This window comes from Pseudarthrobacter sp. J1738 (assembly GCF_050490315.1).
Taxonomy (GTDB): domain Bacteria; phylum Actinomycetota; class Actinomycetes; order Actinomycetales; family Micrococcaceae; genus JBNPEO01.
Genome location: NZ_JBNPEO010000003.1, coordinates 285875 through 343344, shown reverse-complemented (window position 1 = coordinate 343344; position 57470 = coordinate 285875). Strand labels below are relative to the sequence as shown.

General features: G+C 57.6%; 53 protein-coding genes and 1 tRNA gene (1 of these 54 cut by a window edge). 25 read left to right on the top strand and 29 right to left on the bottom strand.

The window, feature by feature from the left end; translation table 11 throughout:
- Positions 1-143: 143 nt before the first annotated feature.
- The gene (gene rsmI, locus ACQR35_RS07430) at positions 144-1016 is read right to left on the bottom strand and encodes a 16S rRNA (cytidine(1402)-2'-O)-methyltransferase (protein WP_430267036.1); all 873 of its coding nucleotides are present in this window, start codon (positions 1014-1016) and stop codon (positions 144-146) included.
- Between the two features lie 213 nt (positions 1017-1229).
- Here rsmI and ACQR35_RS07425 point away from each other — a divergent pair, with 213 nt between their 5' ends.
- Both ACQR35_RS07425 and ACQR35_RS07420 read left to right on the top strand, forming a co-directional pair.
- A complete protein-coding gene (locus ACQR35_RS07425; RefSeq protein ID WP_430269663.1) occupies positions 1230-2924 on the top strand; it encodes a dolichyl-phosphate-mannose--protein mannosyltransferase in 1695 nt (564 codons plus the stop codon).
- A gap of 76 nt (positions 2925-3000) precedes the next feature.
- Complete coding sequence (locus ACQR35_RS07420) at positions 3001-4830, top strand: AMP-dependent synthetase/ligase (RefSeq protein WP_430267035.1); 1830 nt, start codon at positions 3001-3003, stop codon at positions 4828-4830.
- Positions 4831-4842: 12 nt separating this feature from the next.
- On the opposite strand, the gene ACQR35_RS07415 is transcribed toward ACQR35_RS07420, so the two are convergent.
- Together ACQR35_RS07415 and ACQR35_RS07410 are read right to left on the bottom strand one after the other, a co-directional pair.
- Entirely contained in the window at positions 4843-6045 is a 1203-nt protein-coding gene (locus tag ACQR35_RS07415) for a TIGR01906 family membrane protein (protein WP_430269662.1), read from the bottom strand.
- A gap of 113 nt (positions 6046-6158) precedes the next feature.
- On the bottom strand, positions 6159-7151 hold the full coding sequence (locus ACQR35_RS07410) for a stage II sporulation protein M (RefSeq protein ID WP_430269661.1): 993 nt from the start codon (positions 7149-7151) through the stop codon (positions 6159-6161).
- A gap of 126 nt (positions 7152-7277) precedes the next feature.
- Here ACQR35_RS07410 and ACQR35_RS07405 point away from each other — a divergent pair, with 126 nt between their 5' ends.
- A complete protein-coding gene (locus ACQR35_RS07405; RefSeq protein WP_430269660.1) occupies positions 7278-8078 on the top strand; it encodes an RDD family protein in 801 nt (266 codons plus the stop codon).
- Here the strand turns inward: ACQR35_RS07405 and ACQR35_RS07400 are convergent.
- The 5 genes from ACQR35_RS07400 to ACQR35_RS07380 all read right to left on the bottom strand — a co-directional run bounded on the left by ACQR35_RS07400 (position 8075) and on the right by ACQR35_RS07380 (position 13032).
- Positions 8075-9385 (bottom strand): Ig-like domain-containing protein, encoded by a 1311-nt coding sequence (locus tag ACQR35_RS07400; RefSeq protein ID WP_430266951.1) that lies wholly within the window; start codon positions 9383-9385, stop codon positions 8075-8077. The two genes, ACQR35_RS07405 and ACQR35_RS07400, sit on opposite strands and share 4 nt — an antisense overlap.
- 59 nt (positions 9386-9444) lie before the next feature.
- Complete coding sequence (locus ACQR35_RS07395; protein WP_430266950.1) at positions 9445-10686, bottom strand: Ig-like domain-containing protein; 1242 nt, start codon at positions 10684-10686, stop codon at positions 9445-9447.
- An 85-nt stretch (positions 10687-10771) separates the two neighbouring features.
- A complete protein-coding gene (gene ahcY, locus ACQR35_RS07390) occupies positions 10772-12250 on the bottom strand; it encodes an adenosylhomocysteinase (protein WP_430266949.1) in 1479 nt (492 codons plus the stop codon).
- A gap of 88 nt (positions 12251-12338) precedes the next feature.
- Complete coding sequence (locus ACQR35_RS07385) at positions 12339-12572, bottom strand: hypothetical protein (RefSeq protein ID WP_430266948.1); 234 nt, start codon at positions 12570-12572, stop codon at positions 12339-12341.
- Positions 12573-12642: 70 nt separating this feature from the next.
- On the bottom strand, positions 12643-13032 hold the full coding sequence (locus ACQR35_RS07380) for a DUF3499 domain-containing protein (RefSeq protein WP_430267034.1): 390 nt from the start codon (positions 13030-13032) through the stop codon (positions 12643-12645).
- Between the two features lie 111 nt (positions 13033-13143).
- On the opposite strand from ACQR35_RS07380, the gene ACQR35_RS07375 reads away from it, so the two are divergent.
- On the top strand, positions 13144-13650 hold the full coding sequence (locus tag ACQR35_RS07375) for a metallopeptidase family protein (RefSeq protein WP_430269659.1): 507 nt from the start codon (positions 13144-13146) through the stop codon (positions 13648-13650).
- A gap of 153 nt (positions 13651-13803) precedes the next feature.
- Here the strand turns inward: ACQR35_RS07375 and ACQR35_RS07370 are convergent, their stop codons facing one another.
- From ACQR35_RS07370 to ACQR35_RS07360, 3 genes are read right to left on the bottom strand one after another with little or no spacing between them, the layout of a single operon-like run.
- Positions 13804-15405, bottom strand: coding sequence for a DUF5719 family protein (locus ACQR35_RS07370; protein ID WP_430266946.1), 1602 nt, complete (start codon positions 15403-15405; stop codon positions 13804-13806).
- The gene (locus tag ACQR35_RS07365; RefSeq protein ID WP_430269658.1) at positions 15398-18712 is read right to left on the bottom strand and encodes a glycosyltransferase family 2 protein; all 3315 of its coding nucleotides are present in this window, start codon (positions 18710-18712) and stop codon (positions 15398-15400) included. Before ACQR35_RS07365 ends, ACQR35_RS07370 begins: the two co-directional genes overlap by 8 nt.
- 29 nt (positions 18713-18741) lie before the next feature.
- The gene (locus tag ACQR35_RS07360; RefSeq protein WP_430269657.1) at positions 18742-19302 is read right to left on the bottom strand and encodes a WhiB family transcriptional regulator; all 561 of its coding nucleotides are present in this window, start codon (positions 19300-19302) and stop codon (positions 18742-18744) included.
- Positions 19303-19705: 403 nt separating this feature from the next.
- Here ACQR35_RS07360 and ACQR35_RS07355 point away from each other — a divergent pair, with 403 nt between their 5' ends.
- The gene (locus ACQR35_RS07355) at positions 19706-20440 is read left to right on the top strand and encodes a TIGR03089 family protein (RefSeq protein WP_430269656.1); all 735 of its coding nucleotides are present in this window, start codon (positions 19706-19708) and stop codon (positions 20438-20440) included.
- Here ACQR35_RS07355 and ACQR35_RS07350 read toward each other — a convergent pair.
- Positions 20415-20930: a GtrA family protein gene (locus ACQR35_RS07350; protein WP_430266942.1), complete on the bottom strand. Its 516-nt coding sequence runs from the start codon at positions 20928-20930 to the stop codon at positions 20415-20417. The genes ACQR35_RS07355 and ACQR35_RS07350 overlap by 26 nt on opposite strands.
- A gap of 198 nt (positions 20931-21128) precedes the next feature.
- Here ACQR35_RS07350 and ACQR35_RS07345 point away from each other — a divergent pair, with 198 nt between their 5' ends.
- From ACQR35_RS07345 to ACQR35_RS07325, 5 genes are read left to right on the top strand one after another with little or no spacing between them, the layout of a single operon-like run.
- Positions 21129-22322, top strand: coding sequence for a 5-(carboxyamino)imidazole ribonucleotide synthase (locus tag ACQR35_RS07345; RefSeq protein WP_430267033.1), 1194 nt, complete (start codon positions 21129-21131; stop codon positions 22320-22322).
- Positions 22319-22933: a 5-(carboxyamino)imidazole ribonucleotide mutase gene (gene purE, locus ACQR35_RS07340; RefSeq protein WP_430269655.1), complete on the top strand. Its 615-nt coding sequence runs from the start codon at positions 22319-22321 to the stop codon at positions 22931-22933. Before ACQR35_RS07345 ends, purE begins: the two co-directional genes overlap by 4 nt.
- A 6-nt stretch (positions 22934-22939) precedes the next feature.
- Positions 22940-24676 (top strand): LCP family protein, encoded by a 1737-nt coding sequence (locus tag ACQR35_RS07335; RefSeq protein ID WP_430269654.1) that lies wholly within the window; start codon positions 22940-22942, stop codon positions 24674-24676.
- Positions 24677-24703: 27 nt separating this feature from the next.
- The gene (gene manA / locus ACQR35_RS07330; RefSeq protein WP_430269653.1) at positions 24704-25954 is read left to right on the top strand and encodes a mannose-6-phosphate isomerase, class I; all 1251 of its coding nucleotides are present in this window, start codon (positions 24704-24706) and stop codon (positions 25952-25954) included.
- A gap of 2 nt (positions 25955-25956) precedes the next feature.
- Entirely contained in the window at positions 25957-26937 is a 981-nt protein-coding gene (locus ACQR35_RS07325; protein WP_430269652.1) for a lipid II:glycine glycyltransferase FemX, read from the top strand.
- 26 nt (positions 26938-26963) lie between these two features.
- On the opposite strand, the gene glpX is transcribed toward ACQR35_RS07325, so the two are convergent.
- Positions 26964-28001 carry a class II fructose-bisphosphatase gene (gene glpX / locus ACQR35_RS07320; protein WP_430266937.1) on the bottom strand — a complete coding sequence of 346 codons (1038 nt, stop codon included), beginning with the start codon at positions 27999-28001 and terminating at the stop codon, positions 26964-26966.
- A 244-nt stretch (positions 28002-28245) separates the two neighbouring features.
- Between glpX and ACQR35_RS07315 the strand changes: the two genes are divergently transcribed.
- The 5 genes from ACQR35_RS07315 to ACQR35_RS07295 all read left to right on the top strand — a co-directional run bounded on the left by ACQR35_RS07315 (position 28246) and on the right by ACQR35_RS07295 (position 33543).
- Entirely contained in the window at positions 28246-28881 is a 636-nt protein-coding gene (locus tag ACQR35_RS07315) for a DUF4245 domain-containing protein (protein ID WP_430269651.1), read from the top strand.
- A gap of 9 nt (positions 28882-28890) precedes the next feature.
- Positions 28891-29505 (top strand): carbonic anhydrase, encoded by a 615-nt coding sequence (locus tag ACQR35_RS07310; protein ID WP_430266935.1) that lies wholly within the window; start codon positions 28891-28893, stop codon positions 29503-29505.
- 71 nt (positions 29506-29576) lie between these two features.
- The gene (locus ACQR35_RS07305; RefSeq protein WP_430269650.1) at positions 29577-31019 is read left to right on the top strand and encodes a class II fumarate hydratase; all 1443 of its coding nucleotides are present in this window, start codon (positions 29577-29579) and stop codon (positions 31017-31019) included.
- A gap of 158 nt (positions 31020-31177) precedes the next feature.
- Entirely contained in the window at positions 31178-31849 is a 672-nt protein-coding gene (locus ACQR35_RS07300) for a TetR family transcriptional regulator (protein ID WP_430269649.1), read from the top strand.
- Positions 31846-33543, top strand: a complete 1698-nt coding sequence (locus ACQR35_RS07295) for an MDR family MFS transporter (RefSeq protein WP_430266932.1) — start codon at positions 31846-31848, stop codon at positions 33541-33543. Before ACQR35_RS07300 ends, ACQR35_RS07295 begins: the two co-directional genes overlap by 4 nt.
- Positions 33544-33621: 78 nt before the next feature.
- On the opposite strand, the gene ACQR35_RS07290 is transcribed toward ACQR35_RS07295, so the two are convergent.
- The gene (locus ACQR35_RS07290) at positions 33622-34092 is read right to left on the bottom strand and encodes an NUDIX hydrolase (protein WP_430266931.1); all 471 of its coding nucleotides are present in this window, start codon (positions 34090-34092) and stop codon (positions 33622-33624) included.
- Positions 34093-34174: 82 nt separating this feature from the next.
- Positions 34175-34699: a prepilin peptidase gene (locus tag ACQR35_RS07285; protein WP_430266930.1), complete on the bottom strand. Its 525-nt coding sequence runs from the start codon at positions 34697-34699 to the stop codon at positions 34175-34177.
- A gap of 110 nt (positions 34700-34809) precedes the next feature.
- Between ACQR35_RS07285 and ACQR35_RS07280 the strand changes: the two genes are divergently transcribed.
- Complete coding sequence (locus ACQR35_RS07280; protein WP_430269648.1) at positions 34810-35469, top strand: GNAT family N-acetyltransferase; 660 nt, start codon at positions 34810-34812, stop codon at positions 35467-35469.
- On the opposite strand, the gene ACQR35_RS07275 is transcribed toward ACQR35_RS07280, so the two are convergent.
- From ACQR35_RS07275 to ACQR35_RS07265, 3 genes are all read right to left on the bottom strand, one after another.
- Positions 35466-36800: a PhoH family protein gene (locus tag ACQR35_RS07275; RefSeq protein ID WP_430267032.1), complete on the bottom strand. Its 1335-nt coding sequence runs from the start codon at positions 36798-36800 to the stop codon at positions 35466-35468. The two genes, ACQR35_RS07280 and ACQR35_RS07275, sit on opposite strands and share 4 nt — an antisense overlap.
- A 327-nt stretch (positions 36801-37127) precedes the next feature.
- On the bottom strand, positions 37128-37805 hold the full coding sequence (locus ACQR35_RS07270; protein WP_430266928.1) for a YoaK family protein: 678 nt from the start codon (positions 37803-37805) through the stop codon (positions 37128-37130).
- Positions 37806-37808: 3 nt separating this feature from the next.
- Complete coding sequence (locus tag ACQR35_RS07265) at positions 37809-38570, bottom strand: isoprenyl transferase (protein WP_430266927.1); 762 nt, start codon at positions 38568-38570, stop codon at positions 37809-37811.
- Between the two features lie 258 nt (positions 38571-38828).
- Between ACQR35_RS07265 and trhA the strand changes: the two genes are divergently transcribed.
- Positions 38829-39455: a PAQR family membrane homeostasis protein TrhA gene (gene trhA, locus ACQR35_RS07260; RefSeq protein WP_430267031.1), complete on the top strand. Its 627-nt coding sequence runs from the start codon at positions 38829-38831 to the stop codon at positions 39453-39455.
- A gap of 28 nt (positions 39456-39483) precedes the next feature.
- Here trhA and ACQR35_RS07255 read toward each other — a convergent pair whose 3' ends face one another.
- Together ACQR35_RS07255 and mca are read right to left on the bottom strand one after the other, a co-directional pair.
- On the bottom strand, positions 39484-39780 hold the full coding sequence (locus ACQR35_RS07255) for a hypothetical protein (RefSeq protein ID WP_430266926.1): 297 nt from the start codon (positions 39778-39780) through the stop codon (positions 39484-39486).
- A gap of 62 nt (positions 39781-39842) precedes the next feature.
- Positions 39843-40772, bottom strand: coding sequence for a mycothiol conjugate amidase Mca (mca, locus tag ACQR35_RS07250; protein ID WP_430266925.1), 930 nt, complete (start codon positions 40770-40772; stop codon positions 39843-39845).
- A gap of 84 nt (positions 40773-40856) precedes the next feature.
- Here mca and ACQR35_RS07245 point away from each other — a divergent pair, with 84 nt between their 5' ends.
- Complete coding sequence (locus ACQR35_RS07245; RefSeq protein ID WP_430266924.1) at positions 40857-41321, top strand: DUF4307 domain-containing protein; 465 nt, start codon at positions 40857-40859, stop codon at positions 41319-41321.
- Between the two features lie 199 nt (positions 41322-41520).
- A complete protein-coding gene (greA, locus tag ACQR35_RS07240; protein ID WP_430266923.1) occupies positions 41521-42015 on the top strand; it encodes a transcription elongation factor GreA in 495 nt (164 codons plus the stop codon).
- A 98-nt stretch (positions 42016-42113) separates the two neighbouring features.
- Here the strand turns inward: greA and ilvA are convergent, their stop codons facing one another.
- The 3 genes from ilvA to ACQR35_RS07225 all read right to left on the bottom strand — a co-directional run bounded on the left by ilvA (position 42114) and on the right by ACQR35_RS07225 (position 45628).
- A complete protein-coding gene (gene ilvA, locus ACQR35_RS07235) occupies positions 42114-43355 on the bottom strand; it encodes a threonine ammonia-lyase (RefSeq protein ID WP_430266922.1) in 1242 nt (413 codons plus the stop codon).
- Positions 43352-44560, bottom strand: coding sequence for an AI-2E family transporter (locus ACQR35_RS07230; protein ID WP_430269647.1), 1209 nt, complete (start codon positions 44558-44560; stop codon positions 43352-43354). The genes ilvA and ACQR35_RS07230 overlap by 4 nt, the downstream gene beginning before the upstream one ends.
- 75 nt (positions 44561-44635) lie before the next feature.
- Entirely contained in the window at positions 44636-45628 is a 993-nt protein-coding gene (locus ACQR35_RS07225; RefSeq protein ID WP_430266920.1) for an aldose 1-epimerase family protein, read from the bottom strand.
- 147 nt (positions 45629-45775) lie between these two features.
- Between ACQR35_RS07225 and galT the strand changes: the two genes are divergently transcribed.
- A complete protein-coding gene (gene galT / locus ACQR35_RS07220; protein WP_430269646.1) occupies positions 45776-46894 on the top strand; it encodes a galactose-1-phosphate uridylyltransferase in 1119 nt (372 codons plus the stop codon).
- Positions 46895-46896: 2 nt separating this feature from the next.
- The gene (galK, locus tag ACQR35_RS07215; RefSeq protein WP_430269645.1) at positions 46897-48057 is read left to right on the top strand and encodes a galactokinase; all 1161 of its coding nucleotides are present in this window, start codon (positions 46897-46899) and stop codon (positions 48055-48057) included.
- Positions 48058-48139: 82 nt separating this feature from the next.
- On the opposite strand, the gene ACQR35_RS07210 is transcribed toward galK, so the two are convergent.
- The gene (locus ACQR35_RS07210; RefSeq protein ID WP_430266917.1) at positions 48140-49006 is read right to left on the bottom strand and encodes a Bax inhibitor-1/YccA family protein; all 867 of its coding nucleotides are present in this window, start codon (positions 49004-49006) and stop codon (positions 48140-48142) included.
- Positions 49007-49382: 376 nt separating this feature from the next.
- On the opposite strand from ACQR35_RS07210, the gene ACQR35_RS07205 reads away from it, so the two are divergent.
- From ACQR35_RS07205 to ACQR35_RS07190, 4 genes are read left to right on the top strand one after another with little or no spacing between them, the layout of a single operon-like run.
- Positions 49383-50648, top strand: coding sequence for a branched-chain amino acid ABC transporter permease (locus ACQR35_RS07205; RefSeq protein WP_430269710.1), 1266 nt, complete (start codon positions 49383-49385; stop codon positions 50646-50648).
- 9 nt (positions 50649-50657) lie between these two features.
- A complete protein-coding gene (locus ACQR35_RS07200; protein WP_430266916.1) occupies positions 50658-51626 on the top strand; it encodes a branched-chain amino acid ABC transporter permease in 969 nt (322 codons plus the stop codon).
- The gene (locus ACQR35_RS07195) at positions 51623-52630 is read left to right on the top strand and encodes an ABC transporter ATP-binding protein (RefSeq protein ID WP_430266915.1); all 1008 of its coding nucleotides are present in this window, start codon (positions 51623-51625) and stop codon (positions 52628-52630) included. The genes ACQR35_RS07200 and ACQR35_RS07195 overlap by 4 nt, the downstream gene beginning before the upstream one ends.
- On the top strand, positions 52627-53400 hold the full coding sequence (locus tag ACQR35_RS07190; RefSeq protein WP_430266914.1) for an ABC transporter ATP-binding protein: 774 nt from the start codon (positions 52627-52629) through the stop codon (positions 53398-53400). Before ACQR35_RS07195 ends, ACQR35_RS07190 begins: the two co-directional genes overlap by 4 nt.
- A 196-nt stretch (positions 53401-53596) precedes the next feature.
- Here the strand turns inward: ACQR35_RS07190 and ACQR35_RS07185 are convergent, their stop codons facing one another.
- The 5 genes from ACQR35_RS07185 to ACQR35_RS07165 all read right to left on the bottom strand — a co-directional run.
- On the bottom strand, positions 53597-53818 hold the full coding sequence (locus tag ACQR35_RS07185) for a hypothetical protein (protein WP_430269644.1): 222 nt from the start codon (positions 53816-53818) through the stop codon (positions 53597-53599).
- Between the two features lie 166 nt (positions 53819-53984).
- Positions 53985-55340 carry an ABC transporter substrate-binding protein gene (locus ACQR35_RS07180; protein WP_430266913.1) on the bottom strand — a complete coding sequence of 452 codons (1356 nt, stop codon included), beginning with the start codon at positions 55338-55340 and terminating at the stop codon, positions 53985-53987.
- A gap of 219 nt (positions 55341-55559) precedes the next feature.
- A tRNA-Leu gene (locus ACQR35_RS07175) sits at positions 55560-55633 on the bottom strand.
- A gap of 145 nt (positions 55634-55778) precedes the next feature.
- Positions 55779-57248 (bottom strand): NAD(P)/FAD-dependent oxidoreductase, encoded by a 1470-nt coding sequence (locus ACQR35_RS07170; protein WP_430269643.1) that lies wholly within the window; start codon positions 57246-57248, stop codon positions 55779-55781.
- 34 nt (positions 57249-57282) lie between these two features.
- Positions 57283-57470 carry the final stretch of a S8 family serine peptidase gene (locus ACQR35_RS07165; protein WP_430269642.1) on the bottom strand. 1180 nt of this gene lie beyond the right edge of the window, so only the last 188 of its 1368 coding nucleotides appear in the window; its start codon lies off the right edge, out of view — the gene reads right to left on this strand; the stop codon is at positions 57283-57285.

The following is a 57470-nucleotide window of genomic DNA, read 5'->3' as shown; positions in this document are numbered from 1 at the left end:
CTGGTACGAGTAGTGGCCCGCGATCTATTGCCAAGCTACTGCCCGTGCTTCTGACGTGTCTACGCAATGGCGCACTAGTAACGCCCGCCACACTTGTGCAATTGCACATTCAGCTCCTTTGCGTGGAGCCAGAGGAGGTATATCTACTTCTGACTCTGGCGGGAGTCGAGGACGGCACTGTACAACTCACGCTTGCTCAGGCGGGCTTCCTCGGCCACAGCGGCCACGGCATCCTTGAGCCGCACACCACCGGCGACGAGTTGGTTCACTGCAGCAACGTGGTCCTCTGGAGCGGACGGTGCTTGCTCCGGGGCGCCTGCAACTACGACAGCAATCTCGCCCCGGACTTGATTGGATTCAGCCCATTCGAGCAGTTCACGCACCGTCCCGCGCAGAACCTCTTCATAAGTTTTTGTCAGTTCCCGGCACACTGCAATTCGGCGCTCTGGCCCAAAGGCCGCATCCACTGCCCGCAGCATCACTTCAAGGCGATGAGGCGCTTCGAAAAACACCATGGTGCGCCGCTCAGTGACCAATTCTTTGAGCCGGCCGGAACGTTCTCCGCTCTTGCGCGGCAAGAAACCTTCAAAACAAAAACGGTCGGTCGGCAGGCCGGAAAGCGCCAGAGCAGTGAGGACAGCCGAGGGACCGGGAACTGCGGTGACGGTTTCACCTGCTGCTACGGCTGCCTCGACTAGACGAAAGCCGGGGTCCGAGACGGCGGGCATACCGGCGTCCGTCACCATCAGGAGGGTTTTTCCCTCACGCACCTGGGCGAGGAGTTCAGGTGTTTTCGCCGCTTCGTTATGTTCGTGGTAGCTGACGATCCGCCCCGTGACCGTAACTTCAGTGGCTCTGACCAAGCGCTGCAGGCGGCGCGTGTCTTCCGCGGCGATGATATCTGCGCTGCCAAGCAACTCGCGCAAGCGCGGGGAGGCATCTCCCACGTTGCCGATTGGTGTTGCCGCCAAAACGATTCTCCCGCGTCCTGCGAGCGCACCGGTCAGTTCGGGCAAGAGCGTGTTCGAGAGTTCAGCGTCGGCGTGTTCTTCGCTCACATTGTTAGCCTCTTCATTGGCTTCTTCGCTGACGTTCTCTGGGCGCTGCGCGCTGTCCGTATCCACCCACCCAGCCTACCGCCGTGCGTCCCGGGGACTATATCGGGTGCACTTACGGCGCGGGTGAGGTTCCAGACGTCGATTCTGTTCTACTCCCGGTAACATAACCATGTGACCCGGACCGAGGAATTGCGCTCCCACCACGCCGTAACGGCTGGCCGTGGCGGTTCGTGGATCGCGGATCCTGCCACCGCCTTTTCGGCTGAACAACTTCGCAGCAGATTGCTGGGGTCCTTGAGCTCTTGGCGTGATTATCCACCCAGCCTGCGATTGTGGTTTTGGCTGCTCCCAGTTATCACAACTGCCATCGGTGGCGTGCTGAGGTTTTGGCGTCTTGAACACCCTCATAGCCTGGTTTTTGACGAAACGTACTACGTCAAGGACGCCTATTCGTACTTGCAGAGTGGTTACGAACGTAACTGGCCGGAGAAGGCGAACGACGCCTTTAATGCTGGCAACCCAACGGTTATCCTCGGCACCCCCGAATATGTGGTTCACCCTCCAGTAGGCAAGTGGATGATCGCGTGGGGAATGAATCTTTTTGGTCCCGAGAGCAGCTTCGGCTGGCGTTTTAGCGCTGCGCTCACTGGTACCGTTTCAATCCTCTTGGTCGCATTGATCGCCCAAAAGCTCTTTAAGTCCCTCGCACTGGGCACCACAGCGGGCCTGCTCACCGCTATAGACGGCACTCACTTAGTGTTGTCCCGGACTTCGCTCCTAGATATCTTTTTGATGTTTTGGATTCTGGCCTCGTTTGGCGCGTTGCTACTGGACCGTGATGATGGACGACGCCGACTCGCGGCCCGGCTGGGTCAGCGCGCCACTGCCCGGCACGGCAACGCAAACAACGGTGCGTTCGGCGGCAGGCCACTGGAATCAGTACTGTTTTCTGGCCCTTGGCTGGGGATTCGTCCGTGGCGGCTAGTAGCGGCCGTGTGTATGGGCTTGGCTGTGGGCACCAAATGGTCAGCACTGTTTTTTATGGCGGCCTTCGGAATTTTGATGGTTTTGTGGGACATGGGTGCTCGGCGTTCGGCGGGGATCCGTGGTTGGTTGAGTGCCGGCGTCATCAAGGACGGAATCCCTGCCTTTCTGCAGTACGTCCCGGTTGCTGGTGGGGTTTACCTTGCCACATGGACGGGCTGGTTTTTGTCCAAGGACGCCTATTTTCGGCAATGGGCTCTCAGTAATCCGAGCGAGCAATGGGGTTGGATTCCTAACTCCCTCAGGTCCCTGGCTCACTACCATATTGAGGCCTACAACTTCCATCAGGGACTCAGCGCCGATCACCCCTACAAAGCTAGTGCGTGGACGTGGCTGGTCATGGGCCGGCCCACAAGTTTCTACTACCAATCGCCCAAACTGGGGCAATCCGGTTGTGAAGTTCAAAGCTGTTCAGAGGCCATCCTTCCGGTGGGGAACCCGCTGATCTGGTGGGGTGCCATCATTGCCTTGGTGGTACTGCTTTTTTGGTGGATAGGCCGCCGCGATTGGCGGGCCGGTGCCATCATGGCCGGGGTTGGCGCAGGCTATTTGCCGTGGTTTATGTACCCTGAACGCACCACATTCTTTTTTTACGCGATCGCCTTTGAACCGTTTTTGGTTCTGGCCGTGTGCTTTGTTTTGGGACTCTTGCTGGGCAAACGCACTGATCCTGTGTGGCGGCGTCGTTCTGGCGTTTTGGTGGTGGGCATTTTGGTGGCTGCAGCACTACTGCTGTCGGCATATTTTTACCCCATCTGGACCGGTGAAACCATAAGCTACAACGATTGGCACTTGAGGATGTGGATGCCCTCGTGGATTTAGGGGCAACCAACGCAATCAAGACAGCTCTCCAAGTAGGAACAGTTGAACGTCGATGGACAAGAAGGTAGGAACGGACATGCGAGAAGCCACCACTGAGTTGCTAGTGGAGTTGGATCCGGCCAGCAACATTACGGATCTACTCCTCAAACGCGCAGCCGCTACGCCTACACGCGCTTTGTACGCACGTAAAACCGCTGCCGGTTGGACCGATCTCACGGCCCAAGATTTTCTGCAGCAAGTGGAAACGATCGCAAAGGGCCTCATCGCAGGCGGTCTCTCGGTGGGCGATCCAGTGGCAGTGATGAGCCGCAGCAGCTACGCCTGGACGTTGGTGGACTTTGCCATCTGGCACGCTGGCGGTGTGGTGGTGCCCATCTACGAGACCTCCTCCCCTAGCCAGATCGAATGGATCTTGGCCGACTCCGGAGCCCGACGGATCTTTGTTGAAAACCAGGCCAAGGCGAACCTGGTTCAAAATCTTGCCGCTACCTCAGCTCTCTTAGGCGACTCCCCCATCGCCGTGACACGGATGAGCGAGGACGGCCAAGCACCCAACCTCACTAGCCTCGCCGCCGCCGGTGTGGGGGTCAGCGACTCTGAGCTTGAACGTCAGCGCAGTGCCGCCGGTTTAGAAGACGTAGCCTCCATGGTCTACACCTCGGGCACCACCGGCAAACCAAAGGGTTGCGAGATCACTCACGGCAACTTTGCTGTGGTGGCCGTGAATGTTATTCCGTTCCTCAGCGAGTTCCTCGAGAACCCCGAGGGCCGCACCCTGATGTTTTTGCCGCTCGCCCACGTTTTGGCCCGGGCAGTCCAGGTTGTTTGTATGACCTCCGGGATAAAGCTTGGTCACAGCGGAAGCGCCGCCGAGTTAATGGACGACTTAGTGACTTTTAAGCCAACGTTCTTGCTGGCTGTGCCCCGCATTTTTGAGAAGGTCTACGCTGGCGCGGAATCCAAGGCTTCAGCAGCTGGAAAGGGCAAGCTCTTTGCCAGGGCGGCGTCCACAGCTGTGAAGTACTCCACGGCGCTTGAAGCAGCGCGGCAAGGCAACGCGGGCCCAGGCGTGGCTCTTCGCATCACACAAAAAGTTTTTGACCGCATCTTATTCCCGCGAATTCGCGCAGTCTTCGGCTCCGAGGTCAGCCACACGGTCTCCGGCGCTAGCCCACTAAACCCAAGGGAAGCGCACTTTTTCCATGGTGCAGGTATCCCCGTGTTGGAAGGGTACGGCCTCACTGAAACCACTGCTCCCGCAGCGGTGAACACCCCACAGCACACCCGCATTGGCAGTGTGGGTATCCCTATCCCTGGCACCACCATCCGAATTGCTGATGACGGCGAAGTCCTGATCAAAGGCATTGGGGTGTTCAAGGGTTACCACAATAATGAAGGCGCCAACCAGGATGCTTTTGTTGATGGATTCTTCCGCACTGGCGATCTTGGCTCTTTGGACCATGACGGTTTCTTGACCATCACCGGTCGTAAAAAGGACATTCTGGTCACCGCGGCTGGCAAAAATGTTGCCCCCGGTCCGCTCGAGGAAGAGATCCGGCACAGCCCGCTAGTGGAACACGCCATCGTGGTTGGTGAAGGGCGCCCCTTCGTTTCTGCCCTTTTGGCCTTAGATCCTGAAGGACTGGCCACCTGGTGCAAAGAACAAAACATCGAGCCGCTCAGCACGGCCGAGGCTGCCACCGATCCTCGTGTACTCGAAGCACTGCAAGAGGCTATCGACTCCGCCAACAAGCTGGTCTCTAGAGCCGAAAGCATTCGCAAGTTCCGGGTCCTGGGCTCTGAGCTGAGCGTGGAGTCAGGTCACCTGACGCCGAGCCTTAAATTGAAAAGGACCTCGGTCGTTGCGGACTTTGCCAACGAGGTCGAGGCCCTTTACGCCAAATAGGCAGGCTTAGCGCTAGGCCTTTGCCCGGCTTTTGCTCAGGCCACGGCGTTTGCGTGTGGGCCAGGTCAGGATGAGCGTAACGATCGATACGAGCAGTACCAACCCAGCAATAGCGATGCCTGCATCCATCCAGAATTGCGCCGGGAATAAACGGATCAACGTGTCGTCGAGGCTGAAGGTCCAGGTGCCGTTGGCAAAGAAAATGTGGTGGAAATCGGTGAAGAACCGTTCCCACCCCAAAACGCCCAAGACACCGAGGGTGATGATGATTACCAGTGTCACGATGGATCCAGCAAAAAGAGCCCGCCGGACGCCGCCGGTGCTGCGCTTGCGCAAGTAAATGATGGCGATGATGGCCAAGATGACCAGCAGCGTGCCACCAGCCCAGGTGGAGAGCATAACGTTTTTAACGTCAGCCATGTGGGAAACTTCACCGCTCTTAAACAGCTTTTCGCCACTGGCGTTCACCAAGTCGCCGAGGTACCGCGGGGCAGCGAAGTTGGATAAGTAGTCCATCGCGTAGGAACCGTAGCTGAGGCGGTCATCAGTGCTGAAGCCATAGCCGTCTCCGGGGAACCCAGGACGGTGATATTCAACCCATAAAAACAAGGGAGATGCGACGGCGCGAACAGCTGCCGCTAATACGATCACCGGGAAAAATACGGCCAAAAGGACCTGAATAATGCGCGGGGCCACGGGACGAGAATTTGCTACCTGATCCCGACGAGAATTACGGCGTTGGATCTCGTCCTCTGGCGGGCGAACCTGCAGCGCAGACGTGGGATGCGGTTCAAATAAAGGAGTGGTTCCCGTCGGTTCAGTCTCCCCGGCGCTGGTGGAACGAGTAGCGTTGATGGCTGCAGCGTCAGCTCGGCTAAATTCAGTGTCCTCAAACTTAGCCTCTGAGCTGGCAGATGCGGAGGTTTCAGAATCGGCTGCAGCAATGGCATCTGCTTTTGATTCGCTGGCCGAAGTGGCACGATGCCCCGCGCCACTTTTATCCGGCTCGGTGTTATCCGGCCCTACGTTATCCGGCCGTGCGTTATCCGGCTCTGCAGAATCTACGGAATCTGCGTCCAGCTTTTGCGTTGCTGGTTCAGCTTCAGTGCTGGGCTCCTTGTGGGCCGGGGTCTTGAGCCAATCAAAGGCTGGCTCGTCCGTGTCTTGGGAGGAATCCAAGTGGATTGGCTCCTGTTTAGGCTTGTTCTCGCTCACGTTGTTTCACTTCCATCAGACGCTTGCCACGAGCGTATGATCACTCTGCAGCCTTACTTTCTAAGCAACGAGCCTACCGGTAGGCGCTCAGAGAGCTGGTGAGGCCACCCCGGTCAGGCGGCGATTTCGGTGTATCCAGCGTCTTTTGCTTCGAGGTCACCGTCTTCTCCTGAGCGAACTGCCCGTGAGCCCAGGACCAGCGTGTAAACCCAGTAGCTTGCCAGAACCGCGGCACCGATGGTTATTTTCACCCCTACGGACAAGGTAGACGGGGTCACAAACCCTTCTACAAGACCGGAGACAAAGAGCACCAAGACCAGCCCTAATGCCACGGTGACTAAGGAGCGCCCTTCCTTGGCCAGTGCCACTGAACGGCGCATGGGGCCCGGGGATACCCACGCCCAGAAAATCCTCAGGCCTGCCGCACAAGCCACAAACACCGCCGTGAGTTCCATCAAACCGTGCGGCAGGATATAGCTGAAAAAGACGTCGGATTTACCCACAGCCATAAATATGCCAGCGGCTTGCCCCACACCTGTGGCATTGCCAACCAGTATGTAAGGAACCCAGATCCCAGTGACACCAAAGATAACGGCCTGTGCGCTGATCCAGGCATTGTTAGTCCACACCGCGCCAGCGAATGAAGCCGCCGGGTTCTCTGAGTAGTAATTGATGAAATCGTCGTTGACGTACTTCTGAATCTGGGCATCCGAACCCAAACTGCGCAAGACCTCAGGGCTGTTTGCAATCCACAACGCGTAAATAGCTGCGATCAAAATAAACGCCGCCCCGCAGGCCAAGGTCAACCACCGGATCCGGTAGAACGCTGCTGGCAAAGAAATCACAAAAAATCCTGCGAGGTCCTCCATAAAATTGGACCGCGCCCCGGTGAAGCGGGAGCGGGCACGAGCGAGCGTTGCGGATAACGATGCTGAAAGGGCGCTTTCCGGCTCGAGCGAACGGATCAGGGACAAGTGCCCCGAGGCCTTCCGGTACAGGCTTAACAGCTCATCGGCGGCGGCGCCGTCCAATCGGCGGGTACGCGAAAGATCATCGAGGCGTTTCCAGGTCGATGCGTTGACTGCTGTGAAGGCGTCCATGTCCACGGCTCCAGACTAACCGTCCAGAAGGATGTGCGGGGAGACTGGATACACTGATTCGAAGCGAAGGAATTGCCGCCCCTGCGGTGCCAAAGGACTTCTGGCACTTGTGGGGTCCACGGATGGGGGGCCATGACAGCCATCATTACCGGTGAGGCAGTAGTACTAGAGCTACGCCCAGCTTCTTTTCTACTCCGTGCTGTGGGCTTGATCATCGACGTTGTGCTCACGCTTGTTCTGTACTTTGTGGCTCTGACGGTAGTTGGCTCCGCCGCGGAATCCACCGATCTTTCCACCGGCGTGATGATGTCATTGGTATTACTGATCTTTTTCACGGTGATCGTTCCCGTCACGGTTGAAACTCTGACGCGCGGCCGTTCCCTGGGCAAAATGATTGTGGGTATCCGTGTAGTGCGCGACGACGGGGGCGCCATTCGCGTCCGGCATGCAGTGATTAGGGGCCTGGCTGGGTTTCTGGAGATCTACATGACGCTCGGTTCGGTGGCGCTACTCGCAGGAATGTTCAACGAACGCGCCAAGCGACTAGGTGATTTGATGGCCGGCACGCACGCGCTCAAGGATCGCGTCACGGAAGAGGTCAAAGTAGTTCCGGAGGTGCCACCGCGGTTGCGTGGCTGGGCCACCATGGCAGACATTGGCCGGCTTCCGGATGCTGTGTCGCGCCGAACGTTAGCGTATATGCAGCAGGCCGCCCGTATGACTCCTGAGGCGCGTTGGCGGGTCAGCACGGAACTTGTTGCAGAAGTGAGCCGCTACGTTGCTCCCTCGGCGCCACAAGGCACTGGTCCAGACGAGTTTTTATCCGCTGTTATGGCTGAGCGCCGAAGCAGAGACCTAGCCCGACTCACAAAATCTGCTGCGCGGAGTGCCAAGCTGGCGCAACGGATTGAACGGTTACCTTACGCCGATTAGCGCGAAGCGTACTGGGCCCAAGGGATGTTCCAGTCGCCCCAGCCCTCAAGCGGTTCCACGGCTGGCGCACCAGTATTCAGTGTCTGCACCACGTCTCCTGAAGTCATGTTGTTGAAGAACCATGCTGCGTCAGCTGGCAATAGACCCACACAGCCATGCGAGACGTTGGTGTTGCCCACGTAAGCGTATGCAGATGGCAGTGCTTGGTGCACGTATACACCAGAGGACGTCAAGCGGTTAGCGTGCTCAACAGTCAGTGGCGGGTAATACCCCTTGTCCCCCTTTTTGAGTCCGATGCTCCCCGCATTGAACTTCGAGTAACGCTCTTGCTCCATAATCACGGCATAGCCGGTGGGCGATAACCACTCCGGGTCCCCCAGTGTCACCGGGAATGTTTTGACCAATGCGGAGTTGAAATACACCTTCATGGTTTTAGTGATGTCATCCACCACAGCAACTTTTTGCTGCCCCACACTAAAACCCACCGTGGAGTTGAAGTTGCCGATCATGCCCTGACCAAAGTCCACCCCGAAAAGCTGCATGTCGATGGTGACTTTGCTTCCAGCAGCCCAAAAAGTTTGCGGCCGAATGCGGGCCATCTTGTCGCTGTACCAACGCCAAGCGACCGGCTGACCCGAGGTGGAGCTGATCTTGACGGCTTTCTCCACGGCAGCTTTGTTGATCACCGGTTCGCTGAAGGTGATTTGAACGGGCTGACCGCTACCCATCACGGAGCCGTTCGAAGGAAAAACGGCTGCATCAGCTTCGTTCGCCGTTTGCACGGTGGCAAAGCTGTGGCGTTTGGTGGTTTCATTGCCAGCAGAGTCAGCAACCACAAACTCGTAGGTGTACCGTTCGTTGAATTCGAGGGGATCGTTAGCGCTCCAGCTTGCTGCGTCGGCGCTGAGCTTGCCAACAATAACGGAGCCCTTTGAATCCTTCAGGCTCACACTCTTGATGGTGCCATTGATCACTTTAATGGCTGGCGCAATGGCCGGATTAACTTCCTGAGCACCATCATTGGGAGTGACTCCCAGTTCAAGCGGCTTGACCACTGGTGCTGGACTTGGTGAGTGGGAGTTGCTGGGGCCAGAGCTCTGAGCACCGGCGCTGCCATTTCCAGCGCCGCTAGGTGCTTGAAGTCCGGCTGTTGACTGCGAACTCCCCGCGACCGGTGTTTGACCGCCGGATGGCCAGTAGCCAGTTGTCACCAGGCCCACGCCACCAGCGACTAGTGCACAGGCGAGAATCCCGCCTGCGATTTTCCAGCCGCGTGCAGCTGTTGATGTCTTCGAGTTTGATGCCATATCCCCCACCTAGGTCACAAAGTGCGCCCAGAACAATCTGTTGCAGCTAAACAACTAGCCTAACGCTTGGCGTAGCTAGCCCACGCGATGTTCCAATCTCCATAACCGTCGTCGTAGTTGGCGAAGTCTCCCTTGGTATTCACTACCTTCACCACGTCCCCCACACCCATGTTGTTAAAGACCCATGCGGCCCCGCTGGGGCCCATACCAATACATCCATGGGACAGGTTGGTGACACCAATGTAGGGCAGGGCGGAGTCTGTTGCTTGGTGAATGAACTCGCCGCTCGGGGTCAAACGGGTAGCGTACTGGACATCCAGTTCGCCGTAGTATGCCGGGTCCCCAGGCTTAAGACCGATACTCGAGGCAACAAAGTGTGCCTTGCGCTGTTTGTCCATCAACACCAAGTATCCGCGTGCAGAGGGAAACCGTTCATCCCCCATGGTGACGCTCCACTTTCCCACCTGCTTGTCATTGATCGAGGCAGTAAAGGTCTTAGCGACGGCGTCAGCCACCGCTACTTTTTTCTCACCAATGTGGATGGTGTTGGTTTTGTTGAAGTTGCCCACCTGACCGTTGCCAAAGGAAACACCAAAGAGTTTGATGTCAACCGTTATGGTGGATTTGGCGGTCCAGAAAGTTTCCGGACGGTAGCGGACCATGGTGTCCGAGTACCAGCGGAACTTGCCAACCTGGCCGGAGGTGGAAGTGATCTTGATGGCTTTCTCAACAGCAGCCTTGTTAGTGACCGGCTCACTGAAGGTCAACTGGATGGGCTGGGCAACACCAACTGTCATGGTGTCCAGCGGATACATTGCTGCATCCGCCTCATTAGCCGTTGACACCGTGCTGAAGCTGCGCGTAATGGTGCTTTCACGCCCCGCCCCGTCTTTTGCCACATAGTTGGCCGAGTAGGCAGTGTTGAAGCTCAATGCACCGCTTGACGTCCAAGTGTCGCCCGCTGCGTTCACTGCGCCCTCAACGGATTTACCGTCAGAGCTGGTCAGCGAAGCACGCAAAATCTTGCCGTTGGTAGCTTTCAGAATCACTGGCGCGGCCGGGTTTACCTGACTTGCGCCGTCTGTGGGCGTGGTAAGTAACTGCAAAGGTGCCACTACAGGAACGGCAAGTCCCGGCGTCGTACGTTGTGGAGCTGCTGACTCGCTAGGCACGTTGGCATGCGCTGATCCCGCCGAAACGGCAGCGAAAGTACCCCCTCCAGCGGCCAGTACACACACCGCAGCTAACAGCGCGATGGTTTTGCCGGAACGGCGGCGAGGGGTTGAGTCAGCAGAGTCCATAGGGCCACCTTAAAACGAGAACATGGATGGAGCGTGACAACACGGCTACGTTTCCATCACAATGTTCTCACCTTTTGGTGACCTCTTAGTAGCGGTAGTGCTCTGCCTTGTAAGGACCAGCGACGTCAACGTCCAGGTATTCTGCTTGGCCCTTGGACAGTTCGGTCAGCTCCACTCCCAAAGCATCTAGGTGCAAGCGTGCCACCTTCTCGTCCAAGATCTTGGGCAGAACGTAAACCTGGTTGTTGTATTCACGCTCTTCAGCCGACTGATCCTTTTTGGTCCAGAGTTCAATCTGGGCAATGGTCTGGTTGGCGAAGGAGTTACTCATCACAAAGGAGGGGTGACCGGTGGCGTTTCCAAGGTTGAGCAGGCGGCCCTCAGAGAGAACGATGATGGACTTTTCCTCATCGGTGCCCTCGTTGAATACCCACTCGTGAACCTGCGGCTTGATCTCCACTTTTTTGACACCCGGGATCTTGGCAAGGCCAGCAATGTCGATCTCGTTGTCGAAGTGACCAATGTTTCCCACGATCGCTTTGTTCTGCATCCCGGCCATGTGTTCGGCGAGGATAACGTCCTTGTTGCCGGTGGTGGTGATAAAGATGTGGCCCTCGCTGAGTACAGATTCAAGCTTGGAAACTTGGTAACCGTCCATGGCTGCCTGGAGTGCGCAGATAGGGTCAATCTCAGTGACAATAACGCGCGAGCCTTGGCCGCGGAGCGCTTCCGCAGCACCCTTGCCAACGTCACCGTAACCGCAAACGACGGCGACCTTGCCACCCATCAGCACGTCAGTAGCGCGGTTGATTCCGTCGGGGAGGGAGTGGCGGATGCCGTATTTGTTGTCGAACTTGCTCTTAGTAACGGAGTCGTTGACATTGATAGCCGGGAACAAAAGCTTGCCCTGCTCGGCCAGCTGGTAGAGGCGGTGCACACCAGTGGTGGTTTCCTCAGTGACACCCTTGATGCCCGCGGCCAGGCGGGTGAATTTCTGCGGGTCCTTAGCCAGGGAGGCGCGCAGCACGTCTAAGATGATGCGGTATTCCTCTGGATCTTCCTCAGTGGCAGATGGCACAGCCCCGGCTGCTTCGAACTCAACACCCTTGTGAACCAGGAGGGTGGCGTCTCCGCCGTCGTCGAGGATCATGTTGGGGCCGAGCTCGGGGTTCGTGTCAGCACCGGGCCAGGACATAATCTGCTCTGCTGTCCACCAGTACTCTTCGAGGCTTTCGCCTTTCCAAGCGAAGACCGGGACGCCCTGCGGGTCTTCCGGGGTTCCCTTACCAACAACAATCGCTGCTGCAGCTTCATCTTGAGTGGAGAAAATGTTGCAGGAAGCCCACCGCACTTCTGCACCAAGGGCGGTCAGCGTTTCAATCAGCACGGCCGTCTGCACGGTCATGTGCAAGGAACCTGCAATGCGTGCACCGGCCAGCGGCTGGCTGTCCGCGAACTCTTCACGGAGGGACATCAGACCTGGCATTTCGTGCTCGGCCAAACGAATCTGGTGACGGCCAGCCTCGGCAAGGTTAATGTCTGCAATTTTGTAATCGAAGCTCATAAAAGTCTGTTTCCTCAGTCGTGATCAAGTACGTGGCAGCAAAGCGGACGTGCGCCTCGGGCCGGTAACGCGGGAAGTTGGCGGGACGTTAGTTCGCTGCGGACGGGGAGGCAGCGTCATGCTGGTCGCTTGGCGCGCCGCTGGCGGCGGCCAACAATGAGTCCTCTAGTAGCAGCGGAATGCCGTCTTCAACGCGGTAGCGCAAGGGCTCTCCGGCGGGACCCGGCTGCACCGAGACCAGCTCGGCGCCGACCTGCGTGAGGGCGGAGCCGGTCACCGGGCAACGCAAAATGGACAAAAGTTCAGGGCTAATCTTGGGCAAGTGCTCGCTCCTGGATGTGGCCTCGCGGCGCGGCTGCTGATTGTTCAGGATTCAGCCTACAGCGAGAGACTTAAAACGGCTCACGGAGGGCACGCAAATGACCTCGGCGGGCACCATCGGTTCCAGCTGGCGGTTCCAAAACGGTTCGTGGACCTCTTTGAGTAGGCTCGCTTGGTGCTGGTTCGCGCACCGTTGCAGCCTCGCGAACAGCATCGGCCAAAGCGGAGAGATCGTCAGGACCAGGCCCGGCCGGTACCTCAGGCATGGCTAGGCGAAGTACTTCCCACCCGCGAGGAACAGTGAGCCTAGCGGCATGTTGAGCGCAGAGGTCGTAGCAGTGCGGCTCGGCGTACGTAGCCAGCGGGCCAAGAACGGCCGTGGAGTCTGCATAGACGAACGTCAAGGTAGCAACCGCACTCTGACGGCAGCCTGATCTGGAACATTGACGAATAGCACCCACGACGAACCAGACTACTCCCCCGAATGCCTCAAACGCGGTAGCTTGGCTGCGTGCCTTCTGATCTGCTGGTGGTGGCTCGCGCGAGGCACACGAGCGGACTACAGTCGATGTATGCAATCGCCGTTCAGTGGGCCGGGAATCAGTATTCGGCTCAACGAAGACTCCGAAGGGCAAACTCTGTCTGCCCGCGGCCGTGGATTCCGTCAGCGCCGCAGGAACAGGCATGGGCGTGGCCTGCGTGGGGAACTTCTTTTGCCCACCTTGCCGGGTTATCGCAGCCGTTCTGAACGCTTTGATGAATACGTGATGGATTCGGCCCAGCAGCTTCACGAACTACGCGGCCCTGCGCTCAACGGCGTGTTGTTTGCCGTTGATGAAATTCCCCCGGGTCTCGAAGAATTGGTGGCTCTCCGACGGCCAGCACCTATGGGCTCCTACCGGCCCGCCAGTGATGATGAGCCAGCCACCATCACCGTGTACCGCAGAGTTGTGGAACACGCGTGCACCAGCCGGGAAGAACTCCAAGACCTAGTGCACGATGTGGTGGTGGAACGGACCGCTGACATGTTGGGCATTGCGCCAGAGAGCCTGGACCCGTACTACCGGCGCCGGGTCTAAGCACAGAGTCTAGGCACAAGGTCTTAACACCGGCTCTCTGGACACCGGCTCTCAACACGCACGACGGCGGCACTAAAGTCCCGCGGTAAATCGTCCCCGCACACAGTGGTGGCGGGATGCCGATAATTAGGCCTGTTCAGCCGCCAATCATGCTCAGTAATTGAGCGTCACGGGCAAGGATTGTTGCCCCTTTACGCCGGGCAAGATTGGCACTACGGACAGCCCGTTGGACGCCGAATCACTTTGCAACAGCGAGCCGTACGCCTGGTCTCCCGAGGCTGAAAGTATGTATCCCACCACTGCCGTGCCGGAGAGTTGGGCGGGGATGTCGACAGTGGCCGAGGTGCCACCGGCCACACTGATGCTCTGCGCTTTGTGTAAGGCACCGTCGGCGGTAATTGCCGTGTAACTAATTTGCGCCCTGCCCTGAGGAACACCAAAGTTCAGTTTGCTATTGCCCGTTGAGCTGCTGCGCGGAACCGTGACAAGTTGCTGGTCAGAGAGCTGCGTTGAGGCACCGGAGAACGCAAAGTCCAGCGCATCGGTGGGCTTTGAGCCGCGGGTAATACGAGCGGCGGCTGCAAGAGAAACATCTGAAGTGACCGATACCGTATAAATCCCCGCCGGCACACCATCCAGTGGCACCTCGGTAACTTGCCCTGCTTTGGCGGTGATAACGCCGCCGCCGTCGAGGGCCTGCTGGCCGTTGGCACCGAACAGCTTAACCTGTGCCACGGCATCGGCTGCGCCCGGGACTAATAACTGAAGTACGGGGCCAGCGTCGCCAAACCCGTTTGCTCGGCGGACCGTTGCGGTGGCTGTTGGATCTTGGATCACCACTGAGGTGAGAACTGCGGAGGTCCCTGGTGCCGCAGTGGCGCTGAGGACTTCAACTCCCCCGGCAGTTAACCCGCGCAAAGTGCTTTGCTGAATGCTTGCTGCAACGGCCCCACCCATGCTCCGGACGTGCACGGCCAATGCTGCTTGCTCAGGTACCAAACCGGCTAGAACAATACTGCGGGATTTCCCCGGAGAAACCAGCAGCCCACGGCTTCCGGCGGCCTGAATGGCACCCTTGGCGCCGAACATTTCCAGATTCACCGTTGCCGGAGTTTTGGAAGGGTTACTCAAAGTCAGGACCGAGGTTCTGCCCACGGTGGTGCTGGCACCCATCACCCATTGGTCGTTGGACGGTGAGACGCAGGGGGCTGAAGCAATACCTTTGAGATCGCCATCGCTAGCCGTGTAGGTAAACACTGCCGAGGCCAAGGAGGAGTTGCCCTTGAGTGGGTCAGCACTGAGCACGGCTGCGGCATCAACAGTTTTAGATGAAACCACTGCAGCCTTGAGCGCCGGTGTGTTACTTCCAGCACCTGACGCGGGAGCCTTGGCGATCTCGGCGAGCGTTGTGCCGTTAATCGTCGCCAAATTGCTTGCCGGAATGGCACCAGAGGTGTCGCTAGGAACCAGAGCAGAAACCGTGTTTTTTGCAGTGCTTGAATCAGGGCTGAACTGCGCGTCCGTTCCCACAGAACTTCCCTGAAGTAACTTCACTGGGGACGGACACACAGCCGTGGTTTCACCGGCCGGCACTGAAGCCACCCGGGTGTCTAAAGTTTTTGTGCCATCCGGGTGTGGCAGCAAACTTCCTGCCACAATCACTGCAGCAACAATCGCCGCGGTGCTGGTACCGGCCACAAGCGCGGTAGCGACCCCCCGGCGATTCCGAGTCACCGGCTGCATTACGTCACTCATTGGTGCCAGCCTTCCTGAGAGAACCTTCATCGCGGGAGAATTTCGCATTACTGCGCCGCGCTGGCAACGGAATGGCAAGCAAAAGGGTGGCGCCAAGGACCAGCACTTGCAATATTTCAACCCACGGGGAGAACGGGTTGGAATACTTCACTTCCAACTTTCCGCCCTTCGCCGGGACAGTAAATGCTTGCGCCCAATCCGAGGTGGTAGAGGTCAGCTTGCGGCCATCAACCCACGCAGACCAGCCTGGATCAGCCCGCTCTGACAACACTAGGAGCCGGCCTTCTTGGCCATCCGGAAGAATTGTTTCAGCTCCGGTTTTGGCTGATCCCAGGACAGCTGTAGTGGCACCATTTTTGCCCACCAGGCGCAAACGGTTTGAGGTATCTGAATCCGTCAAGGGTGGTTGAGCTGATGGGCTAACTCGCCACAGCCAGCCAGCTTTGGTCTGCCCCACAGCCACAAGACCTGGGACCGAGTCGATGCGACTTGCTGTCAGTTGCCCAGTGGCATCGTCAGTTTTCAACACCACAAAGCCCACCGCCAGCGGTTCCAGTTGGGCCCGAGGGTCCACCCTGTCGCCGGCCATAATGGTGGCCACCGATGAGCGCAAAGCCGCGTCAGCCGCGTCGTCGTCCGCAGTTTTTGTCGCCTGATCATCAGGCAAAATTTTCCGGGCCGAGGCAATGGTGGACAGTGAGTCCAAGGTGGTTCCTGAACCGCGCATCAGAGCGGAACCGAAGCTTCCATCACCGTTGTCAGTGATCACAAGCGTACGAGTCTGTTCGGGCCCATTGCCGCGGTCTGTGGCAGTAGCCGGCAAAGTCTCATTCGTGGCAGGTGCAATAAGTCGTTGTGGCACAAGCGGCGCAGTGCCTGCAGCCCTTGCATCAGCGCCGTTCGATCTGGCGGCGGAAATCCACAATGCCCAACTCAGCACAGGGCCAGCCAGCAGTAGTAATACGGCTGCTACGGCCACAACGCGGAGCCCAATAAGTTTTGACTTCTTGGGCTCGGAGGATTCAGTACGACGACGGCGGCGGCCCATCAAACGTTCGGCACCTACCACTGCTGCGGCCAGCAACAAGATACCGGCAGCGGAGACTGCACCTCCGGAGTAGGGGCTCACCAAGAATTGATCGGTTCCACCAGTCAACACATGGCCGCCGAGCCATGCAGCCGACAAAATGACCACGGCGGCCAGCCACAAGATGCGAACAAAACGCATCCGCTTCCCCGGTAAGAACAGGGCAATAGCACCTAGCGCCACAACTGGCACACCAATGATCAGCATCGCCACAAGCGCCCAAGGCCCACCAAGGTGTGTGCCAAAGGCATTCACGGAAGCTGCAGGATCAACGGAGACCGGCTGGCCCAGTAGTTGTTGCCACAGCGGAGCGGGATCCGAAGGCAAAGCAATCCCCGGGTCCGCCAACAAAGCGCGTGGCGTATTCACAGAGCTGATGGCCAGCGGCAAAAACAGGGCAATGCTGGGGCCTATAGACCACCACAAGGTGCGTCCGCGCCGGCCTAGCACCAAGGCGCAGATGGCAATCACCACAATGGCTGGCACCAAAAGCGAGGGCACTGCTGCTGAGACAATCGCCAGTGCAAGCCCGGCAGCCGCGGCAGCCGTCCATGACGGAACACCACCGGAACCAGCCCTCGCTGGGACACCAGCCGGAAGGATAGCGTTCGGATTTGCCGCCAATCGCCTGTCGTGAGCAGCGCCTACTGCGCGAACCAGCCCCAAAAGTAGCCAAGGCAACATCACATGGGCTACCAGAGACCCAATTCGTCCCTGGTTGAGCGCTATGTGAAGGACGGGGGCTGCTGCCCAGATCAGTGCGGCGACGAACCGCGGACTGCGGTGGAAGGACAGCGCCGCTGCCAGAGACCACGCGCCAGCGGCGGAAAGTGGCATGGCCAAAACAAGGAGCCACGAAAGAGCCCCATTCGTATTGCCAAAGCCCAGGACACCAATAAACCAGAGAACGTAGTCAAAAGGGTCACCGTGACCGGGCATACCGGCGCCAAGACCAATCCACCAGCTTGCGGCGTTGTCCCACACCTGCCCCAGTGTCTCGGAGACGCGCAAGAGACCCCCGCCTTCAACAACCGGAGATCCCGCAACACCAAAAAGCCCAGCAATAGCTACGCCGAGGCTGATCAGGATGGCGGCAAAGAGACCTGTCCCAGCCCAACCCCGCTCTGAAGTGGCTAACGCAGTGAAGTCATCGTCAGAATCACCGCTGGGTTCCAGCGAGAGCCCGTCGGTGCCCACGCCGTCGCCCACAACATCGTCGGCCCCCAGAGCCTCCATCAACGAACGGCGGTGAGACCAAACTTCCCGACGCGGGGTCTGCAATCCTCGGATGACCGAGCGCCGCACTTTGCGTGTTTTAGCTGCTTGGCGCCTACCTTTCAGCACCGCGAGCGGGGAGCCAAGGGCCACCAAAGTGGCACCCAGTTGATGAATTCCGTGGCCAGGGTCTTTGACCACAATGCTGAATATCAGGCGCAAAACACTGCCCAGAAAAGCACCGATTGCGTGCAGCGGAACAGCCCACCACGGCGAATGCTTGAGCCGCAAGAGAACTTGAGCCCGGCGCGCTGCAGCGGCATTGCCTAGGCCGTCAGGGCGGTGCCTGACGTGAAACATTATGGCAGCGGGGACAACCACAACACGATTGCCTGCCAGCCGGTTGCGCCAACAGAAGTCCACGTCGTCGCCAGTGCCGGAAAGTGCCGGGTCAAAACCCTTGAGGGAATCCCACACGTCACGGCGAATCAGCATCCCCGCGGAATTCACTGCGAAGGTGTCGCTGCGGCCGTCATACTGGCCTTGATCTAGTTCATCGGCTTCGATCAGGGTTAAACGTTCGGCCCAGCGGCTAGTGGAGAGACCAACGTCCATCAGCTTGCGCCGGGAGTGCCAGTCAAGTTGTTTACAACCGGCGACAGTAACAGAAGGTGCCCGCTCTACCGCCTGGAGCAATTCCTCCAAGGCGCCAGGGGCAGGAGCTGCATCATCATGCAGGAGCCAGATCCACTGCGAGGTATCACCAGCGCTCGCGGCTACCGAAGACAGCGCCGCAAGACCCGCTGCCACGGCTTGGCCAAACCCACCACGGTAAGAAGATCCGACGTCGATAACACGGTTGGCGCCAAGAGCCTTCTCCAAGACCTCTAGAGAACCGTCCTCTGATCCTGTATCAACGCCAATAACGGCGTCCACGGACCTTTTCTGGTCCGCGAGCGCCGTTAATGTTTCGGAGAGATAGTCCGCGCCATTGTGGGCAACCACAACGGCGGTGACCTGAACTTCCTTGAGAATTAGACTGCTCGCTTCCTCAATTTACGGCGCTCGCGCTCGGACATTCCGCCCCAAATTCCAAAGCGTTCGTCGTTAGCCAAGGCGTACTCTAGGCACTGCTGTCGTACATTGCATGCCCCGCAGACCTTTTTAGCGTCGCGTGTGGATCCGCCTTTTTCTGGGAAAAAAGCTTCCGGATCCGTCTGGGCGCAGAGGGCATCGGCTTGCCATCCGAGCTCTCCTTCATCGTCAAATCCAGCGCCGATCCCAGGAAACGGCTGCCCGGCCCACAAAAGGGACGGAGCCTGCTCACTGGGCTTGACGAGTAGTTCTAAAGGCGGGTCCGCTACTTCGCGGCCCGCAGAGAGGTTGTGGTTTTCATCGTCGAGACCAATGTGGGTCGCGAGAAAAGCTGTTGCTTGATCCTCAAGCGAGGCGGCACTGAAGGCCGTAAAACGATCGGCTGCCTCTGGATCAGCAGGATCTACGAACCAGTCACTCGGGACGCCCCTAGACCGGTACTTCGCCGACGCTCGTCCTGCGAGAATCGATTCTTCTTGGATACGCTCTGCTTGCCCCATGCGTCCCTCCTGAATGTTTCAGCCGCTGTTCTGATTCGCAGGGCACTCGGTGATGTGCGCAATGCTTGTTCGGCGGCCTTTGCGTACTAATTACACGCGTGTAACTAGTACGACGTCAAGCCGCGGTGGGGATAATAGTCACTCCCAGCCCCTCAAAGGTTGCGCGCCACGCCCGGAAAAAACCGACACGCCCACCAGAAGATTGCCTAGAACTCGCTCTTCCAGCGACTGGAAAAAAGATTCATTGAATTTGCGCGAAATTTTTGGTTACGGAGACATAACGTCACGGCTTTTTGTAGCTCAAAGATGACTAAGATCACATGCTTTTCAAGTCGGAGCCTTAGTAAACGCTTGCGTTCTTGACTCTGCGAGCGCCCGGCCGTGGTCGTGGCAAGATGAACCCATGGGACATCCGTACCGAGACCTTCTGACTGCTCTGCGTTCTGTTGACGCCACTTCGCCTCGCCTGACTTGGTATGGGCCAGACTTTGAACGTGTTGAACTCTCAGGCCGAGTGCTGGACAACTGGGTAGCGAAAACAGCCAATTTCCTACAAGACGAAGTTGACGTTGAACCAGGAACTAAGGTGCTGGCTAACATGCCAGCTCATTGGAAGTCGATAGTTGTGGCTTTTGCTGCTTTGGCCTGCGACGCCGAGCTATACCTTGGCCCTAACGACTCGGCGCTGGATTCAGAAGTAGTGTTTGGCAACACCATCCAGCAACTTTCTGGTGCTGATGCTAGCTCTCCGGTGATGGTTGGTGTGGCGCTGGGTGCATTAGCCATGCGCTTCGATGGTGACCTGCCTCCGGGCGCTGTGGACTACAACGCCGAAGTTCGCTCACACGCTGACGTATTTATGCCCTATAACGATTCACCAGAAAGCACTCACCAAGCTCGCTTAAACACAGCAAAGCAAAGCTACAGCGCTCAAGAATCAGTCAAGGACTTCGCACAAGAAACACCGCAGGGTGCCCGTGTGCTGGTCAGTGCCAGTGCAGGCTTGGAAGATTTGCTGGCAAGTTGCCTCGGCGCATGGCTAGCCGGCGGATCGATCGTTGTTGTTCACAATGACGAAGCTGCCACGGACAGACTCCGCAGCAGTGAACGTATTACTTGGACTCAGCTTCCGGGCTAACTTTCTGATCAATCAGTTCATGGTCATGATCGTAGCCAGGTTCCTCATCCAGTTCCGCGTTGAAAACGAGGAAACGGTAGGCGAAGAATCGAACCACCGTGGCTACCAGAATGCCCACTACACCAGCAGCAAAAAGCAAGTTCTTGTCTTGGATCAGCAGCCAGTATTTGGCCGCGGCGGTGAAACCGGTGGAGATACCAATGCCTATGCCGTTGATCAGGATAAACATCAAGAACTCGCGAAGCACATTGCTCTGGCGACGGTGGCGGAAGGTCCAGAAACGGTTTGCTATCCACGAGAAGATCGTGGCGATAGAGGCGCCCACAAAACGTGCCTTAGCTTCGCTGTCGGACATCATTCCGTGCATCAACCAATAGGTCAGGCCGTTGTCGATTACAAAAGCAATGCCACCCACGGCGCCAAACTTGGCGACTTCACGCCAGAATAAGGACGCGAGTCCGCGGATTCGCTCTGTCAATTTATTGAACATGACCCTCCACGGCCGCTGATTTGAATAGTCGCTGAGGACCAGCGAACCATTTTACCGCCCGGAGCTGGATTCCATAGTTGAGGGCATCACAAATACAGCAGTGGAGTGGAGTTCCGCGGAATTCGGCGGTTCTTCGGTAGGCTGACCCTTGTGACTTTTCCAGTAATCGGAGTTGTTGGCGGCGGCCAGCTAGCCCGAATGATGGCCCCCGCAGCAATCGCTTTAGGTTTTGAACTCCGTGTCCTTGCCGAAGCATCTAACGTGTCAGCAGTCTCCGCGGTACCCCAAGCACCTGTGGGCGACTACAAAGACTTCGACACTCTCTTAGCGTTTGCCCAGGGCGTTGACGTTCTAACTTTTGACCACGAACACGTCCCCAATGAGCACTTGCACCAGCTCATTGCCTCCGGTGTAAATGTCCAGCCGCGCCCCGAAGCACTGGTCAATGCACAGGACAAGCTAGTGATGCGTGCTGCAGTTGACCGTTTGGAATTGCCGAACCCTCGTTGGGCTGCTGTGCACTCAGTCCAGGAGCTAGTGGAGTTTGGGAACAACGGCGAATGGCCGGTTGTCCTCAAAATGCCCCGTGGCGGCTACGACGGTAAAGGCGTCAAGATCGTTGTGGACGCCGCTGCAGCCCAAGAGGCAGCCGAATGGTTCGAGTTGATGTCACCACTTTTGGCCGAAGAAAAAGTCGCGTTCTCCCGCGAGCTCTCGGCTCTGGTGGCCCGCACGCCGGACGGGGAAGCACGCGCGTGGCCCGTGGTTCACACTATCCAGGTGGACGGTGTCTGCGATGAAGTCATTGCACCAGCTCAAGATTTGCCCTTGGAGATTGCTGCCGCAGCCGAAGACGCTGCGCTACGAATTGCCGCCGAACTGGGTGTCACTGGTGTGATGGCCGCCGAACTTTTTGAAACGCCCGGCCGTGGTGCTGGGTTTGTGATCAATGAGCTGGCAATGCGCCCGCACAACACTGGTCACTGGACTCAAGACGGATCAGTCACCAGCCAATTTGAACAGCATCTGCGTGCAGTGTTGAACCTCCCCCTAGGTTCAACCGATGTTCTTGGCCCACTGACGGTGATGAAAAACTACTTGGGCGGCGCAAATCAGGACCTCTTTGCCGCCTACCCCCTAGCCATGGCTACTGATCCGGGAGTTAAAGTCCACGGCTACGGCAAGTCAGTGCGTCCGGGGCGCAAAATCGGTCACGTTAATGTGGTGGCTACGGCTACGGATGACGTAGCCAGTTTGCGCGAACGTGCAAACGTGGTGGCCAGCATTATTCGCGACGGCGTCCACCCTGGTTTCAGCCAGAACTCCGTCACAGCCACTGCGGCCAGCGCAGAGACACCCAACCCAACAGCGGACTTCAAGGAGCAAGCATGAGCACCACCAAATCCTCTAACGGCCGCCCTTTGGTGGGTTTGGTGATGGGTTCGGACTCCGACTGGCCCGTTATGGAAGCAGCCGCCGAGGCGCTTTGCGAATTCGGCATCGAATTTGAAGCCGATGTGGTCTCCGCGCACCGGATGCCGCTTGAAATGATTCGCTACGGCCAAGAAGCCCATCAGCGTGGCCTACGGGTGATTATTGCCGGGGCTGGTGGCGCTGCGCATTTGCCTGGCATGTTGGCAGCTGTTACTCCTCTGCCCGTCATTGGCGTGCCGGTGCCGCTAAAGACCCTTGACGGTATGGATTCACTCTTGTCCATTGTTCAGATGCCTGCTGGCGTGCCAGTGGCCACAGTGTCCATCGGCGGCGCCCGCAATGCTGGTCTGCTGGCTGCACGTATCTTGGCGGCAGGAACTGATCCCCTCGCCCAGCGCCTCCAGACGGAACTCATCAACTTCGCCGATGAACTAAACCAAGCAGCAACGGCCAAGGGCGCAAATCTTCGCCGTAAAGTCGGCGAGGTTTTCCCATCACGGACGGACACAGGCACACCGCAGTCCGCGCTTTCCACGCATACCTCGGAATCTGCAGCGACCACGCGCTAGGACTTTATGAATCACCGTTCCAAAACCCCCCTTCCCCGCCCCCGGGCAGGTGACGTTCTCAGCGCCAGCAAGAGCGTTGACGCAGCACCAAGGGCTAGTGGCACGGGGCTCATGGACCCACTGCGCAATCCGCAACTTGCCAGCGTTTCAAGCCGTAAAAAGCGTGCCTTTGCGCTGATCTTAATGACATTATTTGTCCCCGGGACAGCGCAACTAGTGGCCGGAAACCGCCGTCTGGGGCGCGCGGGGTTGCGCACCACGCTGGTAGCTTGGGGACTCGTCGTGGCCCTTATTGCGTTAGCTCTTCTAAGCCGAGCCAGCGCGGTAAATCTACTAACCCATCCAATCGTCTCGCTCCTGCTGATGGTGCTGCTGGTAGCTCTGGCTATCGCTTGGGCGTTCCTCTTCCTCAACACCCTGCGCATCATCCGCCCCGGGCTTTTGCCGCAGGATTTCCGCCCGGCAGTGATCATCACCTTGGTGATCGCTATGGTGCTCAGCAGCGGATCGCTGCTGTACGCGGCGAGCCTGATCAACGCCGGACGCAATGCTTTGAGTGACATCTTCGGCAGCGGTCCCGCAATGGAACCAGCTGACGGTCGCTACAACATAGCCTTGTTGGGTGGGGACGCCGGCGAGGGCCGCGAAGGTCTCCGCCCGGACAGTATGTCGGTGCTGAGCATCGACGCCAATACCGGCGCGACGGCGATCATCTCCGTCCCGCGTTCTCTCCAATACGCAAAGTTCCCGGCAGATTCGCCGATGCACAAGATCTACCCGGACGGTTTTAACAATTGCGAGCCGGACCCCTTGAATTGCCTGCTCAACGCTGTGTACACGGACACCACCAATAACCACAAGGACGCCTACCCGGGCGCTTCGAACCCCGGCGCAGAGGCCACCAAAGACGCCATCGCAGGGACCCTTGGCATTAAGATCCAGGCTTATGTGCTGATTGACATGAACGGTTTCGCGAAGCTGATCGATGCCATGGGTGGAATTAAAATGCGCGTTGGCGCTTGGGTTCCCATCAGCGCTGGAATGCTACCGGGTAGCGACACCCGTCACGTTAAGCCGGATGGCTGGATTGCCCCGGGCAATCAGACGCTCAATGGCTTTCAAGCCCAGTGGTTTGCCCGCTCGAGGGAAAACGTTGATGACTTTGCCCGCGTTCGGCGCCAACAATGCGTTCAAGAAGCCATGATCAAACAACTTGATCCGGCAACGGTCTTGACCAAGTTTGAAGCTATCGCCAAGGCTGGCACGGAAGTGATTGACACCGACCTCCCGCAGGGACAGTTGGGTAGCTTTATCGATCTAGCCGCGAAGGCCAAGAACCAGCCTGTCCAACGGCTCACCATTGGCCCACCAGATTTCCCAAACACCTTTGGTTTGGCAGATCCAGATTTCAACCTCATTCACACCAAGGTGGAACAGGTTATTGCCAAGGCCACCGGTTCACCGAGTCCTTCCTCATCCGGGATGGGTCCAGCCATAGTGGACGAGACAGGCAAGAGCCAGAGCGTGGCACCAGCGGCTGGACCGCAGGCCGATGGTGTAGGCCTTGCGGCGCCAATGACCGTTCCCACGGTTGATAATTTGCCGTCCGACTTCCCCCTGAGCACCACCACTCCAGATGGTCAAACGATCACCAAGGATTATCTAAATTCCCTCTACGACGCACAGGATTACGCCATGTTGGACACCCTGCTGGCAGACAATGGAAATTGCGCGGCGCTCTAAGCGTTCGCTGAAAACTTGAGGAGCTCCATGTACCGCATTAAGAACACCGTGCGCGCTTACGCGTGGGGTTCCGCTACGGCCATTTCTCAACTTTTGGGCACCCCAGCATCAGGGGGCCCGGAGGCTGAAATGTGGATTGGCGCTCACCCTGATTCCCCCTCGACAGTTGTACTGCCCGACGGCGGTTCTCAAGGTTTAGATGCGCTCCTCGCCGAGGATCCCACACACCATTTAGGTGAGGCCAGCATTGCCGCCTTCGGTGACCGCTTGCCGTTCTTGATGAAGGTTCTAGCCGCTGAGACGCCCTTGTCCTTGCAGGTTCATCCGAGCTTGGAACAGGCCCGTGAAGGTTTTGCCCGCGAAGAGGCAACCGGCGTGGACCGAGGCGCTCCAGAGCGGAACTACAAGGACAATAACCACAAGCCAGAAATGATCTTTGCGCTCACTGATTTTGAGGCGCTGTGTGGTTTCCGCTCCCCCGCAGGATCCGCGGCGATTTTTAGCCATGTGCGTACTGAGCTTTCGACCATGGGCGCCAAAGTGCCCGGGCTCTTGGACGAGGTCATAGGTGATTTGGCCGGAGCTGACGAGGCGGTCGCGTTGCGCTCAGCTTTTACCCGTTTAATCACTGGCGGTGACCGCTCGGCAGCTTTGGTGGGTACCGTCGTCGCAGCCTTGACAGCCGACCTTCCCCGCGGACAGTTTGGCCGCGAACTGGACACCGCACTGATGCTGGACAGCCACTACCCGGGTGATCCTGGGGTTCTCATTTCTTTGTTGCTCAACCACGTCTCCTTGCGTCCGGGCGAGTCCGTGTATTTACCCGCCGGGAACGTTCACGCGTACCTGCACGGTTTGGGCATTGAAGTGATGGCGGCTTCGGATAACGTGCTGCGCGGCGGGTTGACGCCAAAATTCGTGGACGTCCCGGAGCTTTTACGGACCGTGAAGTTTGAAGCTGTGGGTGTGCCAATGCTTGCTGCAGAGGAGTCTTTCCTCGCAGCCGAGCTGTACCGTCCGCCTTTTGACGAGTTCGCTTTGCAGCGTCTGGAACTTCCCGCTGTGGATTCCACGCTTGCGCTGGAACAGGCTGGTGCCGCAGTAATTTTAGTGGTCTCAGGTGCTCTGATTCTCGATTCACCCAAGGGAAGTTTGCGTCTTGAACGCGGTGAGAGCGCCTTTGTTCCGAATTCCGACGCACCGGTTAATATTCACTCAGTCGCTCCCGACGGCGGCACTACTGTTGCATTTGCCGTCACCACTGGATTGGGTAACTAGCCGTGAAGTACTTTTTGCAGAGCCCCGAATGGGAGAGCTTTCAGCGTTCCTTGGGCCGTACAGTTCATCGCCGTCAAGGTTCTGGCTGGAGTTTCCTGGCCATTGAGGAAGCGAACCCAGCGGGCAAAGTCCTTTACACCCCCTATGGCCCGCTCGCTGACAACGTGGACGCTTTTGATGCAGCGCTTGCGGAACTGGTGAAACTTGCCCAAGAGTGCGGCGCCGTGTTTGTTCGTTTGGAACCTGTTGATGCCGGTCTTGGATCTGATGCCGCGGGTCTTTCAGCCATGCGGGCTCGCGGACTAGAGCCGGCACCTGCTAATCAGCAGCCTGAACTGAGCTGGATCATCGATCTTGACCAGACGGACAAGGAAATCCTGGCGGATATGAAGTCCGCCAACCGGAACCTTTACCGGAACATCCACAAAAAGGGTGTGTCATTCCGCCAGAGCACCGATCCGGCAGAGATCAGCATCCTCTTGGAATTTTTGCATCAGACGGCTACCCGGAATGGTTTTAAGCCTCAAAGCGATGAATACCTCACGGCTGTTGCGAAGTCTTTGATGCCGGCGGGCGCCGCTACACTTTTTATCGCTGAGCTGGAGGGCCTGCCTATCGGTGCCGCCTTAGCCTACGATTCAGCTGACACCCGGGTATACGCGCACGCAGCTGTTGATCCGGAGCACCGCAAGCTCAGCGCGGGTGTGCCGTTGCTGGTGGGGTTGATTCTGGATGCCAAAGCCAAGGGGCTGAGTTTTGTTGACCTTTGGGGTGTTGCCCCGGCGGATCAACCGAATCATAAGTGGGCCGGTTTTACGGCGTTCAAAAAATCCTTTGGCGGGCATCAAGTGGCCTACCTGGGAACATGGGATCTGCCCGTAAATAAGATCCGGTACCGCCTGTATCACGCTGCCCGAGGCGCACGCACAGTGCTCCGCACGGGCCTTGGCCGCGTGCGGAGCCTGACTAAGAAGCTCCGCTAGAGGTTTAGCCAAAAAGTCGCTAAACCCTATGCGCGGCGTGCGTAGCTTTCCCACTTAGCTGAGTTGTGCTCGGCGTCCACAAAGCGGATGGTTCCGGACTTCGAACGCATCACGATCGACTGGGTGAGCACCTTGTCCTTGGAGTAGCGAACGCCCTTGAGCAGGTCACCATCGGTGATACCAGTAGCTGCGAAGTAGCAGTTGTCACTGGTCACCAAGTCATTGGTGGAGAGCACACGGTCAAGGTCGTGACCGGCGTCGATAGCCTTCTGCTTCTCATCATCACTGGTGGGCCACAAACGGCCCTGAATAACGCCGCCCAAGGATTTAATGGCGCAGGCGGCCACGATTCCTTCAGGGGTGCCACCGATGCCCATCAGTGCATCGACCCCGGTTCCGCTGCGTGCAGCTGCAATGGCGCCTGCAACGTCGCCGTCCATAATAAATTTGGTCCGGGCACCGGCTTGGCGGATCTCTTCTACCAACGGACGGTGCCGGTCACGGTCAAGGATCATCACGTTAAGCTGGTTGACCTTTACACCCTTGGCCTTAGCAATGAGGTGAAGGTTTTGCTTGACCGGCAAGCGGAGATCAACCATGTCAGCTGCTTCAGGACCGGTGACTAGCTTTTCCATGTAGAACACGGCGGAAGGGTCAAACATGGATCCACGTTCGGCTACAGCCAAAACGGCGAGGGCATTGTTAATTCCCAAGGCGGTGAGTCGGGTTCCATCTATGGGGTCTACTGCAACGTCGCATTCCGGACCGGTGCCATCGCCAACTTGTTCGCCATTGAACAGCATGGGGGCTTCGTCTTTTTCGCCTTCACCAATAACTACCACGCCATTGAAGTGGACGGAGTGCAGGAAAGAACGCATGGCATCTACTGCTGCACCGTCTGCGGTGTTTTTGTCTCCGAAACCAACCCAGTGACCACCGGCGATGGCGGCTGCTTCCGTCACACGGACCAGCTCCAGGGCTAGGTTACGGTCTGGCTCGTCTTCGCCCACAGCGAGTGAGGGGGAAATAGTGGAATATTGTGCGTGGTTATTTGCTGCCGACACGGGGACCTCTTCTTTGAGCGTTGACCGATTCAGCGCGTCGCGGTGCACGCGCTTGCTTTCTCCCTCCCGATCATAGTCGCGGCAGCAAAGGTAGGAGATGGGATATGAAGCACCGGCAGATGGTGAAAAACCCTGCCGAGATTCCATCAGCGCGGGAGCCGTTTCGCTCGCTAGGCCCACCATGGGCGACTATAGAGGGGTGAACGAAACGCAAGCGACACCCGGCTCAGAAAATAGCACAAGCGTGCCAAATAACGAACAGCTTCTCCCTGCAGACCCCGGATTCAAGCCGGTTTTGGCTCCTGGCGCGGCAAAACGCGCTAATGCGTCCGTGATCGGAATGATCATTGCACTAGTGGTGACTATCGCCGTTTTTGTACCGATCCTCTTGCTCAACGCTTCGCCCAAAAGCCAGGGGTACCGCCCAACGGTGAATGTTACGGCGATTGCCTCTGACGCCGCAGATGTGGCGGGATTCACACCTGTTGCACCTTCATTACCTCAAGGTTGGAGCCCTAATTACGCTCGCTGGGAGTCTGCGGGCTCTTCCGGTGTTGCTACTTGGGAGACCGGTTTCCTCAGCCCCAAAGAAGGGTTTGTAGGCATTTCCCAGACTCGCCAAGCCAACCCCACCTGGCTTCTTCAAAAAACTGACACCGCCCCAGTCACTGGAACCAGAACGGTTGGAGGCAAGGACTGGGAGCTCCGCGATAACGGCAAGGGCACCCCTCACATGGTGCTCAACTACCGCGGCACCACTGTCATCCTCTCCGGCCGCGCCAAATTAGAGGAATACGACGTCGTTGCTGCCGCCGTCGTTCGTGCTCTGGAGGAGTCACCGGCGGTCACGGGTTCACCGTCGCCGAGCGTCGTCCCCTAAAGTTAGAGAGTGACCAGTTACCTGACCCCCGCCCTCGCGTGGAGAAAACTCCGTGAGGGAAACCAACGATTTGTGGCTGGTGAATCCTCCCACCCCAATCAGGACGCGAGCCGGCGCTCCTCCTTGGTGAATGATCAACATCCATTTGCCGTAATTTTTGGGTGCTCGGATTCTCGGCTCGCCGCAGAGATCATTTTCGATCTGGGTTTGGGTGATGCTTTTGTGGTTCGAACTGCGGGTCAAGTGATCGATGACGCTGTACTGGGATCGCTTGAATACAGCGTGAGCGTATTGGGTGTGCCGCTCATTGTGGTTCTAGGACATGACAGCTGCGGAGCTGTCACAGCCACCAAAACAGCTGTAGAAACTGGCGAGATGCCAGTAGGTTTTATGCGCAGCCTTGTGGAACGGATTACCCCTTCAGTATTAACCTCCTTGCGTAACAACGAACCTGAAATCAATGACATGGTGGTTGAAAACGTTCGGCAAACTTCGCAGCGATTAGTGGACAGTTCACGGGTGATTTCCGAGGCTGTATCTTCTGGCCACGCTGCCGTCATTGGACTGGCGTACCGCCTGGAACACGGCCGCGCGGATGTAGTAGCAGAAATTGGCGAGGTCTAGGCTCGAATATTTCCGCGACGAGCTCTCATCGCGGTTTTTCTCCGAGGGTCACGGCGCAATAAGCTAGCCACATGACTTCCGCAGAAGAGTTGACCACTGAAGAATTCCGTATTGAACACGACACCATGGGTGAAGTTCGTGTTCCGGTAAACGCCCTCTACCGCGCTCAGACCCAGCGCGCCGTGGAGAATTTTCCGATCTCTGGCAAAACACTCGAGCGCGCTCACATCGAAGCGCTCGCTCGGGTGAAGAAGGCCGCTGCTAAGGCAAACCAGGAGTTGGGTGTGCTCGATGGCGAGCTTGCCGACGCCATCGCCAACGCAGCCGATTTGGTAGCGAGTGGCAAGTACGATTCCGATTTCCCGATTGACGTGTTCCAGACCGGCTCCGGAACCTCCTCGAATATGAACACCAACGAGGTCATAGCCGAGCTCGCCACCCGCGCGCTCAAGGCTGCCGGTAGCGAGAAGATCGTTCACCCGAATGACCACGTGAACGCATCGCAGTCCTCGAACGACGTTTTCCCCACCTCAGTGCATGTTGCCGCTACCTCGGCTCTCATCAATGACCTGATCCCGTCGCTGGAGTACTTGGCCGCTTCCCTTGAGCGTAAGTCAGTGGAGTTCAAGGATGTAGTAAAGTCCGGCCGCACCCACTTGATGGATGCAACCCCGGTGACCTTGGGCCAAGAGTTCGGCGGCTACGCAGCTCAGGTCCGTTTTGGCATCGAGCGCATCAACGCAGCTCTCCCCCGGGTTGCCGAGGTGCCCCTTGGCGGAACCGCGGTAGGCACCGGCATCAACACTCCGGCAGGATTCCCTGAGCGTGTGATTGAGCTCCTCGCGGCTGACACTGGTTTGCCATTGACCGAAGCGCGCGACCACTTTGAAGCTCAGGCGAACCGTGATGGCCTCATTGAAGGTTCCTCCCAGCTGCGCAACATTGCCATCTCCTTGATGAAGATCAACAACGACTTGCGCTGGATGGGCTCTGGCCCCAACACGGGTCTTGGCGAAATTGCCATCCCTGACCTCCAGCCCGGCTCCTCGATTATGCCTGGCAAGGTGAACCCGGTTATTTGCGAAGCCGCGATTATGGTCTGCGCACAGGTCATCGGCAACGACACCACCATCGCGTGGTCTGGCACTAACGGCGCTTTTGAACTCAACGTTGGTATCCCCGTCATGGCCGCCAACCTCCTCGAGTCCATTCGCTTGCTCTCCAACACCACTCGCGTGATGGCAGACAAAATGATTGATGGCATCACCGCCAACGTGGAGCGCGCACGGTTCTTGGCTGAGGCTTCCCCGTCGATTGTGACCCCACTGAACAAATACATTGGTTACGAGAACGCAGCCAAGATCGCTAAGAAGGCAGTGGCGGAGGGTCTTACGGTTCGCGAAGCGGTTGTTCAGCTCGGCTTTGTTGGCGACGGCGAAGGCCAAGTCTCCGAAGCAGACCTGGACAAGGCCCTGGACGTCACCACCATGACCCGCCCAGCGCACAAAGCATAACTTCCAGCGTTAGTCAGCTTTTTAGTACGACGACGGCGGGCACCTTCTGAACAGAAGGTGCCCGCCGTCGTCGTAAGTGTTTGTTGCGGTCCCCTATGTGACGACTATCACGAACAAAAAAGTTGCACTCATTTTCTTATGGTGCAAAACTTTACTTTGTGGAAAATAGTGCAAATAGTTGTGGTGGCCTGCGGGACCGCAAGCGTCTGAAGACACGCAAAGCAGTAACAGCTGCTGCGCGATCCCTCACCGCTACCCACGGACTCAACGGCTTCACTATTGAAGAAGTCTGCGAACAAGTGGGCATCTCCCGCCGCACGTTTTTCAATTACTTCCCGTCAAAAGAAGATGCCATTTTGGGTCATCATGACGATGAACACCCCGACGAGCTCGTCGCGGGATTTTTACAAGGCGGCGGCGCGCCCGGCGCCATCTCCCCTACCTTGCTAGATGACTTGCTCCAGCTGAGCTTGGACATTTGGGCCACCAAGGTCAACGCCGAATCCACGGAAGAGTTTCGGCAATTGATGGCGGTTATCAAAAAAGAACCACAGTTTATGGCCAAACTCATTGGGGTCGGCAAAGAGCGTCAGTCAGCCTTCGCCGAAGTTATTGCCCAGCGCGAAGGCGTGCCGCCCACGCACCCGGTGATAGCAATGGCCGTCGCCGTTTTCAGCATTATGGCCCACCGAGCCCACGAGGAATATTTTGCCCCAGGCAACACCCGTTCCTTTCGCGAGCTGGTCATCGAATCTGCCGAAGCCCTCAAATTTCTTTTCTCACAACCTCTGACCACTGGCTATACGCCATCATCCAAGGACGAATCATGACCACCACTGTTGGTTCCCCGGCGAAAGCCAATGAGCCGCTGCTGCTGACCCAAAAACGAATCTGGGTTATTTTCTCCGCGCTCATCGCCGGAATGCTGCTCTCCAGCCTGGACCAAACTATTGTGTCCACCGCAATGCCCACCATCGTTGGCAAGCTCGGCGGTGTGGAGCACCAAGCGTGGATCACTACCGCATACCTGTTGGCCACCACCATTGTGATGCCCATTTATGGCAAGTTTGGTGACGTATTGGGCCGGCGCAATCTCTTCCTGATTGCCATTGGCCTGTTCACCGTGGCCTCTGCTGCCGCTGCGTTCGCTACCGACTTTTGGTCCTTTGTTGTCTTCCGCGCCATTCAAGGCTTGGGTGGTGGTGGCTTGATGATCCTCTCGCAGGCGATCATTGCAGACATCGTCCCTGCCAAGGACCGCGGAAAATACATGGGACCCTTGGGCGGCATCTTTGGCCTGAGCGCCGTGGCCGGACCGCTTTTGGGCGGCTTCTTTGTAGACCACCTGACCTGGGAATGGGCTTTCTACATCAACATCCCGATTGGTGTAGCAGCGTTCGTTATCGCATGGTTCACACTGACATTGCCGAACAAACGTCCCGAAAAGCGCGTCGACATTTTGGGAGTTCTGCTCCTTTCGATCGCTACCACCTGCTTGATCTTCTTCACCGATTTCGGTGGCAAAAAGTCTGAAGGCTGGGATTCACCACTGACCTGGGCCTTTGGCGCCGGGCTCTTGGTAGCAGCCACGCTTTTTGTCCTGGTGGAACGCAAGGCTGAAGACCCGATCATCCCGATGAGCTTGTTCAAGAACCCTATCTTTATCAACGCCACTGCGATCGGTTTCACCCTGGGCCTGGGTATGTTCGCGGCCTTGGCTTTTATCCCAACCTTCTTGCAAATGTCCTCGGGCACCTCTGCTGCCACGTCCGGTTTGCTGATGCTGCCCATGATGGTGGGTTTGATGGGAACTTCCATCTACTCCGGTATTCGAATTTCCAAGACCGGTAAGTACAAGATGTTCCCAATCTTGGGTGCCGTCTTGTCAGTGGCTGCCATGCTGTGGTTCACCACTTTGACAGCCAGCACGCCTATTTGGGTGATTTGTGTTCAACTCTTTGTGTTCGGTGCTGGCCTTGGCCTGATTATGCAGGTCATCGTTTTGGTGGTTCAGAACTCCGTCCCGGCCACCGACATTGGAACCGCAACCTCAACCAACAACTACTTCCGCGAAGTTGGAGCGTCGTTGGGTGTTGCAGTGTTTGGTTCTATCTTCACCAACCGACTCGCCGAGTCCCTGACCAAGGTGTTCACCAGCGCTGGTGCCTCAAGCGATGCAGCATCCCAGGCGACATCCACCCTGGATCCGCAAACCCTTAACAAGCTGGCACCGGCCGTCAAGGACGCCATTGTGAACGCATACGCTGATTCTTTGGCCCCAGTGTTCTGGTACTTACTCCCGTTCTTGGTGGTTGCCTTGATTCTGGCTCTGGTCCTCAAACAGATCCCACTCTCTGACACGGCCGGAATGGTGGCACGTGGAGAAGCCGTGGGTGGCGAAGAAGCCGAGCGTCTTGAAGCCGAACGCAAAGCCGCTCTTTCCACTGGCAATGCAGAGGGCGCTGAAGAGCTCGAGAACAAGAATCTGGTAGACAGCAACTCCGGAGCGAACTCCGCAATGTAGGTAGCCGCCTTCCCCAGCAAACCCAAACCGCCTGACTGGAAGCTGTGAAACGGTCCGGGCGTAGTGGAGCTTGTTGGGCTACCGCGCAAAGAGTGTTCGCTGTTCGGGGGCCAGCGCCATGGAGATTAAATCCAGGTGCCGGTCAGACATCTCCGGTAACTCATCAGGGCTAAACCACCGCACATCCGAAGATTCGTCGTCGTTCACACGGGCCTCGCCGGAGACGTAACGGCACAAGAACACAGTGGACTGGAAAGATGAGACGTCCCCGTTAGGGAAGGTAATAGGGCCGTGCACCTGGACGGCCAAGATTCGCTCCGCTTCGGCAATCACACCGGTCTCTTCCTCAATTTCACGCACTGTTCCGACCGCGGGCTCCTCCCCAGGGTCCAGGATCCCAGTCACAGTTGTCCATGCACCGTTATCAGCGCGGCGCACCAACAAGACGTAGCCGCGGTCATCAACAACCACTCCGGTCACGCCAGGCAGCCACAATGGCGCGTGGCCAATTTTTTCTCGCAGTTCAAGGATGAAGTTCGGTATCGGCATAACCCCAGCCTAGCCAGACTTGGTTCGCAAACCGTTTAAGGGGCCAAGACAGATCCACTGAGATCAGGAAACAACCCATAGCTCAAGCGGGCAGCAGGGCCATGGCCACCGCGGCACCCAAAAGCATAAACGGCCCAAACGGAATGGCGGATTTGAGGCCACCCCGGCGCAGGAAAATCAAGCCAATGCTCCATAAGCCGCCGAAGAAAAACGCTAAGAAAGTTCCGGCCAGCACGTGGGTCCAGCCCAGATACCCTAAGTAGAGGCCCAGAATGCCGGCCAATTTAACATCCCCAAATCCCATGCCGGGCGGGTAAATCACACGCAACACAAAGTACGCCAGCCACAGCACCGCGCCACCCAGCGCCGTCTGGCCAAGATGAGACCAAACACTCCCGTTCTCAGGATGACCAGTCAACACGGCGCCAGCCAGTAGGAGCGCAGCAACCCCGTACCAAGGAAAAATGATCCGGTTCGGCAACAGATGCTCGCGAATATCGATCACACTTAAACGCACAGCTGCCCACACAAAATAAACAAGTGCGGCCGCAAGCAGCCACACTGCTGCAGGAGCCACGCTGGAGAGTTCTACGAGTCTTCGGATCACCCTGCTGATGCTATGGCACCATACGGTCCTGTGCAGCCTCGCACGGCCGTATGTGGATAAGACAAGCGCTTTGACTCAACACCGAGACGGACGCCCGGTAGGATCCTTCAATGACTTCCCTGACCGAGCTTTGGCCACCGTACCAATTACAACTCGAAACGCCTCGCCTCACTCTGCGTGTGATTCGCGATGAGGACTTGCCCGCTGCGTTTGATGCGGCGCTGAGTGGAATTCACGCACCGGATGCTATGCCCTTTAGTAGCCCGTGGACCCAAGTGCCACCGGAAGAACTCGGCCCCAACATGGCCAAATGGCACTGGCAGTGCCGCGCAGGAATGCGTCCGGAATCGTGGACCCTCTTGTTGGGCATCTGGTTCGAAGGAAGACTTATTGGTTGCCAGGACATCGGCGCCAAAGACTTTGACACACTGCGCACTGTCAGCACAGGATCGTGGCTCAGCCAATCCGCACAAGGCCAAGGGCTTGGCAAAGAGATGCGTGCCGCCGTCGTTAGTTATGCCTTTGATTACCTCAAAGCAGAGGCGGCCGAATCCGAGGCTGCAGCGTGGAACGCTTCCTCGCTCGGGGTCTCCAAAGCGCTGGGCTACGGGCTCAATGGAACTTTTCGTGACAGCTGGGAAAAGGGCAAGTTCACTCAAGTCCAGCGCGTCATCCTTACACCCAAAAACTTTGTTCGCCCGGACTGGACGCTCAAAGTTCAAGGGCATAAGGCATTCGCAAAATTCATCAACCCTGCAGAAACTCGCTAAATCTCAGCGCCTTCAAGAAGCTCCGTGACCAGAGCTGCAATCGGCGAGCGCTCGGAGCGGGTCAGGGTGATGTGCCCAAAGAGCGGGTGCCCCTTGAGTGTCTCCACCACTGCTGCAACACCGTCATGCCGGCCCACGCGGAGGTTGTCGCGCTGGGCGACATCGTGGGTAAGGACAATCTTGGAGTTTTGCCCAATCCGGCTCATCACCGTCAAAAGGACGTTCTTCTCCAGTGACTGAGCCTCGTCAACGATCACAAACGAATCATGAAGCGAGCGGCCGCGGATGTGGGTTAGGGGAAGGACTTCAAGCATTCCGCGGTCCATCACTTCTTCCACCACTTCCTGGGATACAAGCGCACCCAAGGTGTCGAACACGGCTTGAGCCCAGGGGTTCATCTTCTCGGACTCAGAGCCGGGCAAGTAACCCAGCTCTTGGCCGCCCACTGCGTAGAGCGGACGGAACACCACAACTTTGCGGTGCTCTCGGCGTTCCAGGACCGCTTCGAGGCCAGCACACAGGGCCAATGCCGACTTACCTGTACCGGCACGGCCACCAATAGAAACAATGCCCACTTCTGGGTCCATCAGCATGTCGATCGCCAGACGCTGTTCAGCAGAGCGGCCGTGCAGACCGAACACGTCTCTGTCCCCCTTGACCAGCCGTACCTGCTTGTCAGCACCCACCCGGCCAAGAGCCGAGCCGCGGTTGGAAAGCAAAACCAGTCCGGTGTTCACTGGCATCTCTGCCGCAGCTGGAATAAACGCCGGTTCGTGGCCGTACAAGGTGGCGATTTCATCCTCGTTGGCATCAATTTCTGCCATGCCGGTCCAGCCAGAGTCCTTCACGAGCTCATTGCGGTATTCCTCGGCGAGCAGTCCCATAGCCGAGGCTTTGACGCGCATAGGAAGGTCCTTGGACACTACAGTGACGTTCCGGCCCTCGTTGGCTAGGTTCTTGGCAACCGCCAAAATGCGGCTGTCATTGTCACCGCCCCGGAAACCAGCTGGCAACACCTCAGCCGAAATGTGGTTCAACTCAACGCGCAGCGATCCGCCCTCTTCCCCGAGAGGGATCGCCTTGTTGAGTCCGCCGTGTTCCACCCGAAGATCATCTAGGAGCCGGAGCGCTTTGCGAGCAAAGTAGCCCAGCTCCGGATCATGGCGTTTGGATTCCAGTTCAGTGATAACAACAATCGGCACAATCACTTCATGCTCGGCGAACCTCAGCAGCGCTCTCGGATCCGAGAGCAACACCGATGTGTCTATAACGTAGCTACGAGCAGCCACGGCGGCTTGTGCCCCCGCTGAGGATTGCTTTTGAGAAAACAAAGAACCGGTCACAGCCTCGTTGGCCGTACCGGTTCCGTTCTGACGCTTGGTGGTGCCTCGCTTGGCGCGAGAGGTAGCTTTCTTGCCCTGTTCTAGTCCTGCTTCAGGCTGCACTTCAGAAATAGCCACATCGACTCCAGCCCCGGGCTCACACCCGGATTTGTTATTGGTGAGGCGGCTCGGCCATGAGGCCGGACGCGGCCTCAACAATCTTTGGTGCGATCATTCGCTCCATCGTTGGCCTCCCCGATCAGCTGACGTTGGTGTCTGCCGATATTCCTAAGGTATGGCTCGAAAGAAAAAATCGCGGTATTCGTACTCAGTGAGTTACGTTTCGCTCGTGTGAATTTGTGGTGAACGGACGCGAATGAATTTCTCTCCCCAGGCCGCGATCAGCATGGCCAGAACCGCGAACCACAGGGAATTCAGCCCCGCCGCTCCATAGGCAAGGCCGCCCAGAATGGAACCAGCCGTCAGAGCCAGCCACAAATAGAGGTAGCGGACCCAGCCTCGGCCTTTTTCTCCACTGAGCCTGGCCGCAATTCTCTGCCCCATTTTCACGAGTGTCCCGGTCATGTAGGTCAGACCAATGCTGACTTCGCCGTCGCGCTCAAAAACCACATTCTCGGTGCCCATCGCTAGGGCCATCATCGGTGGGATCAGCGCTATCAGAAGCGGCGGCGCGTCAAAAGTGTGGAAGGCTGCGGCCAGTGCCAAAATCGCCGCAATACACAAAAGGATCACCATACGTTTGCGGCGGGGCACGGCTCGGCGCACTAGTGAGCCGCCCACAACGCCAGTCAAAAATGCTGCTACCAGGCCAATCGCCAAGCCGAAACCAAGCCATGAACCCCCAGCCAACATGGCACCGGCGCGAGTGGAGTTTCCGCTCATAAATGAGACGAAGTACCCGCCCATGTGTATAAAGCCCAAGGCATCAACATAGCCAGCCAAACAGGCCAGCACTGCTGCTAAAACGATCTCTGTTCGGTGATGCTGTTCCAATGTTTAGGAGCCAAATCGTCGTTGGCGGCCCGCATAGTCACGCAGAGCACGTAGAAAATCAACTTTGCGGAAGGCTGGCCACAACGCCTCACAAAAGTAGAACTCGCTATACGCGCTTTGCCACATCAAAAACCCGGAGAGCCTTTGTTCGCCCGAGGTTCTGATCACTAAGTCCGGGTCCGGCTGACCGCGGGTATATAAGAACTTTGAAATGTCATCAACACTCAGGGAATCAGCCAGCTCGAGGATATCGATTTTGCGCTCTACAGCATCGTGGAGAAGTTCTTTAACAGCGTCCACAATCTCTCGCCGGCCACCGTAGCCGACTGCAACATTGACGTGGAGGGCTTCCCGGGCTGGTGTTCGAGCCGTCAAGCGGTTGAGTCTTTCGGCAAGGTAGTCCGGCAAAAGTTCCGGGGCACCCATGGCGTGGACAGAAATGTTCGCGTCTTGGTCCAGGCGGTCCAAGGTGGTGGCGATGATGCCCATCAGCTCATCGAGTTCCTCAGAGGAGCGGCTCATGTTGTCCGTAGAGAGCATGTAGAGCGTGACTACTTTGACGCCGAGCTCTTCGCACCAGCCGAGGAATTCGTGGATTTTGTCCGCACCGGCCTGATGACCTTGGCTGGTGGGCGCATTGAACTGACGCGCCCAGCGTCGATTACCGTCCACCATCACACCAATGTGGTTCGGAATTCTGTCCGCGGGGAGAGACCGGAGGAGTCTGCGCTCGTAAAAGCTATAGAGAAATCCGGGCAGTTCCATCCGGCGCGCACCTGACTTTCTGGATTTTTGGCTGAGCTGCTGCCCCTCAGAAAATTCTTGGGGCTGATCCTGAATATAGGCTACCCGCAGGAGCGGCCACCGCTCGACTACTCATCGGTAACTTACCCAAACGTAGGTTATTCTAAGAGAGTGAGTAGCGCAGAAAAAAACAGCCAAAACTTACCTGCCGAATCAGTTCCAGTAACGGGCGCCAATAAGCCTCTCGATGCCACGGCCCTCACTTTGGCTGAACTGCTGATGATCAAACCCAAGTGGCGCGGCTGGATCCATACCGTGGCGGCGCCTTTAGCGTTGATCGCCGGAATAGTGCTGGTGGTTCTGGCACCGAGGACGGATCTCAAGGTTGCCTCCGCCGTCTATGCCGTCACCGGTGTGCTGCTCTTTGGTGTGAGCGCCGTGTACCACCGCGGAAATTGGACCCCACCGGTGAAAAAGATTCTCAAACGGATCGATCACACCAACATCATGCTGGTCATCGCCGGGAGCTACACCCCGCTGGCTTGGGCGCTGCTGGAACGGCCCAAGGCAGTGTTGTTGCTGTGGCTCATCTGGGGCGGTGCCATCCTGGGCGTTTTGTTCCGGCTCCTATGGCTGGGAGCACCGCGTTGGCTCTACGTCCCCATCTACATTGCTCTAGGCTGCGGCGCACTCTTCTACATCCCAGACTTTTTTGCCGTGAAACCGGCCAGCGCCATTTTGATCTGCGTTGGCGGTGCGTTCTACATTCTCGGGGCAGTGTTCTATGCCATGAAAAAACCCAACATCAGCTTCCACCACTTTGGCTTCCACGAGCTCTTTCACGCGCTGACGGTCCTAGGCTTCGCAGCCCACTGCGTGGCAATTATGCTCGCAGTGCTCAGCTAAGCGCTCTGGAGCTGGACGGCCCTGCGACTTACGCCTGAGGATCCTTAAGGGACGACGGCGATTCACCCAATTCGCTGGCAGCAGCGTCTTGTTCACCACGCAACTCTGCTTCGCGTGCCTCTTGCACTTCACCGCGGTACCGCACTCTACGAATGCGCTTCACCATGTCTACGATCAGGAACGTTGTGAGGATCACAATAAAGGCTGTCAGCAAAAACCCGAGCAGACCAGGTGTCACTTGGTCTTCCGAGAGCCCCGGTCGCAGAGTGCCGGAGGGGCTAGGCGTCGGAGTGTTCGTAGCCAAAAACACAAGCAAGTTATGCACTAAAAAAACCTTCTGTAGGCAGCGGGTCCGCTGGAGACAATTCTACGCGGGATAGAAAGTTCTCAGGCCTGCGGGGTAATACCAGCGAAGAAGTCAGTTTCGGGTACTTGGGTATCCACACGCGCGTGGATCAAAGAGTAGTCTTCCCACGGCCATGCGCGGCGCTGCATTTCTGGGGAAACAGCAAAGAAGAAACCCTCTGGGTCAATCTGCGTGCGGTGAGCCCGGAGCGCGCTGTCGCGCTGTTCAAAGAAGTCGCCGCAGTCGATTTGAGTAGTCGTGGGGTGAGACGGGGCCGGAGGCATGTGGCCGTCGGAATCCGTCTCGAGCCACGCTGCTAACCGTTCCGCGTAGGGCGACTGCAATCCTGCATCCTCCAAGGCGAAGTGCAGGGCACGGAATCGTTCGGGGCTAAAAGCGCGGTCGTAGTACAACTTGAACGGCGCCCATGGTTCCCCCAAGCCCGGGTACTTCTGCGCGTCACCGGCTGCATGATAGGCCTCCACCGCCACCTTGTGCGCCATGATGTGGTCAGGGTGAGGATAGCCGCCGTTCTCGTCGTAAGAGATGATCACGTGCGGTTTGAAAGAGCGCACCAATTGCACCAAAGGTGCGGCCGCGCGTTCGAGTGGTTGAACGGCAAAACTTCCCACGGGCAGCGGAGGCAGGGGATCCCCTTCGGGCAGGCCGGAGTCCACAAATCCCAGCCAGCGCTGTGAAATTCCTAGTGCTGCAGCAGCATTGGCCATTTCGGTCCGGCGCGCACCAGCCATGTCCCGTTTGGGGTGTGGGTCTGATTCCATGGCCGGGTTCTGAATGTCTCCGCGCGAACCATCGGTGCATGTGGCAACAAGAACTTCGGCCCCTGCGGCAGCGTACATGGCCATCATCGCTGCACCCTTGCTTGACTCATCGTCCGGGTGGGCGTGGACAGCCAGAAGCCGGAACCCACTCTTGGGTCCGATGATTTTAGCGCTGCTGGACGGCGTCATAACAGACGACTCCTCGGGGTACAGGCGCCGGGCCGTGTGGCATCGGCGGTCTTAGCTTTGTGGAAGGCAAACTAAGCTGGTGTGGTGACGACGCAAGAAGACCCGGTTTTGACCAACCCAGCAGCTACCAGCCTAGCCAATCGCTACGGCTCCCCCAAGCGCGGGCTAGCCGGGTTAACTGCAAAGTCCCGCAAATTCATCATCATGATCGCAGTGATCTTGGGTGTGTTGTTTATGGCCTGGGTTGCTACAAGTTCAGCTGTGGCCCCAGTTTCAAGCAAAGATATCAGTTACACGGCAAATGACCCCACCCAGACCGAGGTGGAATTCCAAGTCACCAAAGACCCTCAAGCCACAGCCCAGTGCGCCATCAAGGCTCTCGACTCGAGCTTTGCTGTAGTGGGCTGGAAGGTTGTTGAGCTGGGACCCAATGGCACCGATGTGGGGTCTGACGGCGGCCGGACCACCATTACACGCGTGGGTGTCCGCACCGAGTCACCCGCCGTTTCCGGTGTGGTTGATCAGTGCTGGATTAGTAACAAAGGCTAAATTCCCGCCCGGCTGGCTTGCTGCGAAAGTGACAAAGATTGCATCTAGCTTGGGTTTATCCAAGCGATTGCCTACACTGTAGGGATACCTTTGCCCCGCTGGGCTGGCTACCGAAACCGCTTGAGATTGTTTCTCAGCGAATTTTGAATGGCCAACCACGGCGGGGTCTTTGCTTGTTAGTCCCTAAGAGGAGTTCTCCGTGTCAACGACCAACAACGCCCAAGCGGCTTGGCTTACCCAGGAAGCGTTCGATCGCCTCACGGCTGAGCTGGAGCACCTTTCCGGCGCCGGCCGTGCTGAGATTGTTCAGAAGATCGAAGCTGCGCGCCAAGAGGGTGACCTGAAAGAAAACGGTGGCTACCACGCCGCCAAAGAAGAGCAAGGCAAGATCGAGGCCCGGATCCGTCAGCTCACCGCACTGTTGCGTGATGCTCAGGTTGGCGATACCCCGGCCGATGACGGAATCGTGGAGCAAGGCATGATTGTTGTTGCCAAGATTGCTGGCGACGAAGAGACCTTCCTTTTGGGTTCGCGTGAAATTGCTGGCGACTCTGACCTCGATGTGTTCTCGGAAAAGTCCCCGCTGGGTGCAGCCATCATTGGCCACAAGCAGGGTGACACCCTTTCCTACGTCGCCCCTAACGGCAAGGAAATCACTGTAGAGATTGTTTCTGCCAAGCCGTTTGTCGGCTAAACAGCCGTTTGTGGGCTAAACAAATTTAGTAGTCCAAACGCAAGACGCCGGGCCCCGATTGTTGGGGCCCGGCGTCGTGCTTTAAGCGTGTTTTGGTGCTAGCCCACCACGATCGGTTGGAACCCTTCTGCTCGCAGGGCGTTCAGAACTACCTCGGAGTGTTCATGCCCCTTGGTTTCGAGGTTCACCGTGATGGAGACGTCGCCCATGGAAATCGAGCCACCCACGCGTGTGTGGTCCAGTCCTGTGACGTTGGCGTCGTTCTCGGCGATGATGCGTGCAATGGTTGCCAAGGATCCGGGCCTGTCATCGAGCATCATCCGAATGGTCATAAACCGGCCGGCTGCTGAGAGACCACGCTGGATCACTTTGAGCATCAACATCGGGTCAATGTTGCCGCCTGAGAGGATCACTGCAGTAGTTCCAGGGTTCTCAATCTTGCCGTCCATCAACGCTGCCACACCCACGGCACCGGCGGGTTCAACAACCATTTTGGCCCGTTCAAGCAAAAAGATCAGCGCCCTAGCCAGTGAGTCTTCGCTCACCGTGACCACGTCATCAACCAGCTCCCGGATGATGCTGAACGGCAGCTGTCCGGGGCGGCCTACTGCAATACCGTCAGCCATGGTGGAAACCTTTTTGAGCGGCACCAAGGCGTCGGCAGCCAAGGATGGCGGGTAGGCTGCGGCGTTCTCTGCCTGGACACCGATAATTCGGATTTCGCGGCCCAATTCGCGGGCACGGCTCTTGATGGCCACCGCCACACCGGCCAGCAGACCACCGCCACCAACACCCATAAGAACTGTGTCCACGTTGGGTACTTGGTCTAGAACTTCCAAGCCCACGGTTCCTTGGCCTGCAACAACGTCCACGTTGTCGAAGGGATGAACAAACACTGCGCCGCTCTGGTCTGCGAAGCGTTGTGCCTCGGCGAGCGCCTCATCCACGTTGTGCCCGTGGAGGACTACTTCAGCACCGTGGCTGCGAGTTGCCGCCAGCTTGGGCAGGGCAACACCCATCGGCATGTAGATACGGGCCTTGATGCCCAATGACTTGGCCGCGACTGCCACACCTTGAGCGTGGTTACCGGCTGAGGCTGCCACCACTCCGCGCTTTTTTTCATCTTCGGAGAGCCTGGCCATCCGAACGTAGGCGCCACGGACTTTGAAGGAACCAGCACGCTGAAGGTTCTCACACTTGAAATAGACCTCGCCCCCGGTAATGCGGCCTAGGGCGCGGGAGGATTCAACTGGCGTACGGGTGACAATGCCGTCCAGGAGTTCTTGAGCCTTGAGCACATCCGCCAAGGTCACTTGCAACGATGAAAGATCTAAAGTCATTCGGGGCTCCCTGAAGCTGCGGTCTCGCTGGTAATCGAATCGTCTCCAATTTTTAGGGCACTCGGCTGTTTTGCTTCACTGGCAGCAACGGCGTCTTTCTCCCACTGCCGTGCGGCGATGTAACGCACAGCTGAATTTACGACGGCGAGCAGCGGCACCGAGAACAGCGCACCGGGGATCCCGGCCAAGTAGGAACCGGCGGCTACTGCCAGGATGACGCCTACCGGGTGCAGGGAAACAGCTTTGCCCATCACGAGTGGTTGGAGGATGTGGCTTTCGAGTTGCTGCACGGCCAGCACAATGATCAACATAATCAGCGCATTTACCGGTCCGTTGGCAACGAGTGCCAACAACACGGCGACGGCACCGGTGACCAAGGCGCCCACCACGGGGATAAAGGAGCCAAGGAAAACCAGGACGGCCAGTGGCAGCGCAAGGGGCACTTGGATAATGGCAGCACCTACCCCAATACCTAGGGCGTCCACTGCAGCAACAAACATCTGGATGCGAACATAGCTACCGAGTGAAACCCAGCCCTTACGTCCTGCACCATCAGTGGCGGCACGTGCTTGGCGCGGCATCAGGCCCACCAAAAAAGCCCAAATTTTGGAGCCTTCTAGCAAGAAAAAGATCAGGACAAAGAGGGCAATCAATAAGCCTGCAGCAAAGTGACCGGCACTGCTACCAAAGGTGAGTGCGCCGCTGACAATCGAGTTGCTGTTGTTTTGGAGTGCGTTGCTTGCATCCTGAATGTACTTATCGATCTGATCCGCTGTCAGGTGCAAGGGGCCATCTTGGAGCCACGTTTGGATTTGCTGCACTCCATGAAGGGCCTCAGCCCACAAGTCGTGGAAACCGACGGTGAGTTGGCGTCCCACTAAAGCCAAGGCTCCGACGATCAGCACTACAAATCCCACTATCGTCAGAGCAGTGGCGATGCCCCGCCGTTTGACCTTAGTGGTGAGCCAGTTGGTGACAGGGCTCAACAGCGCAGAGAGCAGCGCAGCAACCATGACGGGAATAACGAGGAGTGAGATCTGACTTAAGAGCCAAATCAATCCCCCACTCACAATAATGATCAGGCCGATACGCCATGCCCAAGAGGCCGCGATACGAACCGCGTTCGGGACATCCTGAGCCGTGTGCTTTAGTGGGCCTGTGGACGGGCCGTTACTGTTTGGCGGTAAAGATTCCAACTGCGTCATACGTTAATAGTTCACCAGCGAGCGCTCAACGCGAAATGACGTCCATTCTGTACTAGCGGTTTTTGATCGCCGACACTACAGCTGAGCCTGAATTCCCCACGTCATGGAGAACTGTGCGCCAGCGGCAACCCAGTTGAGCCCTTCGCCTGAATTGAAAGCATTTGCAGGACCTGTCATGGGTTCAACGGCAACAGCGAAAGTCCGTCCGGGGAATCCGTTGGTGACATATATATGCACGTACTGGCATGTTTCGTCTTGCCAGAGCGAGACGGTGCGTCCAGCGGGATCAGCCAGCGTGGACACTGCGCGCCCATTTGTGAACTCCAGGTCGGTGATGGCCACATCAATATCCAGCTCCCCGACGACCTTTCCTGCGCGAAGATCAAAGTCACCTGAAACGGATTCGGAGCTGCGGGGAATCAATCGCTCGTCAGCCACCAAGCGGGTTGCGCCGGGGACGGTCAAGGTCACGGTTGACGGATCCACATCTCCTAGGCGCAAATAGGGGTGAGAACCCAAGACCACTGGAGCAGGGTCAGGGGTGTCGTTGATCAGTGTTTGCTGAACTTCCAGCCCACCCTCGGCTGCCAATGCGTACTGCACGCGGTGGCGAACCAAAAAAGGGTAACCATGTTGAGGGAACACCGTTGCTTCGAGAGTGACAGAGTGCTCGCTTTCCTCAACGAGCGAATATCCGGCATTGCGCAAGAGGCCATGGCTCGCATTGTTGCGAGAAACTTCGGTGATATCCAGCTGCTGCTTTTTGCCGTTGAGCAACCAGACGCCGCCATCTACCCGATTGGCCCAAGGTGCTAACGTCACACCGCTGGCACCAGGCGGGATCTCGTCGTCGGCGTAAGTCTCAGTGAGCTGTACACCGTTTTTGCTATAGAGCCGCAGGCTCGCGCCGAGCTCGGCAATAACCGCGAGCTCTTCGCCGCGGCGCAGCTCAAACTGGCGGCCAGTGGCAAAACGGCGCACGTGAGCAGCCTCGCTGCTGGTGCTGGATTCGGTTGGATCGTTACCCTCATGCATGGCTATACCGTACCGTGTTAGCCCGAAGCCCATGGGCTCTCCTTCGAGAAATACGTGGTTACAAAGGAAACAAAATGTTATATTTTGTTAGAAATTATTCGTTTCTGCTCATTGCGGTTCTGTGATGCACTCGCGTTGTTGGGAGCTCCACATGGTTCCGCCGTCTCGCTAAGGCCGCTTATGACTTCGATTACCAGCACTCGTATGGCCGATGGCCGGGAGCTGATTTACTTTGACGCTGCGCCCGGTGCCGATCGAAATTACCCAGACCTTCGGGACCTCGGCGCCCGGAGTAAGCCGGGTGAGGTTCGTTTTGACGCCCTGAGCGGCGAGTGGGTTGCCGTCGCCGCACACCGGCAGAGCCGCACACACTTGCCACCAGCAGATCAGTGCCCCATCTGCCCCACCACCCCCAACAATGCAACCGAAATTCCGGCTCCGGACTACGAGGTTGTCGTCTTTGAGAACCGCTTCCCTTCCTTGGGCCCAGATCAAGGCGAGATCCCACAGGCGCCTGTATGGGGCACCCGTGGAACCGCTTTTGGTCGCTGTGAGGTTGTCACTTTCACCCCAGAACACACTGGTTCCTTCGGCGGGCTGAGTCACGAGCGTGCTCGAACCGTGGTGGAGGCTTGGTCACAGCGGACAGCTGCCCTGTCAGCACTGCCCGGCATCAAGCAGGTGTTCCCCTTTGAGAATCGTGGCGCCGACATCGGCGTCACACTCCACCACCCGCACGGTCAGATTTACGCTTACCCGTACATCACCCCGCGCGGAGAAGTACTCGCCAAAGCGGCGCGGAAATTTTATGACGACTCCGATGGGCGGGAGACGCTCACCGGTTCCATTTTGCGCCAAGAACGTAACGACGGTTCCCGGATCATTCTCGAAGGCGAACACTTCAGCGCCTACGTTCCCTTCGCCGCCCGTTGGCCCCTGGAGGTCCATTTGGCACCACACCGGCAAGTCGCAGACTTCGCTGGTCTAAGCGGTGAAGAAAAGGACGAGCTCACTTTCTTGTACCTGCAGCTTCTGGGCAAGGTAGACAACCTCTACCCCACCCCCACACCGTACATTGCTGCTTGGCATCAAGCTCCAGTAGACAATCACTTCCGCCCTGCGAGCTACTTCCACTTGCAATTGACCTCCCCGCGCCGCGCTGCAGACAAACTGAAGTTCTTGGCCGGCTCCGAGGCCGCCATGGGCGCGTTTATTAACGACACAACCCCGGAGAGCGTTGCAGAGGCCTTGCGCAACGCACCCACCGAGCCCCGCACAGCAGCACAGAAGGGTGCCTAGTTTTGGTAGAGAACTTCAATGATGAGAGCCTTGTGCGCGAATTCGAGGCTGTCTTCGGTACTGCACCGGATGGTCTATGGCAGGCACCAGGCCGAGTCAACCTGATTGGCGAGCACACCGATTACAACGAGGGATTTGTGCTGCCGTTCGCTATCGACAAGGTGGCCCGTGTTGCAGTTCGGCGCCGTGACGACAACGTCATTCGCTTACTGTCCACCTACGGCGATCAGGGGGTCACCCAAGCTCCGCTGGATGGTTTGGAGCCGGGCGAAGCTCACGGTTGGACCAAATACCCGCTCGGTGTTGTGTGGGCTTTGCAGCAGCGTGGCATCAATGTTCCGGGCTTTGATCTGCTCTTGGACTCCACAGTTCCGCTGGGTGCCGGGCTGTCCTCTTCCCACGCGATTGAATGCGCCACGATCACGGCTCTCAATGACCTCACGGGTGCAGGCCTGACCGCAGAGGAAATGGTGCTAACCACTCAACGTGCCGAAAATGACTTTGTGGGCGCTCCCACAGGAATTATGGACCAGTCAGCATCTCTGCGCGGAGCAGAAGGCCATGCGGTGTTTTTGGACTGCCGCGATCAGCACGTTGAGTTAGTCCCCTTTGAAGCTGCACCGGCAGGCCTGGTGATGCTTGTCATCGACACCAAGGTTGCCCACTCACATGCTGACGGTGGTTACGCCTCCCGCCGCGCCGCATGCGAGGAAGGCGCCCGAGTGATGGGCGTCCCCGCGCTGCGCGATCTGGACGTCTCGGCTCTGGATGAGGCACAGTCCAAGCTCGATGACGTGACCTTCCGGCGGGTCCGCCACGTGGTCACCGAAAACGATCGTGTACTGCGCACCGTTGAAAAACTGAGGGCAGAAGGCCCGACGGCGATCGGCGCCCTACTGGATGCCAGTCACGTTTCCATGCGGGACGACTTCGAAATTTCCTGCCCCGAACTAGATCTTGCTGTGGACACGGCGCGTTCCAACGGCGCTATTGGTTCACGGATGACTGGCGGCGGTTTTGGCGGGGCAGCGATTGCCCTCACCCCGGCGGGTGAAGAAGAAAAGGTACGTACCGCCGTCGTACAGGCCTTTGCCGAAGCGGGATTTACGCTACCGGACATCTTCACTGTGACTCCGGCGGCTGGCGCACAGCGCAACCGCTAAGCGCGCGTCCACCCAACAAAAGGGAAGGGCACCAACCAAACGGTTGGTGCCCTTCCCTTTTGTACTTTGCGGCGGCCCTGGATTAGTCGTTGCCGCGCAAGATCGAGAGGATCCGCAGGATCTCGACGTAAAGCCACACGAGGGTGACAGTCAGGCCGAATGCCGCAGTCCAAGCAAAGCGAGCCGGGGCACCGTTGCGGACGCCAGCTTCAATGTTGGTGAAATCCATAATGAGCGAGAACGCAGCCAAGCCAACTGCCAGCAGACCCACCAAAACTCCGAGCGGGATACCAAAGATTTCCACGCTGGTGCGCAGGCCCCACGGGTCATTGACTACCCCAAAGAGCATCAGGCCTAGGTTCACCAAGCTAAAGAGTGCATAGCCAGCCATGGCGATCATAAAGAAGCGCATAGCCTTGGGGGTGGCACGTACCTTGCCATTTTTGAAAAGCAAAAGGGTAACGCCAAAGACTGCAAGCGTTCCAATAACTGCCTGCAGGCCAACACCCGGGTAAGCAAGGTCCAGAACCTTGGTGATACCGCCCAGGAACAAACCCTCTAGGAATGCATAGGCGAGGATCAGGGCCGGTGACGGCTGCTTCTTAAAGGTGTTGACCATCGCCAACACAAATCCACCAATGGCGCCAAGCACCATCAGCGGCATCTGCAAGGATTGCGGCGCCAAGACCAACGTAATGGCTGCGCCAACAAGAACGAATCCCAAGCACGCGAGCGTCTTCATGATGACGTCGTCGTAGCTCATCCGGCCGGTCTGCGCAGGACCAGCGGCGGGACGGTTATACATGTCTTGGAGTTGCTCTTGACTCAACTGCCCCTGCTGCATCCCAGGGTTATACGGCTGGTTGTAGCCATTGGGTACTGCGGGCGGCGTCTTAAGTGCGCCATTAAACTGCTTGCCGTTGAAGATCGGGTTACCACCGGCGGCCATAAAAATTGTCCTCCTACTAAGGGGGCGAGTGTTAGTTCACGCTATCAACTCTCACGATCAACACGTGCGATTAGTTCCCAGTGTGATGCTTCGCCGACCGAATCTCCCCGAATCCGGACATGTTGTTACCGCCTCGCAATCAACGGAGGCCAATACCAGCATCTTTTTGGAACATACGCGCTGTAACATGGGCACACAACTGGTGATCCACATCACAACGGCAACTCCCCGAAAGCGGCCGCGCAGATGCACTTTCTTCCATTTCGCCGCCAATCTTTGGCGGCCAGGACCCCCATGCGGAGGTTTGGACTTGAGACCTACACCGAGTAACCCGTCACGTCGACGGCTCGGCGCACGGCTATCCGCCGTCGGATCGATGATCACAGCCGTTATTGCCCTGATGATCGCATTCGCGCCAGCAGCTACTGCCGCCACACCCTCGCCATCACCCAGCCCAGAAAACTTCGTGAACAGCATTAGTGGATTCCTTCGCAACGAGGGCAAACCCCTTGAAGGAGTCAAGATCACCGCCAAGGGGCAAGGCTTTGAAGGTTCAGCCACCTCTGCTGCGAACGGCGCCTGGGAAATTGGAGTGCCAAGCAAGGGTAGCTACGAAGTAACTCTTGATGAGGCCTCATTGCCCGAGGGCATCAAACTGGCAGACGGTCAGCAAAACCCTCGGACCATCACGTTCACCGAGACCTCAAACCAAGGAACCATCTTTGCTTTTGGTAAAGGAATTGTGGTTCAACAACAGGACTTCGGCCAGAATCTGCTCAACCGCTTGGTGGCGGGCCTGAGTTTTGGCTTGCTGCTCGCTTTGGCCGCAGTTGGACTTTCGCTCATTTTCGGCACCACTGGCCTGACCAACTTTGCGCACAGTGAAATGGTCACCATGGGTGCTGTGCTGGTCTTTGCCTTCAACGCCATCGGGATGCCGTTCTGGCTCGCGATTCTTCTGGCAATCGTGGGTGGCGGCCTCTTCGGCTACGTGCAAGATGCAGCATTGTGGAAACCACTACGACGACGGGGCACTGGTTTGGTGCCCATGATGATCGTTAGCATCGGCCTAGCACTGGCCGTGCGCTACACCATCTTGTTCTTCTTTGGTGGCGCAACCCAGCAACTCCCATTCGCGCAGAGCGCTGACATTCAGCTGGGCCCGATCTCCATCTCCCCCAACAACCTCTGGTCCTTGCTGATCAGCGCCGTTGTCATTGCCATCGTCGGAATTGTCCTGCTCAAAACGCGACTCGGTAAAGCAACTCGCGCAGTGGCTGACAACCCGGCACTCGCAGCAGCCTCGGGAATTGACGTAGACGGGGTGATCCGCATTGTCTGGGTCACCGGTGGCATCCTTGCTTCACTCGGCGGCATCCTGTGGGCTTATTACCGCCCGGGAGTCACGTTCGACATGGGCCAGCAAATCCTGCTACTCATCTTCGCCGGTGTAACACTCGGTGGCCTGGGTACCGTCTTTGGTGCACTCATAGGTTCGGTAGTAGTGGGTATCTTCGTTGAGCTCACCACAGTCTTCGGACTGGCAGCTGACCTGAAATACGTGGGTGCCCTATTCATCATGATCGTTGTTCTTTTGTTCCGTCCCCAAGGCATCTTGGGCCGGCGCGAGCGTGTGGGTTAGGAGAAACAAATGGACTTCGGATTTATTTTTTCCAGCGCCGCGGGTGAAATATTCAGCCCCACAACGGCCGCTTACGCGCTTGCCGCTTTGGGTCTCGCCGTACACTTTGGCTACTCAGGGCTATTGAACTTCGGCCAAGCCGGTTTTATGGCCGTGGGTGCTTATGGCTTCGCTATCTCCACTTTGAGCTTCCACGTGAATTTCTTTGTGGGCCTGCTGATCGCAGTAGCCTGCTCGGCGTTGTTCGCCCTACTTCTAGGTATCCCGACGCTTCGGCTTCGTGCAGACTATCTGGCCATTGTGACAATTGCCGCGGCTGAAATTGTTCGCTACATCGTCACCACCAATCAGTTGACCGCCGTCACCGGTTCGGCCAACGGTCTGGCGGCCTTTGAAGGCGGGTTCTACGCCATGAACCCCTTCCCTGAAGGTGAGTACTTCGGGATGAACAACCGCGACTTCTTTATCCGTGTTGTGGCCTGGATTGTAGTGATCCTGGCTTGTGTGCTGGTTTGGCTCCTGATGCGCAGCCCCTGGGGCCGTGTACTGAAGGGCATCCGTGAGGATGAGAACGCTGTGCGTTCGCTCGGTAAAAACGTCTACGCGTACAAAATGCAGGCCTTGGTGATTGGTGGTGTGCTTGGCGCACTCGCGGGCATGATCTTTACGCTGCCCCGCGGCGCAGTTCAGCCGGCCAACTACGCCACCGATCTCACGTTCTTCCTGTGGACCTGTTTGCTGCTGGGTGGTATGGCCACGGTTCTGGGCCCGGTGATTGGTGCCATGATCTTCTGGGTGGTGCTCTCACTCACCCAAGGCATTCTCTCCGGGCTGGTTGAGTCAGGTGCTGTTACTTGGCTCTCCACTACTCAAGCAGGTCAGCTGCGCTACATCATGGTGGGTGTTGCCCTGATGCTTCTGATGATCTTTAGGCCTCAAGGCGTGTTCGGCAATAAGAAGGAGCTCGCGTTCGCATGAGTACTCAAGCGGCACAGAACGCCGGAGATACTGACATCGACTACATGACCGATGACCGGCCCATCGCAGTAGGCGAAGTTGCGCCCGGCTGCAAAAAACGGGATCCAATTGTGGTGGCAGAGAACGTCTCACGCAGCTTTGGCGGCATTAATGCCGTTGATGTGGAGTACTTGGAGATTCCACGCCACAAGATTACTGCGTTGATTGGTCCCAACGGCGCCGGTAAAACCACCCTCTTTAACTTGCTCACGGGTTTCGACATCCCTAACACCGGCAAGTGGCAGTTTGAGGGACAGGACCTCGCAGGGGTTTCCTCCTACAAGGTGGCCCGGATGGGCATGGTCCGGACCTTCCAGCTCACCAAAGTTATGGGCAAGCTGACAGTTATGGAGAACATGCGTCTGGGCGGTGCGCGCCAGTCCGGCGAGCGCCTCACGCACGCGCTCTTTAGGAACTTGTGGGGCGGCCGCGAGAAGGAAATCACCGCTCAGGCTCAGGTGTTGCTGGAGAAGTTCAAACTGGACGCCAAAAAAGATGACTACGCTGCTTCGCTTTCCGGCGGTCAGCGCAAGCTTCTTGAAATGGCCCGTTCCTTGATGACAGAGCCCAAGCTCGTGATGTTGGATGAGCCCATGGCTGGTGTGAACCCCGCCTTGACCCAGTCTCTTTTGGATCACATCAAGAACCTCAAGGCCGAAGGTATGACAGTGCTCTTTGTTGAGCATGACATGCACATGGTCCGCCACATTGCCGACTGGGTTGTGGTGATGGCTGAAGGCAAAGTTGTTGCTGAAGGCCCACCCAACGAGGTCATGAAAAACCAGGCGGTTATTGATGCTTACCTCGGTGCTCACCACGACGTGGACTTGGGTGACGCCGAAGGTATCAAGGAACTTGAGAACGTTCTTGAGGCCGACGACGAATCAATCGTTGGTACCGATGCCGCTGGTTTGATTGCACCAGAGGCAGTCAAGGGTGGACTCACTGAGAAGGACGAGAAATGAGCGCCACAAGCACTGCCGCGGCAGCGGCACCCCAGAACAATGACACCGATTCAGTAGTTAAAGTCACCGACTTGGTGGCTGGCTACTTACCGGGAGTTAACATCCTCAACGGTTGCAGCATCGAGGCCCGCAAGGGTGAACTGATCGGAATCATCGGCCCCAATGGTGCCGGTAAGTCCACGCTATTGAAGGCCATGTTTGGTCTGGTCAAGGTCCACTCCGGGTCAGTGGTGGTCCGCGGTAAGGACCTCACCGGGCTCAAAGCGAACAAGCTGGTTTCCCAGGGCGTTGGCTTTGTGCCGCAGACCAACAATGTTTTTGCTGCTCTGACCATTGAAGAGAACCTGCAGATGGGTATGTTCCAGCGCCCCAAGGACTTTAAGGAACGCTTCGACTTTGTGGCAGGTTTGTTCCCTGAACTCGCCAAGCGCCGGGCCCAGCGTGCTGGTTCCTTGTCCGGTGGTGAACGGCAGATGGTGGCGATGGGCCGTGCTTTGATGATGGACCCCGCTGTGCTGTTGCTCGACGAGCCCTCTGCCGGCCTCTCCCCCGTCAAACAGGATGAGACGTTCTTGCGGGTTCACGAGATCAACCGTGCAGGTGTATCAGTAATTATGGTGGAACAAAACGCTCGCCGCTGCCTGCAGATCTGTGACCGCGGGTATGTTCTGGACCAGGGCAAGGACGCGTACACAGGGACCGGCCGGGAACTGATGAAGGACCCGAAGGTCATCCAGTTGTACCTGGGAACATTGGCTGACGAGGTCTAGAACCTACTGACTCCGGCACGTGCCGCTACCCCTTAGGGTGGCGGCACGTGTGCGTTTAAGCTGACACCCATAACTTGGTTTGCCGCATTCCACACTCTAGACTCTCGGGCATGCAGCTTCGGACCGGGACGCAGCTATAGGGGCGGCCTTTGGCGCAATGATCTGCACTGCATCACGTAACGCTCATGAGGCTCCATCACCATAGGTGCTTGGGAACGCGACGAGGCGAAGCAGCGTGATCGGCAGCGTGATCGGCGGAGTGCTGGCGGCCAGCCTGGCAGGGGGCTTGACGCCCTGGGTGTGGCCCGTCGTCGTAAGCGTCTGCGTTACTCGCAGTGTGCACACGTATCTGGTCCCTGAACGGTGGTGCGGCGCCGGCGGCCATGATGACGCCGATGCCCAGACCCCTCGGAGACATGTCGCCGGTGATGGTTTCTGTGTGGTTCGCTCGTAGCCTACTGCCGGCCCTTGTATTCCTAGCTGCCAGTCGTATTCCTAGCTGCCACTCATCCGTAAACAGCAGAAGGCCCCTCCCCCGCGCGTTGCGGGAGAGGGGCCTTCAATGGTTTGAGGAAGCGGGGCTCTTAGAGCTTGCCGAACTCTTCCTTGACCGGCTTGTAGCTGTTGTCATTCTGGTACTGGTAGATACCGATGTAAGCCTCGGTAGGATCACCAGCGTCGGAGAAGGTCACCGGACCGGACTTGCCGTCGTAGTCAATGTCCTTACCATTGCGGAGCAGTGTGACACAGGAAGCGAAGTCGTAGCACTTCTCGCCGCCTTCAGAGACCGCTTTGAGCTGCTTGGCGATATCCGTACCCTTGGTGGACTTTGCAGCCTCAGAAGCCAAAGAAATGAGGTTCACAGCATCGTAGGATTCGCCCGCGTAGCTGTAATCCTTGAGTGACGGATCAATGGCCAAGAGCGACTTCTTGAAGTCATCCTTAGCAAAGGTGCCGGGGATAGTTCCCTGAGCACCTTCAAGAGTGCCTGCCTTGAAGTCCTTGCTGTAGTCAGAGGTATTACCGTCCACCATAAACAACTGGGTGGGCTTGATGCCCTTACCCGTCAGCAACGGAACAATCGACTTTGCTTGGTCGAAGGTAATCAGTGCGATGGCATCCGGCTTGGCAGCCATCACCTTGTCTACCTGCGAGCTGAACTGAGAGTCACCTTCGTTGAAGAGTTCCTCAGCCACAACCTTGCCACCAGCAGCCTCGAATGCTTCCTTGACGTTCTTCTGCAGACCAGTTCCGTAGGCATCGTTAAGAACGATCATGCCGATGGTCTGGGCGCCGCAAGAGGCCATGTAGTTTCCGAGGACCTTGCCCTGGAGTACATCCGAGGGTGCAGTACGCCAGTACAGTCCTTTGTCATCCCAAGTGGTGAAGTCAGGGGAAGTGTTGGCCGGGGAGAACTGGATAACGCCTGCACCAGTGATCTGGTTGATCACGGTCTTGGAGACACCAGAAGATGCTGCACCAATAATTGCGCTCACACCTGAACCCAAGAGGGCAGTGGTGGACTGCGTTGCAATGTCAGTCTTGGTGTCACCAGAATCCCGGTGAATGGCCTGAACCGGGTGGCCCAGAACACCACCAGCTGCGTTAACTTCCTTGATACCAAGGTTCACACCAGCAATTTCTGGTGGGCCGAGGAATGCGAGCGAACCGGTAGTCGGCAACAATGAGCCGATCTTCAACGGGGTGGGGCTAGTAGTAGTGGATGCCGGAACGGCACCGGTGTTGGCGGCGGCAGCCGAACTTGCAGCTGCTGCGCTAGAGGGTGCCGGGCAAGAGATGCCCGTTGCGGCCGGAGCCGAGGACGATTCACTAGCTGCGGGGGTTGAGGAACCGCCGCAAGCGCTGGCCAGCATGGCCACGCCTACACCTAGAACGGCAAGACGCGCCGTGCGAGAGGCAGCCTTGGGAGTTGCAATCATTAAGGATCTCCTCGATCGAAAGGTGCGAACGTCCTTTGATACGAATGCTCAGGTGTTCCTGAGTAAGCAACAAAGTAGTCGATATCCGGCAAGGATATAAGTGATTCAGGTCACATCCTTGTAACTCTCGTTCGTTTGCACACTTTTCGCTACAAAAATGGACATTCGCATCCAGAATCCCGGGTGCGAATGTCCATTTTTGTAGCGCATATTCAGTTGTGCCCCTGGTGGGACTTGAACCCACAACACTTCGATTTTAAGTCGAATTCCTCTGCCAATTGGGATACAGGGGCGCCTGAAATATGTTAGCCGAAATTCTCTTGCGCTGCGGCCACCCCACCTACGGGCGGCCAGGAGATTCTTTAAAAGAACGACGGCGCCCGCCCCACCAGAGGGGGCGAACGCCGTCGAACGTTGTGCTTGTAGTTTTGCGGAATGCTACTTAGCTGCCTCAGCCTTAGCCGGCTCAGCCTTTGCAGCATCAGCCTTCGGCTCAGCGGCGGCCGGAGCAGCAGCAGGCTTAGGGGCCGGAGTAGCCGCAGCCACGAAGGCGCCACGCGGGTTGTCCAGGTCCAACAGCTGGGTGGTGTCGCGGCCCGAGAACAGACTCAGGAACCAGCCGCCAACAACGCGGAACTTACGCTCGAACGTAGGCATGGCCATACCGTGGTAGCCGCGGTGTGCGATCCATGCGAGGGGGCCCTTGAGACCAATGCGGCCCAAGAGGTTGATGTTCGCTACGCCCTTCCAAGAACCGAAACCGGCCACAGCACCAAGGTTCTTGTGCTTGTAGTCCTTCAGTTCCTTGTCCCAGCGAGAAGCCCAGAGATTCTTGGCCAGGAGCTTGGCTTGGCGCAGAGCGTGCTGAGCGTTCGGAACACAAGTATTGTCCGGCAGACCCTTACCCGTGAGGTCCGGCACTGCCGCAACGTCACCAGCGGCCCAAGCGTTCTCCACAATGCCTTCGTCGCCACCGATGCGCAGGTCAGCAAGGACCTTGACACGGCCACGCGGTTCCAGCGGGAAGTCGGTGGAACGAACCATCGGGTTAGCCTGCACACCGGCGGCCCAGATGAGGGTGTCAGCAGCGAACTCGCCAGCGTCAGACTTGTCTGCCATGTTGATGAGCTTGAGCTTGTCAGAAGCGTCAGCAAGGGAGGTGTTCAGGAGAACCTCGATGCCGCGGCTGCGCAAGTGCTCAACAACCCATTCAGCCTGCTCGGCGGTAACCTCAGGCATAATGCGGCCCATGGCCTCAACCAGAACAAAGCGGATCTCACTCTGATCAACGCGGGAGTTCTCACCAACGGCCTGGCGAGCCATGTCTTCAAGTTCGGTGATGGCTTCAATACCAGCGAACCCGCCACCTACAACCACAAACGTCAGAGCGGCCTTGCGCTCTTCCGGGTTGGTCATGGTGGAAGCAAGCTCGATCTTGTTGAGGACCTTGTTGCGCAGAGCGACGGCTTCTTCGATGGTCTTGAGGCCGATGCCCTTGTCCGCAAGGCCCGGGATCGGGAAGGTACGCGTGATGGCGCCAGCTGCCAGTACAACGTCAAAGTACGGAACTTCAAACGGTGCGCCGCCATCTGCAGGTGCTACAACCGCCTTGCGGTTGGCGTGGTCAATGGAGGTCACACGGCCTTGGATCAGTTCCGTCTGCTTGAGGTGCTGACGGTGGGATACAACGGCGTGACGGGCCTCGATGTTTCCACCGGCCACCTCGGGGAGGAACGGCTGGTAGGTCATGTAGGGCAGCGGGTCAACGAGAGTGACGATTCCGCCAGCGTTTGCAATCTTCTTCTGGAGCTTGAGGGCTACGTACAGACCGACGTAGCCACCGCCTACCACGAGCACGCGGGGACGGTCCTGGAGTTGAGGGGCAGAGATCTGCATAGTGGTTGCCATAACTTAAGGATAGCCTAGTTTGTGAAAATCTTCACTAACTATCTTTGGGTGAATCTTTTACTACGTCAATCGAGGAAGCGTCAGTCCCATCCCCCGGATGAGCACCGCCTTGAATGGGCCTACGGGCTGCCCTCCACAAGTGCACGCCGGCACCGATCAGGATCGCCAAGATCAGCGCAGCGAAGCCAATCACCACAGCAGCCGGAAGAGTTGCATCTATCT

What these genes read in the sequence shown, in the direction of transcription:
- ACQR35_RS07290 (WP_430266931.1), bottom strand. Translation starts at nt 34,092, where the DNA reads ATGCCGATACCGAACTTCATCCTTGAACTGCGAGAAAAAATTGGCCAC.
- galT (WP_430269646.1), top strand. Translation starts at nt 45,776, where the DNA reads ATGACTTCGATTACCAGCACTCGTATGGCCGATGGCCGGGAGCTGATT.
- ACQR35_RS07185 (WP_430269644.1), bottom strand. Translation starts at nt 53,818, where the DNA reads ATGTCTCCGAGGGGTCTGGGCATCGGCGTCATCATGGCCGCCGGCGCC.
- ACQR35_RS07355 (WP_430269656.1), top strand. Translation starts at nt 19,706, where the DNA reads ATGGGACATCCGTACCGAGACCTTCTGACTGCTCTGCGTTCTGTTGAC.
- ACQR35_RS07420 (WP_430267035.1), top strand. Translation starts at nt 3,001, where the DNA reads ATGCGAGAAGCCACCACTGAGTTGCTAGTGGAGTTGGATCCGGCCAGC.
- ACQR35_RS07180 (WP_430266913.1), bottom strand. Translation starts at nt 55,340, where the DNA reads ATGATTGCAACTCCCAAGGCTGCCTCTCGCACGGCGCGTCTTGCCGTT.
- ACQR35_RS07370 (WP_430266946.1), bottom strand. Translation starts at nt 15,405, where the DNA reads ATGAGTGACGTAATGCAGCCGGTGACTCGGAATCGCCGGGGGGTCGCT.
- manA (WP_430269653.1), top strand. Translation starts at nt 24,704, where the DNA reads ATGTACCGCATTAAGAACACCGTGCGCGCTTACGCGTGGGGTTCCGCT.
- ACQR35_RS07335 (WP_430269654.1), top strand. Translation starts at nt 22,940, where the DNA reads ATGAATCACCGTTCCAAAACCCCCCTTCCCCGCCCCCGGGCAGGTGAC.
- ACQR35_RS07195 (WP_430266915.1), top strand. Translation starts at nt 51,623, where the DNA reads ATGAGTACTCAAGCGGCACAGAACGCCGGAGATACTGACATCGACTAC.
- ACQR35_RS07305 (WP_430269650.1), top strand. Translation starts at nt 29,577, where the DNA reads ATGACTTCCGCAGAAGAGTTGACCACTGAAGAATTCCGTATTGAACAC.
- ACQR35_RS07295 (WP_430266932.1), top strand. Translation starts at nt 31,846, where the DNA reads ATGACCACCACTGTTGGTTCCCCGGCGAAAGCCAATGAGCCGCTGCTG.
- ACQR35_RS07280 (WP_430269648.1), top strand. Translation starts at nt 34,810, where the DNA reads ATGACTTCCCTGACCGAGCTTTGGCCACCGTACCAATTACAACTCGAA.
- ACQR35_RS07360 (WP_430269657.1), bottom strand. Translation starts at nt 19,302, where the DNA reads ATGGGGCAAGCAGAGCGTATCCAAGAAGAATCGATTCTCGCAGGACGA.
- ACQR35_RS07210 (WP_430266917.1), bottom strand. Translation starts at nt 49,006, where the DNA reads ATGGCCGCCGGTGGTAACCCGATCTTCAACGGCAAGCAGTTTAATGGC.
- ACQR35_RS07170 (WP_430269643.1), bottom strand. Translation starts at nt 57,248, where the DNA reads ATGGCAACCACTATGCAGATCTCTGCCCCTCAACTCCAGGACCGTCCC.
- ACQR35_RS07265 (WP_430266927.1), bottom strand. Translation starts at nt 38,570, where the DNA reads ATGGAACTGCCCGGATTTCTCTATAGCTTTTACGAGCGCAGACTCCTC.
- ACQR35_RS07350 (WP_430266942.1), bottom strand. Translation starts at nt 20,930, where the DNA reads ATGTTCAATAAATTGACAGAGCGAATCCGCGGACTCGCGTCCTTATTC.
- ACQR35_RS07205 (WP_430269710.1), top strand. Translation starts at nt 49,383, where the DNA reads ATGATCACAGCCGTTATTGCCCTGATGATCGCATTCGCGCCAGCAGCT.
- ACQR35_RS07200 (WP_430266916.1), top strand. Translation starts at nt 50,658, where the DNA reads ATGGACTTCGGATTTATTTTTTCCAGCGCCGCGGGTGAAATATTCAGC.
- ACQR35_RS07395 (WP_430266950.1), bottom strand. Translation starts at nt 10,686, where the DNA reads ATGGACTCTGCTGACTCAACCCCTCGCCGCCGTTCCGGCAAAACCATC.
- trhA (WP_430267031.1), top strand. Translation starts at nt 38,829, where the DNA reads ATGATCAAACCCAAGTGGCGCGGCTGGATCCATACCGTGGCGGCGCCT.
- ACQR35_RS07225 (WP_430266920.1), bottom strand. Translation starts at nt 45,628, where the DNA reads ATGGGCTTCGGGCTAACACGGTACGGTATAGCCATGCATGAGGGTAAC.
- ahcY (WP_430266949.1), bottom strand. Translation starts at nt 12,250, where the DNA reads ATGAGCTTCGATTACAAAATTGCAGACATTAACCTTGCCGAGGCTGGC.
- ACQR35_RS07230 (WP_430269647.1), bottom strand. Translation starts at nt 44,560, where the DNA reads ATGACGCAGTTGGAATCTTTACCGCCAAACAGTAACGGCCCGTCCACA.
- ACQR35_RS07405 (WP_430269660.1), top strand. Translation starts at nt 7,278, where the DNA reads ATGACAGCCATCATTACCGGTGAGGCAGTAGTACTAGAGCTACGCCCA.
- ACQR35_RS07400 (WP_430266951.1), bottom strand. Translation starts at nt 9,385, where the DNA reads ATGGCATCAAACTCGAAGACATCAACAGCTGCACGCGGCTGGAAAATC.
- mca (WP_430266925.1), bottom strand. Translation starts at nt 40,772, where the DNA reads ATGACGCCGTCCAGCAGCGCTAAAATCATCGGACCCAAGAGTGGGTTC.
- purE (WP_430269655.1), top strand. Translation starts at nt 22,319, where the DNA reads ATGAGCACCACCAAATCCTCTAACGGCCGCCCTTTGGTGGGTTTGGTG.
- ACQR35_RS07190 (WP_430266914.1), top strand. Translation starts at nt 52,627, where the DNA reads ATGAGCGCCACAAGCACTGCCGCGGCAGCGGCACCCCAGAACAATGAC.
- ACQR35_RS07345 (WP_430267033.1), top strand. Translation starts at nt 21,129, where the DNA reads ATGATGGCCCCCGCAGCAATCGCTTTAGGTTTTGAACTCCGTGTCCTT.
- ACQR35_RS07375 (WP_430269659.1), top strand. Translation starts at nt 13,144, where the DNA reads ATGCAATCGCCGTTCAGTGGGCCGGGAATCAGTATTCGGCTCAACGAA.
- ilvA (WP_430266922.1), bottom strand. Translation starts at nt 43,355, where the DNA reads ATGACTTTAGATCTTTCATCGTTGCAAGTGACCTTGGCGGATGTGCTC.